This is a genomic window from Bacillus sp. NPDC060175 (genome assembly GCF_042728695.1).
GTDB lineage: Bacteria > Bacillota > Bacilli > Bacillales > Bacillaceae_G > Bacillus_A.
This window is the reverse complement of the sequence record NZ_JBHWYR010000005.1, coordinates 113676-159270: the sequence shown is the minus strand read 5'-3', so window position 1 is coordinate 159270 and position 45595 is coordinate 113676. Positions and strand designations below refer to the sequence as shown.

Genomic DNA, 45595 nt, shown 5'->3' with positions numbered 1-45595 from the left:
AGGTTGTTTTTTAAAATAGATATTTAAAAATACAGCTGAACAAAATGGAGTAGCAAATGCGAATCCAAATAGAATCCTTCTTTTCCAATTCATCGTTTGATCAAAAGAGTAGCGTTTTAATAAATATAAGATGAAAAGTATACCTAGTATAATAAGTGAAACGAACAAAGTGGTTCCAGGGATGCTAAAAGCTGGGCTTAATTGTTCGATATTCTTCCCGAAGATTAAAATGAAAGTCGAAACAAGTGCATCGATTCCAAACTGTATAGCAAGAAGTAAACTAATAGAAAATCCAATTAAAGAAGTTTTTTCTAGCTTTGTTTGGGTTGGTGAAGCTGATATAAGTTCATCGCAATAAGATTGTAAATCATCTCCAAAGATGTCGTAAGCATTTTTATTTTCTGTTTGTGCTTCGATAAGATGATCTAATATTTCTAGTAAAAGTTCCTCCATTTGTTGCGCGGGTACGTTAGATAATCGAAGATATACTAACATATCACCGTAAGCAGATTCGTTTTCAGTTGTTAGAAGTTCTCGTTTTTTATTGTTCAATTCAACCATATCTTTCGCCTTCATCCCTATCACTCCCCTTGTAATAAGTTGTTTACCGTCGTTGAAACCATTCCCCAGCTTTTTTTAAATTCTTCAAGCTGTTCTAATCCTTTATCAGTTACGTGATAATATTTTCGCTTTGGTCCAAGAGAGGAAGCCTTTAATGTACCTTCAATAAGTTTTTCTTTTTGCATGCGTAACAATAAAGGATAGATGCTTCCTTCACTTACGAATGTAAAGCCGTATTTATTTAATTTTGTACTTAGTTCATATCCGTACACTTCTTCTTGTGAAATGATATATAGAATGCAACCTTCTAGTATACCTTTTAACATTTGACTGTGCATGATTTCACCACCTTTTATCCAGGTAACTTGCCTTGCAAGGTAGCTGTTATCCAAATTATAACATTCAGTAACTTGCAACGCAAGTTACTGAAGTGGAAAACTTTAATGTGTGTTAATTTTTCTTTGTTTCCCATACTAACGAGAGGAGGGAAGTATATGAAACCGTTTATGCCAAAACTCGTTTACTTTGAACCGAGGGCACTCGAATATCCGCTTGGAAAAGAGCTGTATGAGAAATTTACGAAGATGGGATTAGAAATTCGTGAAACGACATCACATAATCAAATTAGAAATTTACCAGGCGAAAATGATTTGCAAAAGTATCGTAATGCAAAGGCGACACTTGTCGTTGGGGTGAGGAAGACGCTAAAGTTTGATACGTCAAAACCGTCAGCTGAATATGCAATCCCGCTTGCAACAGGGTGTATGGGACATTGTCATTATTGTTATTTGCAAACGACACTTGGGAGTAAACCTTACGTAAGGGTGTATGTGAATTTAGATGAAATATTTGAGAAGGCAAAGCAATATATGGATGAAAGGGCCCCTGAAATAACAAGATTTGAAGCGGCGTGTACATCAGACATTGTTGGAATTGATCATTTAACACATGCATTAAAGCGGGCGATAGAGTTCATCGGAGAAAGTGAATATGGACGTTTACGTTTCGTTACGAAATATTCACACGTCAATCATTTATTAGATGCAAAGCATAATGGGAAAACACGTTTTCGATTTAGCATTAATTCACGTTATGTGATTAAAAATTTTGAGCCGGGGACATCACCGTTTGAAAAGCGAATTGAGGCGGCACGTAAAGTAGCAGGAGCTAATTATCCACTTGGCTTTATTGTTGCACCAATTTATATGCATGAAGGGTGGGAAGAAGGATACCATGAATTATTTGAGCGCTTGTACAATGAGTTGAAAGATATGGTGATACCAAATTTAACATTTGAATTAATTCAACATCGTTTTACGAAACCAGCCAAAAAAGTTATTCAAGAGCGTTATCCGAATACGAAACTTGAAATGGATGAAGAGAAGCGGAAATATAAATGGGGACGATACGGTATTGGGAAATATGTATATCAAAAGGGTGATGCAGAAGTGCTGGAGGCAACAATAAGAAGTTATATACATGAGTATTTTCCTGATGCAGAAATTCAATATTTTACATAAGGGGAATCTGTATGCGAATATGGATTCTTTTTTTGTTTTATATATTTAGGCTCGTTTCCACCTTGTCACGTTATTCTTTCTGGTGTATCATTTTATTGATTGCTTCGTACGGAATAAGCAAAATGAAATTGGATGGAGGAAACCGATGCCTACCCCTAGTATGGAAGATTATATTGAACAAATTTATTTGTTGATTGATGAAAAGGGTTATGCCCGTGTATCTGATATTGCTGAAGCGCTTAGTGTACATCCATCCTCTGTAACAAAAATGGTACAAAAATTAGACAAAGACGAATATCTAATTTATGAAAAATATAGAGGGCTTGTATTAACATCAAAAGGTAAAAAAATCGGAGAACGTCTCGTATATCGTCATGAATTGTTAGAACAGTTTATGCGCATTATCGGTGTGGATGAAAGCAAAATTTATAATGATGTAGAAGGAATTGAACATCATTTAAGTTGGGAATCAATTGACCGTATCGGTGATTTAGTACAATACTTTGAACAAGATAAAGTTCGAGTAGAAACACTTCGTGGTGTTCAAAAAGCAAATGAAGAGAAAAGTAATTAAGGGGAACGTGTGGCGTTTCCTTTTTTATTTCAATCGAAAAGGACGGGAGAATAATGAAAGCAATTATTTTTGATTTTGATGGATTAATTGTGGACACAGAAACAATATGGTTTCACTCTTTCAGAGATGCTGTTCGTGAATACGGCGGCGAGTTACCTTTAGGGGAGTTTGCAAAATGTATTGGAACGACAGATGAAGTGCTTTATGCATATTTAAAAGAGCAATTAAAAGAAAAATTTAACGAGCATGCATTAAAGGAAAAAGTAACAACTTTACATAAAGAGAAAATGAAAATACCAAAAGCGCGTGATGGGGTAAAAGAATATTTAGAAGAAGCGAAAGAACTTGGATTGAAAATCGCATTAGCCTCTAGTTCATCTAGGGAGTGGGTCGTTCGTTTTTTAGAAGAGCTACAAATTAGAGATTATTTTGAAGTGATTAAAACGAGAGAAGATGTAGAGAAGGTAAAACCAGATCCAGCCCTTTATAAAGTTGCGATAGAAGAATTAGGAATTGAACTGTCAGAAGCTGTTGTATTTGAAGATTCATTAAATGGATTGAAAGCAGCGGTTGCAGCAGGATTAAAATGTGTCGTCGTACCTAATGATGTGACAAGAAATTTACAATTTGAAAACCATAACCTTCGTATCGAAAGTATGAAAGAAAAAAGTTTGAAAGAAGTGCTTCAACATATAAAGTGAAACTTTAATCAGTAGGGAGGCTCATTTTCCACTGATTATTAGCCCTGTACCAACAGGGATAAAAAAAGACCGTATTTCCTAAAAGGAAGCACGGTCTTTCTTTTTGTTTTTCTTACCTTCAATGACAGTTAGGTGAGATTGTTTTCTTTTTCTTTTCAACGATGGAGAATGACCCTTTTTTTCCTTGTCATCAGAAGCATTTCGTTTCAAGAAAGAATTGCTTAGGGGTGCTACGTTTTGTTTCCCGTGTTTGCGGTTCGATTGTTTTGCAGCGCGCTTATATGAGCTTTGCGAATTTGCAGAACCACTAGAATTTGTAAACATCTTGTATAGCAAATAAAAGATACCGACAACAAGTAACATGTACCCGATATTTCTTAATACTCCCATTGGATCTGTAATAACAGATGAAACAAGGCCGAATATTGCTAATCCGATAATAAGCACAAATATAGCGAATGTAAACGAACGACCGTTCATAAGGGACACCTCCTAAAAACATATATTAAAATTAGTATATTAACGATGAGGAAAGGAGTTGAACACCATTTTTAAATAATTATTGTTTGTTTTCTAAACGTAATAATTCTTCAAACGATGCGATTGCAACTTCCGCTTGATCATCTGTTGGTTCTTTCGTTGTTAATAGTTGCAGCCATAATCCTGGATATCCAAGTACTCGTAAAACAGGGACATCTCGTAATCGATTGGTAAATTGTAATACTTCAAAAGAAATACCGAGAACAACCGGAATTAATAAAATTCGGTTTACTACCCTTGCCCAAAGCGGATCTGTAGGGACGAGGAAATAGACAAACATTCCAATAATGACCGTAAATATAATAAAGCTACTGCCACAGCGATAATGGAGGCGAGTTTGCTTTTGAACATTTTCTACAGTTAGTGGAAGATTATTCTCATAAGCATTGATTACTTTATGTTCCGCACCGTGGTACTGAAATACCCGCTTAATAAGTGGGGTTAAAGAAATGAAGTATATATAGCTCAATAATAGCATGAGCTTAATGACACTTTCGACAATGATTTGCCCTGTATGAGATGGGAAAATCGGTCTCGTTAATTCAGCTAAAAGTGCAGGAACTGCTGTGAAAATTACTTTACCGAATATGAACGATAAAACGCCAACTGCTGCAACTCCTAATACCATCGTTAATTTTGATTGTTCTTCTTTTTTATTTGCAAATTGTTCATCATCTTCTGGGTGGACATCAAATCGTTCTGAAGCAAAGTTTAAATGTTTCGCTCCATTCGCACTTGCATCCACAATAGCGGCAATACCTCGTAAAAATGGAATTTTCTTTAGTAGAGATAATGCTCTATTACGAACGCGTGGTAAACGATAAAATTCAATCGATTTATCTTTACGACGAACCGCTGTAACAGTATATTCTCTACCGCCAAACATAACTCCTTCTATGACTGCCTGCCCGCCATATATTTGTTTTGACTCTTCTGCCATGTTAACACCAACCTGTATTTGTTTCTCTCTTATGTAGAAAAAGAGGCAATTGTCATACTTGGTTCTGTCATCTTGAAATAAGACAATCACCGAGTTTCCTTTATTTTATCGACAAATACAGGTAGATGACAAGTGAAAATGTTACGAGAGTCGGACATTTCTTATTCTTTTTATAGACAAATTTTGCAGGATTTAAACATGCTTCAAAATAGTTTCGGGCATACTATTGAGCGGAGGTGTCAATGTGAATCAAGAACATTCAACAATAAGAAATTTTGTACAAATTGGTTTATTTGGTGGCTTATTTTGGGGAGGTATATGGTATTTTCTTCATATATTCTCATTTACAGAAGCTGGCCCTAACTATTTACTTTTACCGTTTGCATTTGGAGATTGGAAAGAAGGGGTTTGGGGGAATGTACTAGGTATCGTTTGTATGGGACTTCTTTCAATTTTAGTGGCATTTCTCTATAAAGCTCTTTTTAAAAAGTTTGAAGGAGTATTACCTGGCGTACTGTACGGTTTATTTTGGTGGGCATTATTATTTTTGGGGATGGGGCTAATGGCACCAGTTATTAAAAGTGCACTCCATTTACCGAAAGAAACAATTGTAACGACAGTATGTATCTTTATATTATATGGTGTTTTTATTTCGTATTCTGTAGCATTCGAATCGAATAATACAAATAGAGGAGAAGGGATCGAGAAGACAAACTATTCAAATAAGTGATTCCTATGTTAAAATGTCGTATAGACATTCTTTAATATTAAGGAGTTTTAAGAAAATGAAAAAGTTACTCCTCGTAAACGGTCCTAACCTAAATCGTCTTGGCGTTAGGGAAGTAAATGTATACGGAAAAGGAACGTTAGCGACGCTTGAAACAGATATGAAACAAGAAGCAGAGAAAGTGGGAGTGGAGTTAGAATGTTTTCAATCGAATCATGAAGGAGCTATTATTGATATTATTCATGAGGCTGATGACATATATGAAGGAATCATTCTAAATCCGGGTGCATTTACGCATTATAGCTACGCGATTCGGGATGCTATAGCAAGTGTTTCGATTCCAGTTATTGAAGTACATATTTCTAACATTCATCAGCGTGAGTCGTTTCGTCATGAATCTGTGACAGCGGCTGTTTGTGCGGGACAAATTGTTGGATTTGGTTTTTATGGTTATAAGCTAGCGTTATTTGCATTAATGGAGAAATTGAGGGAGGCATAAAGTGATGGAAAAGATCGAGAGATTAAGAAGTGCGTTTGATGAGGCTGGTATTGACGGTATCATATTAACGAATGAACATAGCCGTAGATATATGGCGAATTTCACAGGAACAGCTGGTGTTGTACTAATTTCAAAAGAGCGTGCTCTATTTATTACAGATTTCCGTTATGTAGAGCAAGCTAGTAAGCAAGCGGCTGGATACGAAATAGTGCAGCATGCAGGATTAATTCTGGATGAAGTTGCGAAACAAGTTAAAGAACTTGGAATTCAAAAGCTAGGCTTTGAGCAAGATACTCTTACATATAGCTCTTACGTAACGCATAATGAAGCGATCGAAGCTGAATTCATCCCAACTTCTGGGCTTGTAGAAAAGTTACGCTTGATAAAGACTGATTCAGAGATTAAGATATTAAAGGAAGCTGCACAGATTGCAGATGCTGCCTTTGAGCATATTCTATCATTCATTCGCCCGGGAGTATCTGAAATTGAAGTGTCAAATGAACTTGAATTTTTCATGAGAAAACAAGGAGCAACATCTTCTTCGTTTGATATTATCGTTGCTTCAGGTCTTCGTTCGGCATTACCGCACGGCGTGGCATCTGAAAAAGTGATAGAAAAAGGAGATTTCGTAACATTAGACTTCGGCGCTTATTACAAAGGATATTGCTCTGATATTACTCGTACGATTGCAGTCGGTGAACCATCTGATAAATTAAAAGAAATTTATAATATCGTTTTAGAAGCACAACTACGTGGTGTGAACGGTATTAAAGCTGGTTTAACGGGTCGTGAGGCTGATGCATTAACGCGTGATTACATAACGGAAAAAGGATATGGTGAATACTTCGGACACTCTACTGGTCATGGAATCGGTCTTGAAATCCATGAAGCACCAGGTTTAGCGTTCCGTTCTGATACAGTACTTGAACCAGGTATGGCTGTAACAGTAGAACCAGGTATTTATATTCCAGGTGTTGGCGGGGTACGTATTGAAGATGATATCATTGTAACAAGTGAAGGTAATGAAGTAATAACGAAATCACCAAAAGAACTTATTATTTTGTAATACACAGGAGGATTTTTTTACATGATTTCAGTAAACGATTTTCGTACAGGTTTAACAATTTCAGTGGACAATGCCCTTTGGCAAGTAATGGATTTCCAACACGTAAAGCCAGGTAAAGGTGCTGCATTTGTTCGCTCTAAACTACGTAACCTTCGCACAGGATCTGTTCAAGAGAAAACATTCCGTGCAGGTGAAAAAGTAGAAAAAGCACACATCGAAAACCGTCGTATGCAATACTTATACGCGAGCGGTGAGTCTCACGTATTTATGGATAACGAAACTTATGAGCAAATCGAACTTGGCGAAAACCAAATCGAGCGCGAATTAAAATTCTTAAAAGAAAACATGGGAGTATCTATTATGACATACCAAGATGAAGTACTTGGTGTTGAACTTCCGAACACAGTTGAATTAAAAGTGTCAGAAACAGAGCCTGGTATTAAAGGTGACACAGCTTCTAACGTAACAAAACCAGCTAAATTAGAAACTGGTCTTGTTGTACAAGTACCAATCTTCATTAACGAAGGCGAAATGCTTATCATCAACACTGGTGAAGGTAAATACGTTTCTCGTGCATAGTAGAAAAGCACTCGTGATTATCACGAGTGCTTTTTTTATAGGAAATAGGGAAGATAGTAAATTGCGGTTATAACAAAACTAACTGTGACGAGTGAAAGGGTACCCATAATATATGGAGTCAAAACAATTTGAAACGGGCGTATTTCACCAGTTTCAATACCGGTAAAAGTTTTATTCGTTACATGCTCCATATTGTTATTTCTAAAGGTACTCATAATAATTAACCACGTAATTGCAAATATTGCTAGACTGCCAAGGAAAAAGCTCTCCATAAATGACCAGCCGACCATTTTTGAAAAAAGATAAATAATAGCTAATTCTACTACAATTGTTAAACTAATTTTCAATCCCTTCATATTTTCCCCCCCTCATTTCGTACTTCCAACCAATCTGAAAATTTTTCGCATGATACAACATGCAGTACGCAAGGTGATTTTACTTCTTTCTCCAAAGCAGCGTGTACGTCTGGAAATTGTTTTTCCACATGTAATGAAATGTAAGGTAGTTTCTCTTGTGCTTTTAAAGAGCGAATGTTAGTCGTTTTAGCACCGGCAAATACGTATGTAAGTTGCAAGTCTAAAAAAGCGATTTTAAAGATCTCTTTTTTAGCAGCTTCGTTATATCCTCTTCCCCAATATTGATAGCCGAGCCAACTTCCAATATGTGAGTGCTTTTGTTCGTAATTAATATGTTTAAGTGTCGTGAGGCCAATTATTTCATTTTCCTCACTTACAATCACTCTTGATAAGGAGTGTTTTTTTCGTTCCTCTCCAATTGCAAAAAGAATGAATGCCTTTGTATCTTCCACTGATTCTACTTTTATCCCTAATGCATTTTTTACATGTGGATTGCTTGATAGCTCAAAAATCACATTTGCATATCGTAAATCAAGCGGTAATAAAGTAACTTGCTCCATCGTCTATGCTCCTTTTCTATTAAATATACCATAAATTAATGAGAATATTCAGATTTTAATAAAGTCGATAGAGAAAAAATATATTTTTACTTCTGAAATAGACAACCTCTGCATATGGTTGTACAAATATATTCTTTTTCAGAATAAGGAAGTAGTAACTGTTATGGGAGAAGGTGGGAGAATGAAACAGTGGCTAGCGGCAATGGAAACATCCGTGCTTGTTATGGGGTTACTTCGGTTGTTTTCAGGTAGCGCGGAAATATTCGCCGCTTTGCTTATGCTTTACGTGAATGATGCGAAGAAAGCATTGTTTATAAATGGTTTGTTGGCGTTTGTTGGACCGACCGTATTAATTTTAACAATGACAATTGGCATAGCGAGTGTAGCAAGTGAGATTTCTTTCTTGAAACTCTTTTTTCTAGCGCTTGGAATTGGCTGCATTTTTATCGCGTTGTTGAAATAGTAAGTCGAGTATAGTGGGGAGAAGCTTATGAAAGAAGTATTAGAAGTTTTACCGAAAATGATGAGACAGTTAGTTGAAGGCTGTAAACAATACGATGCTCTAGAGGAAATTCGTGTTCGAATTGGAAGGCCACTAGAGTGTATCGCACATGGAGAAGTGTTTTTCTATGACTATATCGCTACAGCGGAAGATGCAATCCATTTATTGAATAAATTAAGTCAATTCTCAATTTATACGATGGAAGAGGAATTGAAACGTGGATATGTGACACTACGAGGAGGACATAGAATTGGCCTAGCTGGAAAAGTCATTACAGAAAAAAGTGCAGTGAAAATGATTCGGGATGTCTCTTCTTTTAATATTCGTATTGCCCGTCAAAAAATAGGGATTGCTGAGCCGCTTCTGCCATATCTTTATGAATCACGATGGTTAAACACGATGGTAATAGGCCCACCGCAAACGGGGAAAACAACACTTTTAAGAGATGTAGCACGCTGTATGAGTCAAGGTGTAAGTGCTTCGAAAATCCCTTCATGTAAAGTGGGAATTGTTGATGAACGATCAGAAATTGCCGGCTGTGTGAAGGGGATTCCGCAATATGACTTTGGCACGCGAGTAGATGTATTAGACGCTTGTCCAAAAGCTGAAGGAATGATGATGATGATCCGTTCTATGAGCCCAGACATATTAATCGTAGATGAAATTGGACGTAAAGAAGATAGTGAAGCAATTATGGAGGCGGTGCATGCCGGCGTTCAGCTTTTTATAAGTGCACACGGATTTTCTTATGATGATGTTGTGAAACGTCCCTCGCTACAGGCGGTGCTGGAACTTGGTGTATTTGATCGGTTTGTGGAATTGTCAAAAGCGAGAGGGCCAGGAACGGTTATGCAAGTGAAAGATAAATATGGAAAATCAGTATTACCTCATAGAAAGGCTCAAGGCGTATGGTGAAAATATTTGGTGCGGTATTAATAGTTGCTGTTAGCACCTTTTTCGGATTTTCATACGCTAAAAGGTACAGTGAGAGACCGCGGCAACTTAGGTTATTGAAGGCAGCATTGCAATCATTAGAAGCTGAAATTATGTATGGACACACGCCGTTATCTGAGGCTGCAGAGCGTTTAGTCAAACAAATGCCGAAGCCATTAAATTGGATATTTCAAAGTTTTTCGAAACGACTAGAGGGCGGGGAGCAAACAGTTAGAGAAGCTTGGATTGATAGTTTGAAGGAGAACTGGACGTTAACGGCGTTTAAACAAACCGAGTATGAAATACTGCAACAATTTGGTGAAACACTTGGACAACATGATCGTGAATCACAACAAAAACATATTCGCTTATGTATTACACATTTGGAGAGAGAAGAAGGAGAAGCGAAAGCATTACAACTACAATATGAAAAAATGATAAAGAGTTTAGGGGTACTGGCAGGGCTACTTATCGTAATTTTACTGCTATAGGGGGGAGAAAGGCGATGTCCATTGATGTTGGATTAATATTTCAAATCGCCGGAATCGGCATTGTTTTAGCTTTCATTCATACTGTACTAAAAGAATTAAAGCGAGAGGATATTGCGAATTGGGTTATCCTTGTCGGTTTTGTCGTTATTTTGTTTCATGTTGCATTTTTAATTAATACTCTATTCGACAAGATTAAAAGTGTCTTTCTCTTCCAGTAAAGGAGGCGGTTCGAATCGAAATTATACAAATTGTCGGATTAGGCCTCGTTGCTACATTTTTAGCTGCTGTTTTAAATCAGCATAAATCTAGTATTACATCGTTATTTATTGTGTTCATTGGTAGCATGATGTTTCTTCTCTTAATCGATCAAATTCATTCTATTTTACAAATGATTGAGAGAGTGGCGAGTGAAGCGAAGGTTAGTAACGTATATGTAGAAACGTTATTGAAAATTATAGGGATTGCTTATATCGCTGAGTTTGGTGCGCAAATTACAAAGGATGCTGGTCAAGGTGCAATCGCTTCGAAAATTGAATTAGCTGGAAAAATTTTAATTCTCGTCATGGCAATTCCTATTTTGACGGTTGTAATTGAAACAATTCTTGGTTTTTTACCTACGGGATAAGGGGGAGTGAATGTTGAGGAAGTTTGGAGCTAAGCTATTATTTGCTTGCTTCCTTTTCTTTTCTTTACCGATTGTTGTACAAGCTTCTCCTATAGAAACAAACGTCGTTGATCAACAATTGGATAAGCTCGGAATTGAAGATGTGAAGCAATTTTGGGACGGGCTTGTTACAAAGTATGGAGGCTATTTACCAGAGAGTCAAAAAGGAAGCTTTATGGAGTTTGTAAAGGGAGAAAAAGAGTTTTCCATAAAAGAGTGGATGATAGGTCTACTAAAATATTTATTTCACGAGCTTGTTGCAAATGGAAAGTTACTTGGAACGCTCATTATGCTAACGATTTTCAGTGCATTGTTGCAATCGTTGCAATCTGCTTTTTCAAAGAGTAGCGTGAGTAAAATCGCTGATGCAGTCGTATACATGGTACTTATTATTTTCGCTTTAAATAGTTTTTATGTCGTCATGACATATGCAAGAGAGACGATACAAACAATGGTAGATTTCATACTAGCGTTATTACCAATTTTACTTGCACTCATAGCAACAGGTGGTGGTGTTGTTTCTGTATCGTTTTTTCATCCAATCATCATTTTCTTAATGAATACGAGTGGGCTTCTTATGAACTATATCGTCCTACCACTTTTATTACTTGCAACTATATTAAGTATTGTAAGTACGATGAGTGATCAATATAAAGTTACGAAATTGTCCAAGCTTTTGCAAAACGTTAGTGTAGGGATTATTGGTATCTTTTTGACGGTTTTTTTAGGCGTATTATCTGTACAGGGAACAGCGTCAGCCGTTGCTGATGGTATAGCTGTGAAAACGGCTAAATTTGTAACAGGAAACTTCATTCCTGTAGTAGGAAGGATGTTTACTGAGGCGGCGGATACTGTTATTAGTGCATCTGGATTATTAAAAAACACAGTCGGAATTATCGGGCTCGTTATTTTATGCTTAATTGTCGCTTTCCCAGCGATTCAAATTTTTTGTATTGCGTTTATTTATAAATTCGCAGCAGCAGTATTGCAACCAGTAGGCGGAGGAGCAATTATTCAATGTTTAGATATCATTGGACGAAGTATCATTTACGTATTTGCTTGCTTAGCTATCGTATCATTTATGTTCTTTTTAAGTATCACAATTATTATTGCTGCCGGGAACATTACTCTCATGATGCGGTAGGAGGTGAATAGTGTGCAATTTGTTACAGAGTGGATTAGAAATATTATCGTTTTTTTACTCTTAGCGACAATGCTTCATCTTATTCTTCCAAATTCAAATTTGCAAAAGTACGTTAAATTCGTTGTAAGTCTATTGTTAGTCGTATTAATTTTAACGCCTCTATTTAAGTTGTTACAAACAGATGTAAATGAAGTTATCGCAAATTTCAATGAAGAAAAGTATGTAGCCGAAGGATCTGTAAAAAATTCGATAGATTCGAAGAAAAAAGAAATACAAGCTCTAACACGTGCATATAGTTTAGAAGAGATGGCTACCAAAATGACGAAAGAAGTAGGAAAAGAGTTTGAGAAAAAGTATGGTATGACAGTCTCTGAAATACAAATAGTCGCAGTGGAACATGCAGAAGAAGTAAAGTCAGCGAAAGATATTCAATCTGTTGTTGTGACGTTGAAAGAAAAAGAACGTAGTAAAAATGATGCAATCGAAACAGTAAAGCCAATTGAAATTAATATGAAAGAACCTCCAAAAAAAATAGAAGAAACGAATGTAGAAATGAAAGATTTCTTTTCAAGCAGGTGGCAACTAGAGGATAAACAAATCCAAGTTCAGATGGAAGGGAGGACAGGTAGCGTAAATGGACAATAAAGATAAAAATTCGAGGTTCTCATTTTTTCGAAACCTATTAAATGGGGATGGAAAAGAAAGTAATGAGAAGGGGAAAAAGGTAACACCTAAGTTTTTGCTTGTCCTACTCATACTTGGGATTGCGCTTATGTTTTCTAGTAATTTCTTATCACCTAAAAAAGAAGAAGTGCCTGTGTTTAAAGAAAAGACAAGTCAAAGTCAAGATAAAGATGTACCAACTTTCGGTCAAAAAAACAATGATAATATGTCAAATGTAGAAAAATACGAAAAAGCGTATGAACAAGAATTGAAAGCTTCTTTAGAAGAAATAGCTGGAGTAAAAGACGTAACTATTAAAGTGAACTTAGATTCATCTGAAGAAAAAATACTCGAGAAAAATACAGTAAAACGTTCACAAACGACAGGTGAAACTGATAAAGCAGGCGGTAAAAGGGAAGTAGAAGACGAGTCTCTTGATGAAAAGACAGTCATTATACGTGAAGGTGATAAAGAAACTCCAATTGTTTTGCGAACAGAGAAACCGAAAGTACGAGGTGTTCTGGTCGTAGCAAAGGGAGTGGATAATATACAAATAAAAGCAATGGTAAAAGAAGCTGTGACGCGATTATTAGATGTACCAGCTCATCGGGTTTCAGTATCACCGAAAAATTGATAGGGAGGAAATAAAGTGTTGAAAAAACAAACGGTTTGGCTATTAACGATGTTAAGTTTAGTGGTTGTGCTATCTGTTTATTATGTAACAACTCCGGATAAAATGAATACAGCAGCACCGGCAACGGGTGAAAAGATGGGACAAGAAAAGCAAGGTGCTGATAAAGCAGTTACAAAAGAAACAACGAAAGAAACTACAAATAAAGAGACAACAAAAGAAAATACAAGCAAGGAAACTACAAATAAAGAAACAGACAAAAAAGAGAATGACAAAAAAGAAACAAGTAAAAAAGATGCTAACGTAACAGTTCAATCAAGTGATGAGAATTTCACAGCTTTACGTATGCAAATGGAAGATCAGCGTAGTGCAGATAAAGAAAAATTACAAGGTGTAATGAATTCATCAAAATCTTCAGCAGAAGAAAAGAGTAAAGCGAAAGATAATCTAGATGCAATCACTACAATGGAAACGAAACAAGAATTACTTGAAACAGTGATTAAGTCTCAAGGTGGATATAAAGACGCTCTTGTAAGAGCTGATGGAACTGACATTAGAGTGACAGTTAAAGCGGCAAAGCATTCACAAAAAGAAGCGAATAAAATTATTCAGCTTGTAAGAAGTGAAGGCGGCTCAAAAGATGTAGGAGTAAAATTTGATCCGGCAACAAAATAAAGTGAAACTTTAATCCGTGGGGAGGTTTCCATCCCTATGGATTTTCTTAAACCAGTTAGATAAAAAGAATAATAGAAAAAAGCTATCGTTTTCGATAGCCTTTTTCTATTTCATCTTTGCAGTTGTTTTTAGTATTTTCAATTGGAAACGGGGAAATACGCTGTGAGTAAAAGATTAATGGTTCATGATGATGGTGATTACTTTTTCCAGATTTGACGTGGATGAAGAGGACCAATGCCCAAATCACTACGGCAGGCAAGAACAGGATGAGCCATATCATATGTCCACACCTCACTACAATAAATTTTCTACACTTTGAACATACTATTCTTTTATGAAGGAAGAATGAACGGCACGTAAACAAAAAAATAATATTTGGTAAAAATATGTTTTTTTACCGTAGATAAAATGAAGAATGCTGAGGGAATTACGTTTTTATACTGTACAGTTTTGAAAAAGTAAAGAATGTTTTTTAGGAAGTGGTCTTGCCAATTTCGTGTGAAACTTGGTATTATTACTAGGTAATAATTTTTTGGTGGAATAATATTTTTACAGGAATTTCGATTTATAATAAAGAAATATAAATTGGAATGTTTAAAAAATTTGGCGTAAGATGGGAATAGTAAATATTTCTATTAGTAAATGTCATAGGAATAAATTTTCTAATAGAATACATCGTATTTTTACAGTAAATCAATTTGATGCCAATCTGTAAAAACGGGACAAACAAGAGTATGGGAGTGGATTTTACATGTTTAAAATTCAAGAAGTTCGTGAATTAATTAAATTAATTGATAGCTCTAATATTGATGAATTTGAATACAAAAAAGACGGTACAACAATCAAAATGAAAAAACGTGGTAATGAAGTTGTTGCTGTGCAAGCACCGGTAACGAAACAGGTAGTACAACCAGCAGCATCTGTTGAAGTAGAAACGACAGTAGCGGCAGCGCAAGTAGAAGTGCAAAAACAAGAAGAGAAGAAAGCTGTTCAAAATGAAAACCTACATAAAATCACATCACCGATGGTAGGGACATTTTATTCCTCTTCTTCGCCGGATACACCTCAATATGTAAGTGTTGGGGACAGAGTATCGAAAGATTCTATCGTATGTATTATTGAAGCTATGAAATTATTTAACGAAATTGACGCAGATGTAGAGGGCGAAATTGTTGAAATTCTTGTTAATAACGGACAGCTTGTTGAGTATGGACAACCGCTATTTCTTGTAAAAGCGTAATAAGGGAGTCTTTGTGATGATAAAAAAAGTATTAATAGCCAATCGTGGGGAAATTGCTGTACGAATTATTCGTGCTTGTAAAGAAATGGATATTGAAACAGTTGCAATTTATTCAGAAGCAGACAAAGAGTCACTTCATGTGCAAATTGCAGATGAAGCGTATTGTGTTGGACCAACGATTTCAAAAGAAAGCTATTTAAATTTGACGAACATTATTAGTGTTGCGAAATTAACAGGTTGTGATGCAATTCATCCGGGATATGGATTTTTAGCAGAGAATGCAGATTTTGCAGAATTATGCCGTGAGTGTAACTTGATTTTTATCGGTCCAAGCCCAGAAGCCATTTCAAAGATGGGCACAAAAGACGTTGCACGTGATACAATGAAAGAAGCAGGGGTTCCGATTGTACCAGGTTCACAAGGGATTATTAAAAATACCGAAGAAGCGATCGAGCTTGCTAATCAAATTGGATATCCAGTTATTATTAAAGCGACTGCAGGTGGCGGCGGAAAAGGTATTCGTGTTGCGCGCCATGAAGAAGAGCTTGTAAAAGGAATTCAAATTACACAGCAAGAAGCTAGTACCGCTTTTGGGAACCCTGGTGTATACTTAGAGAAGTACGTTGAAGATTTCCGCCATGTTGAGATTCAAATAATGGCAGATACACATGGAAATGCCATTCATTTAGGAGAGCGTGATTGTACAATTCAGCGCCGTCTACAAAAACTATTAGAAGAAAGTCCATCACCTGCACTTGATGAGGATATTCGCAAGCAAATGGGTGACGCAGCAGTTAAAGCGGCGGTAGCGGTTGATTATACAGGTGCTGGTACGGTTGAGTTTATTTATGAATATAAAACGAAAAGCTTTTATTTCATGGAGATGAATACGAGAATCCAAGTTGAACATCCAGTTACTGAAATGGTAACAGGGATGGATTTAATTAAAGAACAAATTCTTGTTGCTTCTGGAGAAAAGTTATCGTTACAGCAAGAAGAAGTACAATTTAATGGTTGGGCAATGGAATGTCGAATTAATGCGGAAAACCCTGCCAAAAAATTTATGCCATCTCCAGGTAGAGTAGAAATGTACTTACCACCAGGCGGATTTGGTATTCGCGTCGATTCAGCTGTATATCCGGGATATTCAATACCACCTTTCTATGATTCGATGGTTGCTAAATTAATTGTTCACGGAAAAACACGTGAAGAGGCAATTGCAAAAATGAAGCGAGCGCTCAGTGAGTTTGTCATTGAAGGCGTACATACAACAATCCCGTTCCATTTGCAATTGTTAGATCATCCTGATTTTGTAAAAGGTGAGTTTAACACGAAATTTTTGGAAGAGCATGAACTTGTGACGCAGTGATACATTAAAGGAGGTTTTTTTCATGGCTGAACATATGTTAGATATGGGTCAAGATACAACTCTTGGAAAAGTAGAAATTGCACCAGAAGTAATCGAAGTAATTGCAGGTATTGCAGCTGCTGAAGTAGAAGGTGTAGCGGCAATGCGTGGTAATTTTGCTACAGATGTTGTTGAGAAGTTAGGTAAGAAAAATCATGGTAAAGGTGTAAAGGTTGAATTAGCAAACGAAGATATTATTGTTGACCTTTATGTTGTGATGTATTTTGGTGTAGCAATTCCGGTTGTTGCACAAAAAATTCAAGACAATATTCGCCAAGCACTCTTTACAATGACAGGACTTGAGCCAAAAGAAGTGAACGTTCACATCGTTGGCGTAACATTCGAAACACAAAAAACAGAAATCGAACCAGTGTAAGAGTGAAAAAAGGTGCCTAGTAAAATAGGCATCTTTTTTATCGTTTCATTTCTTCACAAATTAAAATCCTCTAATTATTATACTATTTTAAAAAATGAGAAATATAAAACGGGATGTTTCATTTTTCCAAAAAACGTACATTGTGATAAGATATGGAACTTGAAGTTAATCTTTTTATTATTTTTCAGCCTTGTACCCCGTGTGTGAAACGATAAATTGTGTTATTATCATTGTATTATAAGGTTGGAAAATCAATGAAAACTGCAAGAGTAAGTGAATTGACGGCTTATAAATTATAATAATATAACAAAACATAAGGAAAGACTTGAAGTATAAAGGAGAGTTACAATGAAACGTAGGACGGCTAGAGAAAGAGCAATGCAAGCATTATACCAAATGGATATTACAGGTGAATTAGAACCGAAAGTAGCGGTGGAAAATACGCTAGATGAAGGCGAAGAAACAAATGAGTTTCTAGAATCACTTGTTGTAGGATTTGTAGACAACAAAGAAGAGATTGACGCAGCAATTCGTCAAAATTTAAAAAAGTGGAAGCTTGAGCGTATTAGTATTGTTGATCGCAGTATTTTACGTGTAGCTGTGTGTGAGATGAAATACATGGAAGAAATTCCGCACAATGTAACAATTAACGAAGCAATTGAAATCGCAAAAACATTTGGGGATGAGGAATCTCGTCGTTTTATTAACGGCGTTTTATCTAATATAAAAGATACACTGTAATTTCTTTAAGGGGGAAACTTAAAATGGTAGCAGTAATCATCAAAGGAAATGAAGTTGCGGAGAAAAAACGAGCACAATTAAAAGAAGAAGTTGTGAAGTTAAAAGAGCAAGGGATTGTACCAGGATTAGCAGTTATTTTAGTTGGAGAAGATCCAGCATCTCGTTCTTATGTAAAAGGAAAAGAAAAAGGCTGTGAGCAAGTAGGAATCTATTCAGAGCTAATTGAACTTCCTGAAACGAGTACGGAGGAGCGTTTGCTTGCTGAAATCGATCGCTTAAATGGAGACGACCGCATTAATGGCATATTGGTACAATTGCCTTTACCAAAACATATTGAAGAAAAAGCTATCATTGAAAGAATTTCACCGGAAAAGGATGTAGATGGATTTCACCCAATCAGCGTAGGACGTATGATGACGGGACAAGACACATTCCTTCCATGTACACCGCATGGCATTTTAGAATTAGTAAAAGAAACGGATCTTGATATTTCTGGAAAGCATGTTGTTGTAATTGGAAGAAGTAATATTGTTGGTAAACCAGTGGGGCAATTGTTTTTAAATGAAAATGCAACTGTCACATATTGTCATTCTAAGACGCAAAATATAGAAGAATTATCGAAGTTAGCTGATATTTTAATCGTAGCCGTTGGACGACCGAAAATGGTAACAGCTGACTATATTAAAAAAGGTGCGGTTGTAATTGATGTTGGTGTTAACCGTTTAGAAACAGGCAAACTTTGTGGTGATGTTGATTTTGACAATGTATTAGACGTTGCAGGTTACATTACGCCTGTGCCAAAAGGAGTCGGCCCAATGACTATTACAATGCTTCTTCACAACACTGTGGAGTCTGCAAAGCGTACAGGTGTTGTTTGTCAATAATTTGAATCGGCTATGAGGAGAGAGCAATGGAGAAACAATATTTAACCGTTACAGCATTAACACGCTATATTAAAACAAAAATAGAGTATGATCCGCATTTACAGTCTGTTTGGTTAAAAGGAGAAATTTCCAACTTTAAATATCATAGTCGTGGTCATATGTATTTTACATTGAAAGATGAAAATGCAAGAATTGCAGCGGTTATGTTTGCGGGTCATAATCGTAACATTAAATTCAGACCGGAAAATGGAATGAAAGTACTTGTAAAAGGAAAGATTTCTGTTTACGAGGCGAGTGGTTCTTATCAAATTTATATTCAAGACATGCAGCCTGATGGAGTTGGAAATCTTCATTTAGCTTATGAACAATTAAAAGTCCGATTAGAAGAAGAAGGGCTGTTTTCTCAAGTTTATAAGCGTCCAATCCCTGCGTATGCAAAAGCAATCGGTGTTATAACGTCGCCAACAGGAGCAGCAATTCGCGATATTATAACAACAATTAAACGTCGTTATCCAATTGGAAATGTTATTGTGTTTCCTGTACTTGTACAAGGGGAGTCAGCGGCTCCCTCAATTGTACAAGCAATTCGTACAGCGAATGAAATGGGAGATATTGATGTTTTAATTGTTGGACGTGGTGGAGGCTCTATTGAAGAATTATGGGCCTTTAATGAGGAAGTAGTTGCAAGAGCAATTTTTACAAGTGAGATTCCGATTATTTCAGCTGTAGGGCATGAAACGGATTTTACAATCGCAGATTTTGTCGCGGATTTACGTGCACCAACACCGACTGCAGCAGCTGAGCTGGCAGTACCTAATATTATAGAGTTACAAGAAAAGGTATTACAAAGAACTCTGAGATTGCAACGAGCAATGAGAGAGAGAGTACATAAAAAAGAAGAAAAATTGCAAGTGTTACAAAAATCTTATGCGTTCCGTTATCCAAGGCAAGTGTACGAGCAAAAAGAAGAGCAGTTAGACAGAGCTCTTGAACAACTTGTTTTAGCGAAAGAGCGTTATATAGATAAAAAAGTAAATCAATTAAAGCAACTTTCATTTTATTTAGAAAAGCACCACCCATCTCAAAAAATTATACAAACGAAAACGGCAATTGAAACGTTGCAAAAGCAGTTGCAACGTGAAATGCAAACGTTACTTCAAACGAAGGAGTTCGTATTTGTGAGAGCGGCTCAAAAGCTTGAAGTATTAAGCCCGCTTAAAGTAATGATGAGAGGGTACGGGCTTGTATACGATGAAGAGAAACAAGTATTAAAAAGCGTGAAAGATGTTAGCCTTGGAGATGCTGTTTCGGTTCAATTACAAGATGGAATACTAGATTGTAGCGTATCAAGCATAGAGGAGCGTGAATTGAATAATGGAAAATAAGTTAAGCTTTGAAGAGGCGATTTCGCAGCTTGAGCATCTCGTTTCTAAGCTTGAACAAGGTGATGTACCTTTAGAGGAAGCGATTTCTTATTTTAAAGAAGGCATGGAATTATCTAAGCTTTGTGATGAGAAATTGAAAGATGTACAAGAACAAATGGCAGTTATCCTTGGAGAAGATGGAGAGCTTAAACCGTTTACTGCTTTAGGAGATGAAGCATAGTGACACATATAGCTTTTGATGCTTTTTTGAAAGAGAGTAAAACTTTTGTAGAAGAAAATCTTGTAAGCTATGCAAATGAATTACAATGTCCAAATGTGCTTCGTGAAGCGATGGCATATTCTTTGGAAGCGGGTGGGAAACGTCTCCGCCCGTTACTTTTATTTGCAACGTTACAAGCGTTTGGGAAAGAAAGAAATCTTGGAGTGGGTGCAGCTTGTGCCCTTGAAATGATTCATACATATTCGTTAATTCATGATGATTTACCTTGTATGGATGATGATGATCTAAGACGAGGAAAGCCTACCAATCATAAAGTATTTGGTGAAGCAATGGCAGTTTTAGCAGGAGATGGTTTGTTGACATATGCTTTTCAAGTTATTATGGCATATGGGCAAAAAGAAATCTCTGCTGAAAAAAAAGTAAGACTTGTACTTGAGCTTGCGAAAGCAGCAGGACCTGAAGGAATGGTTGCTGGACAAGTGGCAGATATGGAAGCTGAAGGAAAACGACTTACAATTAATGAATTAGAGTACATCCATAAGCATAAGACAGGTAAACTGCTTGAGTTTGCTGTACTTGCAGGAGCGATACTTTCTGATGCTACAGAAGAGCAAGAAGAGAAGTTACTTGCATTTGCGAAATATATCGGTCTAGCTTTCCAAATTAGAGATGATATTTTGGATGTAGAAGGAACAGAAGAAGAGATTGGAAAACCGATTGGTAGTGATGCTTCCAACGAAAAGAGCACATATACGACGTTATTTACTGTAGATAGAGCAAAATCTATTTTAGAGGAGAAAATTGCAAAAGCAAAAGATTCTATTAGCTCCTTACAATTACAAGATGAATATTTACTATCTATTTGTGATTTAATCGCAAAACGTAATAACTAATATAACAGCGTTTCCATTTGTTGAGTCATTCATCATTTTATGGTATAAATGTAGGAAAAGGTTTTTCTTTTCTTGTTATTGGCAAAAATATATGTAGATTACATTGCCGTTATCACTTCGTGTTAGCGGCTATTTTTTTCATCACGTAAAGAAATATGATGTATAATATGATAAGTGAAAAAATGGAAGTGTTTTCTGAAAGCAGGACAAGATAAGAAGAATAGAAAAGATAATTTCTTGTGTTGTGTAAATGTTTCTTATAATATTTGACATGTTGACAGATTATGAAATGAAAGTGAGTGATCCATGTGGATCTAACGCAAATTCAAAACCCTAGTTTTTTGAAAGATATGTCTATCAGTGAACTAGAGGGGTTGAGTGAGGATATTCGTAAGTTTTTAATTGAAGAGCTCTCTCAAACAGGTGGACATATTGCACCTAATTTAGGTGTAGTAGAACTCACAATTGCTCTGCATAAATTATTTGATAGTCCGAAAGATAAGTTTTTATGGGACGTAGGACATCAATCCTATGTACATAAAATTTTAACAGGGCGTGCGAAAGAATTCGGCACATTAAGGCAATACCAAGGTCTATGTGGTTTTCCAAAACGCTGCGAGAGTGAGCATGATGTTTGGGAAACTGGTCATAGTTCGACGTCGTTATCTGCTGCAATGGGAATGGCTCTAGCGCGTGATTTAAAGAAAACGGAAGAATACGTTATACCAATCATTGGCGATGGTGCATTAACAGGCGGAATGGCTTTAGAGGCATTGAACCATATTGGACATGAAAAAACGGACATGATTGTTATTTTGAATGACAATGAAATGTCAATTGCACCAAACGTCGGTGCACTTCATAATGTACTTGGTCGTTTACGTACCGCAGGGAAGTACCATTGGGTAAAAGATGAATTAGAATATATATTGAAGAAAATCCCAGCAGTCGGCGGGAAAGTTGCTGCGACAGCAGAGAAAATAAAAGATAGTCTAAAATATTTACTAGTATCAGGCGTCTTTTTTGAAGAATTAGGCTTTACATATTTAGGTCCGGTCGATGGGCATGATTATGAAAAGTTATTCGAAACGTTGCAATATGCAAAGAAAACAAAAGGCCCAGTACTTGTTCATGTTATTACGAAAAAAGGAAAAGGTTATAAACCAGCTGAGAGTGACGTTATTGGAACTTGGCATGGAACAGGACCGTATAAAATTGAGTCAGGTGACTTCGTTAAACCGAAGGAAGTTGCACCAGCATGGAGTGCTGTTGTTAGTGAAACAGTGCTTAAGCTAGCGAGAACGAATGAACGTATCGTTGCGATTACTCCTGCAATGCCTGTTGGATCAAAACTTGAGAAATTCCAAAAAGAATTCCCGGATCGAATGATTGATGTGGGTATTGCAGAACAACATGCTACAACAATGGCAGCTGGTATGGCAACGCAAGGAATGAAGCCATTCTTAGCAATTTATTCAACGTTTTTACAAAGAGCATATGACCAAGTTGTTCATGATATTTGTCGCCAAAATTTAAATGTTTTCATTGGAATAGATCGTTCTGGATTAGTTGGAGCAGATGGTGAAACACATCAAGGAGTATTTGACATCGCGTTTTTACGTCACTTGCCGAATATGGTGATTATGATGCCGAAAGATGAAAATGAAGGACAACATTTAGTATATACAGCGATGCAATACGAAGATGGACCGATTGCTTTACGTTATGCACGCGGCAATGGACTTGGCGTTCAAATGGATGAAGAATTAAAGGCGATTCCAATTGGTACCTGGGAAACGTTAAAAGAAGGTACACAAGCAGCGATTTTAACGTTTGGTACGACAATTCCGATGGCAATGGAAGCAGCTGAGCGTCTTGAAAAAGCTGGGATTTCAGTGAAAGTAGTGAACGCTCGCTTTATTAAGCCAATGGATGAGGCGTATTTACATGAACTTTTAGGAAAAAACATACCGATTTTAACGATTGAAGAGGCTTGTTTAATCGGTGGCTTTGGAACGGGAGTAGTTGAATTTGCTTCTGAGAACGGATACCATAGTGCTTTAATTGAACGAATGGGTATTCCTGATCGCTTCATAGAGCATGGTAGTGTAACAAAACTGTTAGAAGAAATTGGTTTAACGACAGATGCTGTTGTAGACCGTATTCATACAATGATTCCATCAAAACAAAAAAGGGCGTAACAAATGAGCGTAAAAAAAGAAAGAGTAGATGTACTATTAGTAGAGCGAGGACTTATAGAAACGCGTGAGAAGGCTAAACGTGCTGTTATGGCAGGTCTTGTATATGCGAATGAAATGAGACTCGATAAGCCAGGGGAGAAAATCTCGCAAGATACGGAGATTACGGTGAAAGGGCAAGTTATGCCGTATGTAAGCCGTGGTGGTTATAAGCTTGAAAAGGCATTAGAAACATTTCAACTTGATTTACAAGATAAAGTTATGATAGATATTGGTTCATCAACTGGTGGTTTTACAGACTGTGCGCTTCAAAATGGGGCGAAGTTATCCTACGCATTAGATGTAGGATATAATCAACTTGCGTGGAAATTGCGTCAAGATGAGCGTGTTGTTGTGATGGAACGAACGAACTTCCGTTACGTGACACCGGCAGATTTAGAGCGTGGTTTACCTCAGTTTGCAAGTATTGATGTTTCATTTATATCATTAAGGCTTATATTGCCGGTTTTAAAAACAATGCTTATGCCAAATGGTGATGTAGCTGCATTGATTAAACCTCAGTTTGAAGCTGGACGAGAACAAGTCGGGAAAAAAGGCATTGTTCGTGATAGAAAAGTACATGAAGCTGTCGTGGAAATGATTGTCGATTTTGCTCTTAAGGAAGGCTATAATGTCGAAGGTTTAACATTCTCACCAATTACAGGCGGGGATGGAAATATTGAATTTTTAATTCATCTAAAGTGGCACGGTGAGCGTGAGAATGGCGAAAATCATTCTCCGGTTTCTATTGAACAAGTTGTTACAGAAGCGCATAATGTTCTAAAACAAAAAGGGAAAGGGGAATAACATATGTTGTTCCTCTTTTTGTTGTAATCGTATAATTATTGTAAAAACAATTGTGTACAAGTAACGGATTATACGTTAACATAAATAAATGAAGTATACCAATGTTTAAACTATGGTAAGAGATAGTGTGAGGTGCAAATGTATGAATAAAGGTCAGCGCCATATTAAAATCAGGGAAATTATTGCGAACAAAGAAATTGAAACACAAGATGAACTAGTTGATATTTTACGTAATGTGGGGTTTAATGTAACGCAAGCAACAGTATCGCGCGATATTAAAGAACTGCACTTAGTGAAGGTACCATTACATGATGGTCGCTATAAATATAGCTTGCCAGCAGATCAACGATTTAATCCGTTGCAAAAATTAAAACGAAATCTAGTGGATTCATTTGTAAAATTAGACACGGCAGGACATATGCTTGTGTTAAAAACATTGCCTGGTAACGCTCATTCACTTGGGGCACTTATTGATCATTTAGAGTGGGATGAGATCGTCGGAACCATTTGTGGTGATGATACTTGCTTAATTATTTGCCGTACACCTGAAGATACAGGTGTTGTCTCTGATCGTTTCTTAAATATGCTGTAACAGAAAAATCTTGTTTACTTTCCTCTGTAAAGTGGAAAGTAAACAAGATATTTTTATTGGCGGAAAATACGGATTTTCAAATACAATACATTATTTTTTTTTAATGAAGTTAGAAAATAGGTGGATTGACCCGTAAAACGAATGTTTGGTACAATGGAGCGGGTTAGAAGAGTAATTTATACATACAAACATATAGTATAACTATTTGAATGAAGAATACTGAGAAAAGCCCTTAATAGGGGATTAGTTTATAACGAGGTGAATGGGGCATTGTTATCGGAATTATCGATCAGAAACTTTGCTATTATTGAGGCATTAAATATTTCTTTTCAAAAAGGTTTAACCGTTTTAAGTGGTGAAACAGGAGCTGGAAAATCCATTATTATTGATGCAATTAGTTTGCTTGTTGGTGGCCGTGGTTCAGCAGAATTTGTTCGATATGGAACAGAAAAGGCTGAGATAGAAGGATTATTCTATGTAGAAGATGACAAGCATCCATGTATCGCAAAGGCAGAAGAGTTAGATATAGAAATAGAAGATGGCATGATTATTTTGAAGCGTGACATCGCTGCGAATGGAAAAAGTGTCTGTCGTGTAAATGGGAAACTTGTTACACTCAGCATATTAAAAGAAATTGGAAAAACGCTAGTTGATATTCATGGACAGCATGAAACACAAGATTTAATGAATGAAGAGCGTCATATGTTTATGCTTGATCATTTTGATGGAAATCGCATTGTTAAACAATTGGACATATATCAAAATGTATATACAGACTATGAGAAGTTAAAAAAACAGCTGAAATCTTTAAGTGAAAATGAACAACAAATGGCCCATCGTCTAGATTTAATTCAATTCCAACATGAAGAAATTCGCAATGCGGATTTAAAAATGGATGAAGAATATGAATTGACTGAGGAACGATTAAAAATCTCCAATTTTGAAAAGATTTATAAAGCATTAGGAGATGCATATCGTTCGTTAAGTGGAGACGGACAGGGATTAGATCACGTAAGAAATGCAATGGGACAAATGGAGAGTATTACGCACTTAGATGAAGCGTATCAAGAAAATCATGATTCCATTGCAAATAGTTATTACTTATTAGAAGAAGTTGCATATCAGCTTAGAGAAAAGTTAGATATGATGGAATATGATCCGAAACGTCTAGATGAAATTGAAACACGTTTGAATGAAATCCGTATGTTAAAGAGAAAGTATGGAAATACTGTAGAAGAGATTTTAGCGTATGCTGATAAAATTGAACAAGAAATTTTTACGATTGAAAATAAAGACGTACATATTGAAACGACGAGAAAGCAGTTAACGAAATTAGAAGGTGTTATTGTAAAAGAAGCAACGTTGTTAAGTACTATGCGTCATGAGCTTGCAGATCATCTTACAAGCGCTATTCATCAAGAATTAAAAGAACTATATATGGAAAAAACGAAATTTGAAGTGAGAATTATGAAGAGGGTAGGAAATGTAGAAGAACCTCTCGTGGAAGGAACTCCGGTAAAACTTACGGCGGATGGCTACGATCATGTGGAATTTTATATTTCAACGAATCCGGGTGAACCGTTAAAGCCACTTTCAAAGGTCGCTTCTGGCGGAGAGTTATCTCGTATTATTTTAGCTTTAAAAAGCATTTTTTCTAAGCATCAAGGTGTTGCATCTGTTATTTTTGATGAAGTGGATACGGGTGTGAGTGGTCGGGTTGCACAGGCTATTGCGGAAAAAATTTATCGTGTATCAGTAAACTCGCAAGTACTTTGTATTACGCACTTACCTCAAGTAGCTTCAATGGCGGACTCGCATTTATTTATTAGAAAACAAGTGGCGAATGATCGGACGATTACATCGGTTACTGTGTTAAGTACGGATGAAAAAGTAACAGAAATTGCTCGAATGATTTCTGGTGTTGAAATTACAGATTTAACGACAGAGCATGCGAAAGAGTTACTTACGCAAGCGCATCATTTCAAACAGACAGCAGAGGCTATCCAGTAATGGATAGCTTTTTTTTCTCAAATGACGATTTCTTAATTCTTCCGGTTATAAATAAAGCACTGCAAGGAGAGATTAAAAAGTGAAGCCAAGAGGCTGAATGTGGGTAGGAGCGAGGAGAGTGAACAAATTGAAATTAGAAAGATTTCGAAAAATAATAGGTCTTTGTCTCCTTGTTTCTCTAGTTTTTATTGGATGTTTTAAACCGCTTCGAACGTTTATTTCATCGCCGAAGCAACTTGTTGTTTTTGAAGGACAACAATCAGAAATAGCATCATTACCAGTTTTTAAGGCTTCATCTACAAATCGTAATGTATTTACTGTAAGTTCAAATGAACAAGAACTTATGGTGAATTCTCACCAAAATGGTGAAGCTGATATGGTGTTTCAACTTGCTGGTTTTCCAGTAAAAAAAGTAAATGTGAAAGTATTAAAAGATTTTAAAGTTATTCCAGGTGGACAATCGATTGGTGTAAAATTGAACACAAAAGGTGTACTTGTTGTAGGCCATCATTTAATTCAAACTGAAAAGGGTAAAGTATCTCCTGGTGAAACAGCTGGTGTACAGATTGGAGATATGATTACTGAAATCAATGGGAAAACAATTGAAAGAATGAGTGATGTAGCACCATTTGTTCATAATAGTGGAGAAACAGGTGAACCGCTTAATCTTGTTTTATTAAGAGATGGAAAATATATTCGTGCTAAGCTAACACCACAAAAAGATAATGGTGAATCTTCTTACCGAATTGGATTGTATATTCGTGATTCAGCAGCTGGTATCGGAACGATGACGTTTGTACATCCAGATTCTATGAAATACGGAGCGCTTGGTCATGTAATTTCCGATAATGATACAAAAAAGCCAATTCAAGTAGAAGATGGACAAATTATGCGTTCGACAGTAACGTCTATTGAAAGAGGAAGTCACGGGAACCCGGGAGAAAAATTAGCAAGATTTTCACCGGATCGTGAAGTGATTGGTAATATTACAATAAATAGCCCATATGGTATTTTTGGGAAATTAAATACAAATATGACAAACGGCATAATGGATAAAGCAATGCCTATCGCATTATCCAATCAAGTAAAAGAAGGGCCAGCGAAAATATTAACAGTTATTGATCAAGATAAGGTGGAAGCGTTTGATATTGAAGTTGTTAGTACAGTACCACAAAAGTTCCCGGCTACAAAAGGTATGGTTATAAAAGTGACAGATAAACGTTTACTAGCAAAAACGGGTGGTATTGTACAAGGAATGAGTGGAAGTCCGATTGTACAAAATGGGAAAGTAATTGGTGCGGTTACACATGTATTTGTAAATGATCCAACGTCAGGATACGGTGTTCATATTGAATGGATGTTACATGAGGCTGGAATTAATATTTATGATCAAGAGAAAAAAGCGAGCTAATACATATTAGCTCGCTTTTCTTTTGAAAAATTCGTTGAAATTTTGTAAAAGCTCCGCAAGAGCTGTTTTTTGTTGTAAGATATAAGCAAAGGGTTGAACGTTTCGCTGTAATTCTATGATGGAATGTGTTGCGAAAGGAAAAAAATGAACGATAAACATATTTTTTTGTGATTTTATCGGAAAGTAAGAAACTTTAAAGGGAATTTTCACACAATTGTCGAACAATTCATGTAGCCTAGAAGCTTACACATGTCGGAAGAATCGATTCGGTAAGGGAGGAAAAACTGTGGAGAAAATTAAAGTATGTCTTGTGGATGATAATAAAGAATTGGTATCGATGCTAGAGAGCTATGTTGCTGCTCAGGATGATATGGAAGTTATTGGAATTGCTTACAATGGTCAAGAATGTTTAAACTTATTGAAAGAAAAGCAGCCTGATATACTCGTTTTAGACATTATTATGCCACATTTAGATGGTCTAGCTGTGCTAGAGAAAATGCGACATATTGAAAGGCTAAGACAACCTAACGTTATTATGTTGACAGCATTCGGACAAGAAGATGTGACGAAAAAAGCGGTTGATTTAGGGGCATCATATTTCATATTAAAACCATTTGATATGGAGAATTTAACAAGTCATATTCGTCAAGTGAGTGGTAAGGAAAATGCTACCATTAAACGTCCATTACCATCTTTCCGATCAGCAACAACGATTGATGGCAAACCGAAAAACTTAGATGCGAGTATTACAAGTATCATTCATGAAATTGGTGTACCCGCTCATATTAAAGGATATATGTACTTACGAGAAGCAATCTCTATGGTGTACAATGATATCGAATTACTAGGATCTATTACGAAAGTATTATATCCAGATATCGCAAAGAAATATAATACAACAGCAAGTCGTGTCGAGCGTGCAATCCGTCACGCAATTGAAGTAGCTTGGAGCCGTGGGAATATTGATTCTATTTCGTCCTTATTTGGTTATACTGTATCCATGTCAAAAGCAAAACCTACGAATTCCGAGTTCATCGCAATGGTTGCGGATAAGCTGAGACTTGAACATAAGGCTAGCTGAGAGTAGTTAAGCTGATAATATATTCGAAATGAATTTTTTTAAAAAAGATCAATGAGTTTAAAACTCATTGATCTTTTTTTGTTATAAGGATAAATGTGATTCATTGATTTATATGGAAAATAAAACGTATATTTAGTAAAATTATCTATAAAAGGATATTTTTTATGAGAGATTTATTAAGGAAGTAATTGGAGATGGTTGGAGGGATTTATATGAAAAAGAAAATTTTAATTTGGATTGGATGTGCAATAGGCTTAGTTGGGCTTACTGCTGGTATAACTTATGGAATGTTAGAACTTGCAGATAATCCGGCGGACAAACAAGCTAGTGCTGAAATAGATACAAGCGAATATAAAACAGTTCCAAAAGAAAAAGAAGCGCAGTTTGGTGAGATTGGTGGCGCAAGTGCGAAACTTCAAATTACAAAAGATTCTACTGAAGAAGACTTAGTTAAAGCGATGCATAGTATGACTCACCAAAAAGTAATAGCTGAGCAAAAATGGGGAGCAATCCCGATGTCTAAAGAAAATGCTGAAAAAGTAAGAAGTATCTTAAATGAGAGTACTTTTGAAACGAAAGAAGAACTTTTAGCGATTGCTGAAAGATGGATAAACAAAGACTTTAGTAAAGTTGTGGACGATCATAACTACTTTTGGAAACTGCAAGGTGGTAATATCGGAAAAGCTACAGGAGTTATGGATCCGCTAGAAGAGCAAACTTTTTCTTTAAATAATTTTGGAGATGGAGTAACAGGTGAATTACACAAATCTGGAGACCTTCAATAGGTTGGAGGAAATTAAAATTTGCAATTTGAAGAAAAAAGCTTCTTTATAGAGGCTTTTTATTTTGTTGTTCTATGCATTCATAATTTTAGTGGGTAAGTTATCCGTGATATAATAGGTGATAATAAAAAGCCCTGCAAAACAGGACTATATTATTCTTCGTCTTTATTTTGTTTTTCTAATTCAACTAATTTTCGGATTAAAATATGCTGAGGCATATGCATAAGTTGTTCAAGTGGAACACCTAACGCTTTTGATAGGCGGACTGCAGTGTCTGGAGAAATTTGTAATGGTCTCATAGAAGTACCTCCTTTTTCGTATAGTATAGCATAAGATTGGGGGAGTGAGGATGACTCTTATATTTGCGCATCGTGGTGCGGCGGGAACGTATCCGGAAAATACAATGATTTCATTTGAAGCAGCAGAGGCTTTCGGGGCAGACGGAATTGAACTCGATGTTCAATTAACGAAAGATGAAAAAGTTGTCGTTATTCATGATGAAACTGTGAATCGAACGACGAATGGAAAAGGTGCTGTTCGAAATTATTTATACGAAGATTTATGTAAGTTAGATGCAAGTTATAAATTTAGTGAAAAAGTAGGCTTTTGTAAAATTCCTCTTTTAGAAGAGGTACTGGAATGGCTTGAAAAAACGCAATTGCTACTTAATATTGAACTTAAAAATGATAAAATTCCATACAGAGGTTTAGAAGAAGAGGTTATAACACTTGTGCGTAAGTTTAGTCTGGAGGATCGGGTTATATTTTCTTCGTTTAACCACTATAGTATGAAACGGTGCCATATGATGGCTCCTGATATTCAAACAGCTATTTTGTATCGTGAAGGTTTGCATAGCCCGTGGGCATATGCAAAAAAGATGGGTGCTACTGCAGTGCATCCGAATTATCGTTATCTTCAAGATGCCATCGCTGAATTAACGATGGAAAGTGGTGTAGAGGTTCGTCCTTACACGATAAATGAAGAAACGCTTATGCGTAAATATTTTGATATGAACATATCGGCGATTATTACTGATTATCCTGAAACAGCAAGAACTTTATTACCGATAAAAAATGAGACCTAATATAATGGTCTCATTTTTTTATCGGTATGTGAAAACTTTGTTCTATCTTCTGAAGCGGGCTTGCACTTTATTTCTCTTACGATCTCTGTGTAAGACGAAGCCGCCGAAAATATAAAACCCGAGTGCAAAGCAAAGAGCGCCGATTAAAAATTGTAACCATAATATAGGGATTGGGGAGAATAAAATCCCAAATACAGTATCTCTCATTAGTTTAATACCAAGCACGGCTAATGAAATCGGGATGAGTGCTAATGATAGAGCGAGGTAACGCTGCATACATAACGCCCCTTTTCAGATTATTTTGTTTATTTTAATGATGTTATATGAAAAGGGGGTTTGTCAAGAGATTGCTGAACGAGTAAGATAAGGATGTGAAAAATTTTGCAGAGATACTTCGAGAGGAAGTGTAATGTATGAAACAAAAGGTGTTAATTGTTGGAGCGGGTGAAGGTGGAAGTACACTGCTAAGTCTGTTACAAAATTCGAATATATTTCAAATTATAGGGATTATTGATAGTAATCCAACGGCGAAGGGACTACAAATTGCAAAGGAATATGGGATTCCGATTAGTGATAGTGTAACTCCGTTTCTTTCTATGCATATTGATGTAATGTTTGATATGACAGGTGATTATGATTTACATAAAGTTTTATTGGGAAGCAAGCATAAAAACACCCTTCTTATACCAGGGGATATTGCAAAAATTGTTACGAAACTAGCGCATGAGAAGGAAAGCTTAATTGGGAAGCTAGAAGAGCAGACGCAACAAGGGAATTTAATTTTAAATTCAACGCATGACGGTATGATTGTTATAGATCAAGAGGGACAAGTTCGTCTGTTTAATAAAAGTGCAGAGCGTATTATCGGATATAAGAAAGAAGAGGCGATAGGAAAATATATTTTAGAAGTTATTCCAACGAGTAAGTTGCTTCGTATTATACGCACGAAAAAAATAGAAGTGAATCATGAACTGACGTTAGAGAATGAAAATAAGATCATTACAACGCGTATCCCGATATTAAAAGAAGATGGAGAAGTTCAAGGTGCATTTGCGATTTTTAAAGATATTACAGAAGTTGTAGATTTAGCGGAAGAAGTTACAGATTTAAAAGAAATTCAAACGCTACTTGAGGCGATTATTAATTCATCTGAGGAAGCGATTTCGGTTGTTGATGAGAAAGGAAGAGGGTTAGTTATAAACCCTGCTTATACGAAGTTAACGGGTTTAACCGAAGAGGATATTATAGGGAAGCCAGCTACAACTGATATTGTAGAAGGTGAAAGTATGCATATGAAAGTACTTCGGACGCGCCGAGCGGTACGAGGAATACATATGAAGATTGGGCAAAAAAAGCGAGATGTAATTGTGAATGTAGCACCGGTTATTGTTGATGGAATATTGAAAGGGAGCGTCGGGGTAATTCGCGATGTATCAGAAATTCAAAAGTTAACAAATGAATTGAATAGGGCAAGACAAATCATTCGAACGTTAGAAGCAAAATATTCATTTGATGATATTGTTGGTGATTCAGATGAAACGACGGCAGCTATTGAACAAGCGAAACTTGGAGCGAATACACCGGCAACAGTATTGCTTAGAGGGGAATCTGGTACGGGGAAAGAGTTATTTGCACACGCTATTCATAACGGTAGTAATCGAAAATACAATAAGTTTGTACGAGTAAACTGTGCTGCTATTTCTGAGACCTTATTAGAAAGTGAATTATTCGGTTATGAGGAAGGCGCGTTTTCTGGAGCGAAAAGAGGCGGGAAACGAGGATTCTTTGAAGAAGCGAATAATGGAAGTGTTTTTTTAGATGAAATCGGAGAGTTATCTGCAAATACGCAAGCGAAGCTCCTTCGTGTACTACAAGAAAAAGAAATTGTGAAAGTAGGGGGAACGAAAGCGATACCTATTAATGTTCGAGTGATTGCTGCGACGCATGTGAATTTAGAAAAAGCTATTTTAGAAGGGAAGTTCAGAGAGGACTTATATTATCGTTTAAATAAAATCCCGATTCAAATTCCTTCCCTTCGTCAGCGTAAAGGAGACATACCAGCGATTGCAGAAAGGCTAATTCAAAAAATTAATCAAGATTATGGTCGTAATGTAGAAGGACTCACCGATTCAGCCGTTTCATATTTACAATCATATGAATGGCCAGGGAATGTAAGGGAACTTGAAAATATTTTAGGACGAGCTATTATCTTTATGAATTATAACGAGATTTATATTGATGTACAGCATTTACCCCCTTTGCATAAAGAAGAGCAGGGGGAGTTAAACCGAAATAACTTATTACCTGAATTAGAAGAAAAGCCACTTGAACATTTAGTGACAGAGTTTGAAGGGAATATTATTCGTGGATATTTAGAGAAATTTGATGGGAATAAAACGAAAACTGCAAAAGCGTTAGGAATTTCAGTTCGAAACTTATATTACAAGCTAGAAAAGTACGACTGTGCAAAAAATAGCATGCAATAAATTGCGTACCATGCAATTTATTGCATGGTATACAAAAAGCGACAAAACGAGACAGAATATTTTGTTGTTTTCCAAAGTATTGATTTTACTGCATTTTGAATGCGTTTTCATTATTGGTAAGACCACTTTTAAAAGTTGGCACGGTATTTGCTTAATGAATAGACGAGGGACGACGGAAAGGGTTGATTACAAAATATGAAGTTAGAACACTTAATTGATCAAGCAGCAGGACAGCCTGAAAAAACTGTGGCTGTAGCAGTAGCTGAAGATCATGAAGTAATTGAAGCTGTAGCGAAAGCAATCAAGTTACAGCTAGCTCAATTTCGTCTATATGGAAATCAAGAGAAAATAATAGGGATGCTACAAGAGCATGGGTTACAAACTTCAGAACATATTGAAGTGATTGCAGCAGCGTCAAGTGCTGAGGCTGCAGAACTTTCTGTTAAATCTGTAAGCAATGGCGAAGCAGATGTACTAATGAAGGGGAACATCCCAACAGCAAATATTTTGAAAGCCGTATTAAATAAAGAGTGGGGGCTTCGCAAGGGCAGCGTACTTTCACACGTTGCAGCGTTTGAAGTTCCAAATTACGATCGTCTTATTTTTGTTACAGACGCAGCGATGAATATTGCACCTGATGTAACACAAAAAGCTGCTATTATACAAAATACTGTAGAAGTTGCCCAGGCAATAGGAATTGATTTGCCGAAGGTAGCGCCAATTGCAGCGGTAGAGGTTGTTAATCCTGCGATGCAAGCGACAATTGATGCAGCGATGTTAACTCAAATGAATCGCCGCGGACAAATTAAAAATTGTGTCGTTGATGGACCACTTGCTTTAGATAATGCAGTATCACAAATTGCAGCAGAACATAAAGGCATAGTAAGTGATGTAGCAGGTAAGGCAGACATTTTACTCGTCCCAACGATTGAAGCTGGAAATGTGCTATATAAATCACTCGTCTATTTTGCAAATGCAAAGGTAGGAGCGATGATTGCTGGCGCTAAAGCACCGATTGTTTTAACATCACGTGCTGATTCAGCAGAAACAAAAGTATATTCATTAGCATTGGCAGTTGCGACTGCTTCAAAATAAACCAAATAGGGTAAAACAATTAGGGGGAAACGACAATGACATTAGAAATCTTCGAATACTTAGAAAAATATGATTATGAGCAAGTGGTATTTTGTCAAGATAAAGAATCTGGTTTAAAAGCAATCATTGCAATCCATGATACAACACTTGGACCAGCTCTTGGTGGAACAAGAATGTGGACATATGATTCTGAAGAAGCGGCGATTGAAGATGCATTGCGTCTTGCAAAAGGGATGACATACAAAAATGCAGCAGCTGGTTTAAACTTAGGTGGTGCAAAAACAGTAATTATCGGTGATCCACGTAAAGATAAAAGCGAAGCGATGTTCCGTGCATTAGGACGCTACATTCAAGGACTAAACGGACGTTACATTACAGCTGAAGATGTTGGTACAACAGTAGATGATATGGATATTATCCATGAAGAAACTGATTTTGTAACAGGGATTTCACCATCATTCGGTTCTTCTGGTAACCCATCTCCAGTAACTGCATACGGTGTTTACCGTGGTATGAAAGCAGCTGCAAAAGAAGCGTTCGGTACAGATAACCTAGAAGGAAGAGTAATTTCTATTCAAGGTGTTGGTAACGTAGCATATCACCTATGCAAACATTTACACGCTGAAGGAGCAAAATTAATCGTTACAGATATTAATAAAGAAGCTGTACAACGTGCAGTAGAAGAATTCGGTGCAACAGCAGTTGAGCCAAATGAAATTTACGGTGTTGAATGTGATATTTACGCACCATGTGCATTAGGCGCAACAGTTAATGATGAAACTATTCCACAACTTAAAGCAAAAGTAATCGCAGGTTCTGCAAATAACCAATTAAAAGAAGATCGTCACGGCGACATCATTCATGAAATGGGTATTGTATACGCACCAGACTATGTTATTAATGCAGGTGGCGTAATTAACGTAGCAGACGAATTATATGGATACAATAGAGAACGTGCATTAAAACGTGTTGAGTCTATTTATGACACAATTGCAAAAGTAATCGAAATTTCAAAACGCGATGGCATAGCAACTTATGTAGCAGCAGATCGTCTAGCTGAAGAGCGCATCGCAAGCTTGAAAAACACTCGTAGCACATACTTACGCAACGGTCACGACATTATTAGCCGTCGCTAATCATTCATATACAACTTTTACGAAAGGTGTGGTTACCTCTTATGAGGTTTCCACTTCCTTTTAAATTTATTAGTGGAGGTAGCAACATTGTCCTTAAATCGAATTCTTGTTATTAATCCGGGTAGTACATCCACAAAAATTGGTGTTTTTGATAATGAAAGACCCGTTTTAGAAGAAACAATTCGTCATGATGAAGAACAGATTGGAAAATATAAGCGAATTATCGATCAATATGAGTTTCGAAAAGAAACAATTTTAGAAGTTCTACATTCTCATGGTATTAACATTTCAAAATTGAACGCTGTTTGTGGGCGTGGTGGATTACTTCGTCCAATCGAAGGTGGCACGTACACAGTAAACGATGCAATGTTAGAAGATTTAAAAAACGGATTTAGCGGTCATCACGCTTCAAATCTCGGAGGCATTCTAGCTTATGAAATCGCTTCTGGATTAAATATTCCTGCATTCATTGTGGATCCTGTCGTTGTAGATGAAATGGAGCCAATTGCTCGTATTAGCGGTATTGCTGGTATGGAACGTAAAAGTATTTTCCATGCATTAAACCAAAAAGCGGTTGCTCGTAAAGTAGCAGATGAATTAAATCACAAATATGAGGATTTAAATTTATTAGTTACACATATGGGCGGCGGTATTACAGTTGGTGCTCATAAAAAAGGAAAAGTTATCGATGTTAATAATGGCTTAAACGGAGAAGGACCATTTAGTCCAGAGCGTGCTGGTACAGTACCGGTAGGACAATTAGTTGAAATGTGTTTCTCTGGTGAGTATTACCGAGACGAAATGGTTAAAAAACTTGTCGGACAAGGTGGACTTGTAAGTCTTATCGGTACAAACGATGCAATTAAAGTAGAGAAAATGGTTGAAAAAGGTGATCCTGAAGCAACTCTTATTTATAAAGCAATGGCATATCAAGTTGCAAAAGAGATTGGCGGAGCTAGTGCTGTACTTCACGGGAAAATCGATGCAATCGTATTAACTGGTGGACTTGCGTACAGTAAAATTCTTGTCGATGAAATAAAAGAACGTGTTCACTGGATTGCAGATGTTATCGTACATCCAGGAGAAGATGAATTACAAGCGTTAGCAGAAGGGGCACTTCGTGTATTGCGTGAAGAAGAAGCGCCGAAAGAGTATGTTGTAAGAGAAAAACAAACAGTAGCTAGGGGTTGAGATAATGGCAAGAGAATATGATTTAGTCATCGTTGGCGGCGGTACTGGTGGATATGTTGCTGCTATTCGTGCATCACAACTAGGGTTAAAAACTGCACTTGTTGAAAAAGAAAATCTTGGTGGTACTTGTTTACACAAAGGATGTATTCCTAGTAAAGCTCTTTTACGTAGTGCGGAAGTATACGCAACTGCTAAAAAAGGAGAAGAGTTCGGGGTTATTGCAAGTAATGTAGAACTAAACTTTGCTAAAGTACAAGAGCGTAAAGAGAAGATTGTAACGCAGCTTCATAAAGGCGTTCAGCATTTAATGAAACAAGGTAAAATTGATGTGTTTGAAGGTATTGGCCGTATTCTTGGCCCATCTATTTTCTCTCCAATGCCAGGTACAATTTCAGTTGAACTTGCAAGTGGAGAAGAGAATGAAATGTTAATTCCAAAAAATGTACTTGTTGCAACAGGTTCTCGTCCAAATTCATTACCTGGATTAGAGTTAGACGGAGAGTATGTAATGTCTTCGGATCATGCCCTAAAAATGGAAACGCTTCCTAGTTCGATCATTATCGTTGGTGGCGGTGTAATCGGTATTGAGTGGGCATCTATGCTTGCTGACTTCGGTGTAGAAGTTACAGTATTAGAGTATGCGAAAAACATATTACCATTAGAGGATAATGACGTTTCAAAAGAGATGCAGCGTCTATTCAAGAAAAAAGGTATTAAAGTGGTAACTGGTGCAAAAGTATTACCAGAAACATTGGTAAAAGATAATGGAGTAACAATTCAAGCTGAACATAACGGTGAGAATAAAGCATTTAAAGCAGAAAAAATGCTTGTATCTGTAGGAAGACAAGCCAATACGCAAAATATGGGCTTAGAGAACACAGATATTGTTGTGGAAAAAGGATACATTCAAACAAATGAGTTTTATCAAACGAAGGAATCTCATATTTACGCAATTGGAGATGTAATCGGTGGCCTACAACTTGCTCACGTTGCTTCGCATGAAGGAATTGTTGCGGTAGAACATATTGCTGGTAAAGAAGTTACACCAATTGATTATTCTATGGTATCGAAATGCGTATATAGCAGTCCAGAAGTTGCTTCTGTTGGTTTAACAGAACAAGAAGCGAAAGAAAAAGGCTATAAGTTAAAAGTAGGTAAATTCTCATTCCGTGCAATCGGAAAGGCACTTGTATACGGAGAATCAGACGGTTTTGTAAAACTTGTAGTTGATGAAGAAACAAATGACATTCTTGGTGTTCATATGATCGGGCCACATGTAACAGATATGATTTCTGAAGCTGGCCTTGCAAGAGTACTTGATGCAACACCTTGGGAAGTAGCACATACAATTCATCCGCATCCATCATTATCTGAGGCGATTGGTGAAGCTGCATTAGCTGTAGATGGAAGAGCGTTACACGCATAAAAATGTGGATTTAGGAGGTTATGAAAAATGGCAGAAGTAAAAGAAAAGCGCCATGAAGAGCTTGGCTTAAGTGATGAGCAAGTATTAGAGATGTATCGTACGATGTTACTTGCGCGAAAAATCGACGAACGTATGTGGTTATTAAATCGTGCAGGTAAAATTCCATTCGTAATTTCTTGTCAAGGACAAGAGGCTGCACAAGTTGGCGCATCATTCGCTCTTGATAGAGAGAAAGATTATGCATTACCATACTACCGTGATATGGGTGTTGTATTAGCGTTTGGTATGACAGCTAAAGAGCTTATGTTATCTGCTTTCGCGAAAGCTGGAGATCCAAACTCTGGTGGTCGTCAAATGCCTGGTCACTTCGGTCAAAAGAAAAACCGTATTGTTACAGGTTCATCTCCAGTAACAACACAAGTACCTCATGCAGTTGGTATTGCATTAGCTGGAAAAATGGAGAAGAAAGATTTAGTAACGTTTGTTACATTCGGAGAAGGTTCTTCCAACCAAGGTGATTTCCATGAAGGTGCAAACTTTGCTGGTGTACACAAACTACCTGTTATTTTCATGTGTGAAAATAATAAATATGCAATCTCTATTCCGGTTGAAAAACAATTAGCATGTAAAAACGTATCAGATCGTGCAATTGGTTACGGTATGCCAGGATATACAGTAGACGGAAACGATCCGCTTGCAGTATATAAAGCTGTAAAAGAAGCAGCAGACCGTGGCCGTCGTGGTGAAGGCCCGACTTTAATTGAAGCAGTATCATATCGTTTAACAGCACATTCTAGTGACGACGATGATCGTGTTTACCGTGATAAAGAAGAAGTAGAAGAAGCGAAGAAAAAAGATTCAATAATAACATTTGCAGCTTATTTAAAAGAAGTTGGCGTGTTAACTGAGGAATTTGAAAAACAAATGTTAGATGAAATTATGCATATCGTAAACGAAGCAACAGAATATGCAGAAAATGCTCCGTATGCAGCACCTGAAGATGCATTGAAGCACGTATACGCAGAATAGGGGGGAACGTTTCATGGCTGTAATGTCTTATATTGATGCTATTACATTAGCAATGCGCGAAGAAATGGAACGCGATGAGAAAGTATTCGTATTAGGAGAAGATGTTGGTAAAAAAGGTGGCGTATTTAAAGCGACACACGGTTTGTATGATCAATTTGGTGAAGACCGTGCGCTTGATGCACCGCTTGCAGAATCTGCAATTGCTGGGGTAGCAATTGGTGCGGCAATGTATGGTATGCGTCCAATTGCTGAAATGCAGTTTGCTGATTTCATCATGCCAGCAGTAAACCAAATTGTTTCTGAGGCAGCAAAAATTCGTTATCGTTCTAATAATGATTGGACTTGTCCAATTACAGTGCGTGCGCCATTTGGCGGCGGTGTTCATGGTGCATTGTATCATTCACAATCTGTAGAAGCGATGTTTGCAAACCAACCAGGTTTAAAAATTGTTATCCCTTCTACACCATATGATGCAAAAGGCTTATTAAAAGCTGCAATTCGTGATGAAGATCCAGTATTATTCTTTGAACATAAGCGTGCATATCGCTTAATTAAAGGTGAAGTGCCAGAAGATGACTATGTATTACCAATCGGAAAAGCAGATGTGAAACGCGAAGGTGATGATATTACTGTTATCACTTACGGATTATGTGTTCACTTTGCTCTTCAAGCAGCTGAGAAGTTAGCACAAGATGGAATCTCTGCACACATTCTTGATTTAAGAACGGTATATCCGTTAGATAAAGAAGCGATTATTGAAGCAGCTTCTAAAACAGGTAAAGTTCTTCTTGTAACAGAAGACAACAAAGAAGGAAGTATTATGAGTGAAGTGGCAGCGATTATTGCTGAAAATTGTCTGTTTGATTTAGATGCGCCAATCGCACGTCTTGCAGGCCCAGACGTTCCGGCAATGCCATATGCACCAACAATGGAAAAATTCTTTATGGTAAATCCAGATAAAGTTGAAAAAGCAATGCGTGAACTTGCGGAATTTTAATCGGGGGGACTATACATGGCTGTAGAAAATATCACAATGCCTCAGCTCGGGGAGAGCGTTACAGAGGGTACAATTAGTAAATGGCTCGTTAATGTTGGCGATCACGTAAACAAGTATGATCCGCTTGCAGAAGTAATGACGGACAAAGTAAATGCCGAAGTACCATCTTCTTTCACTGGTATTGTGAAAGAGTTAATAGCTGGCGAAGGTGAGACGTTAGCTGTAGGTGAAGTTGTTTGTGTCATTCAAGTAGAAGGCGCAGATGAAGTAGCAGCAACAACTGTAGAGGAAAAAACGAAAGAAGAACCAAAAGCAGAAGTAACTACGCCTGAAAAAGCACCGAAGGCAAAACAGCCAACTGATGGAAAACCACGTTTTTCACCAGCTGTGTTAAAACTTGCGGGTGAGCATAACGTTGATTTAGATTTAGTAGAAGGTACGGGGGCAAATGGCCGTATTACTCGTAAAGATATTTTAAAGCTAGTGGAATCTGGAAATATTCCGCAAGCAGGTGCGAAGAAAGAGGAAGTTGTTGCGGTAGCAGCGCGTCCAGAAGCACCAAAATCAGCGGCAGTAGCACCGGTAGCGTCAAAAGTAGAAGCTGCAAAACCAGTTTCTGTGCCGACAATGCCTGGAGATATCGAGATTCCGGTAACAGGTGTGCGTAAAGCAATTGCAGCAAATATGTTACGCAGTAAACACGAGGCACCTCATGCTTGGATGATGATTGAAGTAGATGTGACAAACCTTGTGTCATACCGTAACTCAATTAAAGGCGATTTCAAAAAGCGTGAAGGCTTTAACTTAACGTTCTTTGCTTTCTTCGTAAAAGCAGTAGCACAAGCGTTAAAAGAATATCCTCAAATTAACTCAATGTGGGCTGGCGATAAAATCGTTCAGAAGAAAGACATTAATCTTTCTATCGCTGTTGCAACAGAAGAAGAGTTATTTGTACCAGTAATTAAGCAAGCGGACGAGAAAACAATTAAAGGTATCGCTCGTGAAATTACAGAACTTGCAGGAAAAGTACGCACGAAATCGTTAAAAGCGGACGAAATGCAAGGCGGAACATTTACAATTAATAACACAGGATCATTCGGTTCTGTTCAATCCATGGGCATTATTAATTACCCACAAGCGGCTATTTTACAAGTTGAATCAATTGTAAAACGCCCAGTAATTATGGATAACGGTATGTTCGGTGCTCGTGACATGGTTAACTTATGTTTATCACTTGATCACCGTGTACTTGATGGTTTAATTTGTGGTAAATTCTTAGGACGTGTAAAAGAAATTTTAGAAAACGTGTCAGAGAACAATACATCTGTATATTAATAAAAAGCTCGCATTTGCGAGCTTTTTATTATTTCATTTCTTCATTTGTATCCTACTATATGTACAAACCTTTCCCAGTAATCTTACAATGAATGATCATGTATTAGGAATTTGCGAAAATACATTGCTGATATATGGTATATAGATATAAAATAAGAAAAGAATAATTTTTTTGGCAAATCTTACTGACGAAACTGTAGTATAATATATTGTATTGTATGAAAAAGAGAGTTATTCTATATAAGTGTTTTATAGATAATGTGTAATCAGTCGTCAAAACATGAAGAATGTTGACTCCTGGTTTTTTATTTTGCTGTAACAATGTTTCAGGAGGATGTCATGAAAAGAAGTACCGAGTTTTTAAAAAGTTTAGATGTAAAATTAATTTTAATTTTGTGTGCATTATGTGTTACAAGTATAACGGCTATATATAGCAGTCAGCAAACTGGACAATATGGGGCTGAGAATTTTGCTCTGAAACAAGGTGTTAACTACATAATTGGGATTGTAATGTTACTTCTTGTTGCAAGTGTTGATTCAGATCAGCTACAAAAACTATCTTGGCCATTGTATATTGCTACATTTGCTTCGATTATTTTGTTGAAGATATTACCAGTTTCAAACTTTACACCTGAAATACTTGGGGCGAAAAGATGGTTTAGGTTTCCGGTAATTGGATCTATTCAACCGTCGGAGTTTTTCAAAATTGCACTGGTTATGTTAGTAGCAAATTTAGCAGTAAAGCATAATGCACAGTATATGGTTCGAACATTTAAAACAGACCTAATATTAATAGGAAAGGTAATGTTAGTAGCTATTCCTCCTACGGCTGTTGTATATAGCCAACCGGATACAGGTATGGTGTTCTTATATGCTGCTGCAATTGCATGTATTTTATTTATGTCAGGTATTCAGAAGAAATTGATAGCGTTATGTACAATTATTCCGGTGACCATAGTATCTGCGTTAATATTTATTTACGTAAGGTATGAGGATTTCTTCTTTAATAATTTAGTTACTTTACTAAAACCTCACCAACAATCACGAATTTTAGGTTGGTTAGATCCATTTGAACATACAGATCAAGGCTATCAAACACAGCAATCGATTTTAGCTGTAGGTAGTGGAGGTATGGAAGGGAAAGGATTTGGTGAAGGGAACGTCTATATTCCAGAGAAACACACTGACTTTATTTTCGCTACAATTGCCGAAGAAGGTGGATTTATAGTAGCGGCGTTAGTTGTGTTCTTGTTCCTGTTACTACTATATCGAACAATTATTATCGGTTATTCTGCTGATAATTTATTTGGTACATTATTATGTGCTGGATCAATAGGAATACTAACGGTTCAAATATTCCAAAATATTGGTATGATCGTTGGATTAATGCCTGTAAAAGGGATTGCATTACCTTTCTTATCGTATGGGGGAAGTTCCTTATTCTCGAATATGATTATGATGGGGCTCATATTATCGGTACGGAAAACGTATAAAAAATATATGTTTTCAGTTAAGTAAAAAAGCTGGTTCGTTTTTAAACGAACCAGCTTTTTTACATATATGCTCCTAAACGTTGCAAACTAAAACAGACTAGCAGTTTGGGATGTAAGGAGTGCAAAGTGATGCATATGCATATTTTTGAAGGAGCACGGCATCTTTCTAACGGTGAATGGGTTGTTCGAGCTATTATAGCGTACACATTTTTAATATTAGTTGCGAAATCGATGGGACAAAGATCCATCGCACAACTTCGCTTTTTAGATGTTGTATTAGTGTTATTACTTGGTGGGAATATTTCTAATGCGCTATCTGATGAAAAGGTCGGATTACTCGGTTCAATGATTACAACTTTTATACTAGTTGTACTTCATATTATAAGCTCTGTTTTAATGTTGAAATGGGATAGATGGAGACGCTTTTTAGAGCCTGCACCTATTATTCTTATACACAATGGTGCCATTGATTTTAGCAATTTGAAAAAGGCGAGAATTACGGCGGAATATTTATTTTCGGAACTTCGCATGCGAAATGTGAGCGATATTCAAACGATTAAATTAGCATTATGGGAAGCAAGTGGTGTTGTTTCTATATTTCAGTATCCAGAATATGAAGCAGTTTCTCGGCTTGATCTTAAAGTGGCGGGGAAAAAATCTCCAGTTGCTTTTATTTTAGTGAAGGATGGAAGAATTCAGCAGGACGTTCTCGCTTTAGTAGGAAAAACAGAAGAGTGGGCGAAAGAGTTTTTAGAGAAGAATGCAGAAATTGAATCCATTATGTTAGCTACAGTAGATGAAGCACATAAAATAAATATTTTGTTAAAAAAATGAAAAATATACGCATTTTGTCGTTTCATACATATGATACAATAGTGTGGACAACGAAAAAGGAGGCGATACGATGGGATATGTAGAAGAATTACGAAAAATAGTTGGTCATCGCCCTTTAATTTTAGTTGGTGCTGTTGTACTCGTTATAAATGAAAGTGGATATGTATTATTACAGCAAAGAACAGAGCCGTACGGAAAATGGGGGCTGCCTGGTGGGCTAATGGAGTTTGGTGAATCACCAGAGGAAACAGCTTACCGTGAAGTATACGAAGAGACAGGAATAGAAGTAAAGAATTTGCGATTAATCAATGTATTTTCTGGAGCGAACTATTTTACAAAATTAGCAAACGGTGATGAATTTCAATCCGTAACGACAGCCTATTATACGGATGAATACGAAGGTGATTTTGTTATGAATAAAGAAGAAGCGGTTCAGCTTAAATTCTTCCCAGTAACAGAACTACCTGACTATATTGTAGGATCGCATAAAAAAATGATTGTTGAATATATGAAGATTATGGAAAAAAGGATATAATAATAGTGAAAGAAATACAAAAACACAGTTCTGGTCGGTAGTCCAGACGCATGATTTCATGTCAGTAACCTTCCCCTCCGGGATGTCCAGTATTTCTAATTTTTTTTAAAGGAGGGGCTGTCAATGGATTTGACAGTATATCACGATGGTCAATTTTTTGTAGGAATTATTACGCATAAAGAAAAAGGGAAATTGTATGGAGCAAGGTATATTTTTGGAATGGAACCATCAGATGAGGAAATACTTATATTTGTGAATGGTCCAATGTTAGCATATTTCCAGCACGTCGCAAAATGCGGTGTGGAAGTTAAAGAAAAACTGCGTTCCAAAAATATAAAACGTATCATACGACAAGCGGCAAAAGAAGTAAATGTAAAACGTTTTACAAAGGCGCAAGAAGCAATTAGTTTATCTTATGAACTGCACAAACAAGATAGGAAAGTGCAATCTAAAGAGAGACGAGAAGCAGAAAAGCAGCGAAAACGTTTTATAAAAGTACAAAAAGCAAAGCAAAAGCATCGTGGCCATTAAGAAAAGGTGTTAGAGCAAGAGCTCTAACAC

At 36.7% G+C, this 45595-nt stretch carries 52 protein-coding genes and 1 pseudogene; 44 read left to right on the top strand and 9 right to left on the bottom strand.

Going from position 1 to position 45595, the window contains the following annotated elements:
- Both ACFWDE_RS04895 and ACFWDE_RS04890 read right to left on the bottom strand, forming a co-directional pair.
- Positions 1-576, bottom strand: a 576-nt coding sequence (locus ACFWDE_RS04895) for a DUF1048 domain-containing protein (RefSeq protein ID WP_377890455.1), incomplete at its 3' end; no start/stop codon positions are given.
- Between the two features lie 5 nt (positions 577-581).
- Positions 582-899, bottom strand: coding sequence for a PadR family transcriptional regulator (locus ACFWDE_RS04890; protein ID WP_377890453.1), 318 nt, complete (start codon positions 897-899; stop codon positions 582-584).
- Between the two features lie 156 nt (positions 900-1055).
- On the opposite strand from ACFWDE_RS04890, the gene splB reads away from it, so the two are divergent.
- From splB to ACFWDE_RS04875, 3 genes are all read left to right on the top strand, one after another.
- The gene (splB, locus tag ACFWDE_RS04885) at positions 1056-2081 is read left to right on the top strand and encodes a spore photoproduct lyase (RefSeq protein ID WP_377890451.1); all 1026 of its coding nucleotides are present in this window, start codon (positions 1056-1058) and stop codon (positions 2079-2081) included.
- Between the two features lie 145 nt (positions 2082-2226).
- Positions 2227-2655 carry a transcriptional regulator MntR gene (gene mntR, locus ACFWDE_RS04880; RefSeq protein WP_071747095.1) on the top strand — a complete coding sequence of 143 codons (429 nt, stop codon included), beginning with the start codon at positions 2227-2229 and terminating at the stop codon, positions 2653-2655.
- 53 nt (positions 2656-2708) lie between these two features.
- Positions 2709-3356: an HAD family hydrolase gene (locus ACFWDE_RS04875; protein ID WP_377890449.1), complete on the top strand. Its 648-nt coding sequence runs from the start codon at positions 2709-2711 to the stop codon at positions 3354-3356.
- A gap of 78 nt (positions 3357-3434) precedes the next feature.
- On the opposite strand, the gene ACFWDE_RS04870 is transcribed toward ACFWDE_RS04875, so the two are convergent.
- Positions 3435-3836: an SA1362 family protein gene (locus ACFWDE_RS04870; RefSeq protein ID WP_002145785.1), complete on the bottom strand. Its 402-nt coding sequence runs from the start codon at positions 3834-3836 to the stop codon at positions 3435-3437.
- A gap of 79 nt (positions 3837-3915) precedes the next feature.
- Positions 3916-4836, bottom strand: coding sequence for a DUF1385 domain-containing protein (locus tag ACFWDE_RS04865; protein ID WP_377890446.1), 921 nt, complete (start codon positions 4834-4836; stop codon positions 3916-3918).
- 244 nt (positions 4837-5080) lie between these two features.
- Here ACFWDE_RS04865 and ACFWDE_RS04860 point away from each other — a divergent pair, with 244 nt between their 5' ends.
- Genes ACFWDE_RS04860 through efp form a run of 4 tightly spaced genes read left to right on the top strand, consistent with a single transcriptional unit; the run spans position 5081 to position 7707 of the window.
- Positions 5081-5566, top strand: coding sequence for a YqhR family membrane protein (locus tag ACFWDE_RS04860; RefSeq protein WP_377890444.1), 486 nt, complete (start codon positions 5081-5083; stop codon positions 5564-5566).
- Positions 5567-5621: 55 nt separating this feature from the next.
- A complete protein-coding gene (gene aroQ, locus ACFWDE_RS04855; protein ID WP_002145788.1) occupies positions 5622-6062 on the top strand; it encodes a type II 3-dehydroquinate dehydratase in 441 nt (146 codons plus the stop codon).
- A 4-nt stretch (positions 6063-6066) separates the two neighbouring features.
- The gene (pepQ, locus tag ACFWDE_RS04850) at positions 6067-7128 is read left to right on the top strand and encodes a Xaa-Pro dipeptidase (protein WP_002111768.1); all 1062 of its coding nucleotides are present in this window, start codon (positions 6067-6069) and stop codon (positions 7126-7128) included.
- Positions 7129-7149: 21 nt separating this feature from the next.
- Positions 7150-7707, top strand: coding sequence for an elongation factor P (gene efp, locus ACFWDE_RS04845; protein ID WP_002145789.1), 558 nt, complete (start codon positions 7150-7152; stop codon positions 7705-7707).
- 35 nt (positions 7708-7742) lie between these two features.
- Here the strand turns inward: efp and ACFWDE_RS04840 are convergent, their stop codons facing one another.
- On the bottom strand, positions 7743-8063 hold the full coding sequence (locus ACFWDE_RS04840) for a hypothetical protein (RefSeq protein WP_377890440.1): 321 nt from the start codon (positions 8061-8063) through the stop codon (positions 7743-7745).
- Positions 8044-8623, bottom strand: a pseudogene (locus ACFWDE_RS04835) (GNAT family N-acetyltransferase). Before ACFWDE_RS04835 ends, ACFWDE_RS04840 begins: the two are co-directional and overlap by 20 nt.
- A 181-nt stretch (positions 8624-8804) precedes the next feature.
- Here ACFWDE_RS04835 and ACFWDE_RS04830 point away from each other — a divergent pair.
- From ACFWDE_RS04830 to ACFWDE_RS04790, 9 genes are read left to right on the top strand one after another with little or no spacing between them, the layout of a single operon-like run.
- The gene (locus ACFWDE_RS04830; protein WP_377890438.1) at positions 8805-9086 is read left to right on the top strand and encodes a YqhV family protein; all 282 of its coding nucleotides are present in this window, start codon (positions 8805-8807) and stop codon (positions 9084-9086) included.
- A gap of 27 nt (positions 9087-9113) precedes the next feature.
- Complete coding sequence (gene spoIIIAA / locus ACFWDE_RS04825) at positions 9114-10040, top strand: stage III sporulation protein AA (RefSeq protein ID WP_002145793.1); 927 nt, start codon at positions 9114-9116, stop codon at positions 10038-10040.
- Positions 10034-10549, top strand: a complete 516-nt coding sequence (gene spoIIIAB, locus ACFWDE_RS04820) for a stage III sporulation protein SpoIIIAB (protein WP_002111763.1) — start codon at positions 10034-10036, stop codon at positions 10547-10549. The genes spoIIIAA and spoIIIAB overlap by 7 nt, the downstream gene beginning before the upstream one ends.
- Before the next feature lie 14 nt (positions 10550-10563).
- The gene (gene spoIIIAC, locus ACFWDE_RS04815; protein WP_000020914.1) at positions 10564-10767 is read left to right on the top strand and encodes a stage III sporulation protein AC; all 204 of its coding nucleotides are present in this window, start codon (positions 10564-10566) and stop codon (positions 10765-10767) included.
- A gap of 23 nt (positions 10768-10790) precedes the next feature.
- Positions 10791-11174, top strand: a complete 384-nt coding sequence (gene spoIIIAD / locus ACFWDE_RS04810; protein ID WP_078172833.1) for a stage III sporulation protein AD — start codon at positions 10791-10793, stop codon at positions 11172-11174.
- A 10-nt stretch (positions 11175-11184) separates the two neighbouring features.
- Complete coding sequence (spoIIIAE, locus tag ACFWDE_RS04805) at positions 11185-12357, top strand: stage III sporulation protein AE (RefSeq protein WP_002033983.1); 1173 nt, start codon at positions 11185-11187, stop codon at positions 12355-12357.
- Between the two features lie 12 nt (positions 12358-12369).
- Complete coding sequence (gene spoIIIAF, locus ACFWDE_RS04800) at positions 12370-13002, top strand: stage III sporulation protein AF (RefSeq protein WP_002145795.1); 633 nt, start codon at positions 12370-12372, stop codon at positions 13000-13002.
- Positions 12992-13654, top strand: a complete 663-nt coding sequence (spoIIIAG, locus tag ACFWDE_RS04795; RefSeq protein ID WP_002088572.1) for a stage III sporulation protein AG — start codon at positions 12992-12994, stop codon at positions 13652-13654. Before spoIIIAF ends, spoIIIAG begins: the two co-directional genes overlap by 11 nt.
- Positions 13655-13669: 15 nt before the next feature.
- A complete protein-coding gene (locus ACFWDE_RS04790; protein ID WP_002145797.1) occupies positions 13670-14326 on the top strand; it encodes a SpoIIIAH-like family protein in 657 nt (218 codons plus the stop codon).
- An 82-nt stretch (positions 14327-14408) separates the two neighbouring features.
- On the opposite strand, the gene ACFWDE_RS04785 is transcribed toward ACFWDE_RS04790, so the two are convergent.
- Positions 14409-14606, bottom strand: coding sequence for a DNA recombination protein RecO (locus tag ACFWDE_RS04785; RefSeq protein WP_080019112.1), 198 nt, complete (start codon positions 14604-14606; stop codon positions 14409-14411).
- A 471-nt stretch (positions 14607-15077) separates the two neighbouring features.
- Here ACFWDE_RS04785 and accB point away from each other — a divergent pair, with 471 nt between their 5' ends.
- The 15 genes from accB to ACFWDE_RS04710 all read left to right on the top strand — a co-directional run bounded on the left by accB (position 15078) and on the right by ACFWDE_RS04710 (position 30396).
- Entirely contained in the window at positions 15078-15566 is a 489-nt protein-coding gene (gene accB, locus ACFWDE_RS04780) for an acetyl-CoA carboxylase biotin carboxyl carrier protein (protein WP_002145798.1), read from the top strand.
- Between the two features lie 16 nt (positions 15567-15582).
- Entirely contained in the window at positions 15583-16935 is a 1353-nt protein-coding gene (accC, locus tag ACFWDE_RS04775; protein ID WP_377890433.1) for an acetyl-CoA carboxylase biotin carboxylase subunit, read from the top strand.
- Between the two features lie 22 nt (positions 16936-16957).
- Positions 16958-17350 carry an Asp23/Gls24 family envelope stress response protein gene (locus tag ACFWDE_RS04770; RefSeq protein WP_000807630.1) on the top strand — a complete coding sequence of 131 codons (393 nt, stop codon included), beginning with the start codon at positions 16958-16960 and terminating at the stop codon, positions 17348-17350.
- A 348-nt stretch (positions 17351-17698) separates the two neighbouring features.
- Positions 17699-18091, top strand: coding sequence for a N utilization substance protein NusB (nusB, locus tag ACFWDE_RS04765; protein WP_002067080.1), 393 nt, complete (start codon positions 17699-17701; stop codon positions 18089-18091).
- Between the two features lie 23 nt (positions 18092-18114).
- A complete protein-coding gene (gene folD / locus ACFWDE_RS04760; protein ID WP_002145800.1) occupies positions 18115-18975 on the top strand; it encodes a bifunctional methylenetetrahydrofolate dehydrogenase/methenyltetrahydrofolate cyclohydrolase FolD in 861 nt (286 codons plus the stop codon).
- A gap of 26 nt (positions 18976-19001) precedes the next feature.
- Positions 19002-20360: an exodeoxyribonuclease VII large subunit gene (gene xseA / locus ACFWDE_RS04755; protein WP_377890430.1), complete on the top strand. Its 1359-nt coding sequence runs from the start codon at positions 19002-19004 to the stop codon at positions 20358-20360.
- On the top strand, positions 20350-20580 hold the full coding sequence (gene xseB, locus ACFWDE_RS04750; RefSeq protein ID WP_000428422.1) for an exodeoxyribonuclease VII small subunit: 231 nt from the start codon (positions 20350-20352) through the stop codon (positions 20578-20580). The genes xseA and xseB overlap by 11 nt, the downstream gene beginning before the upstream one ends.
- Positions 20580-21473 carry a (2E,6E)-farnesyl diphosphate synthase gene (gene ispA / locus ACFWDE_RS04745; RefSeq protein ID WP_002145801.1) on the top strand — a complete coding sequence of 298 codons (894 nt, stop codon included), beginning with the start codon at positions 20580-20582 and terminating at the stop codon, positions 21471-21473. Before xseB ends, ispA begins: the two co-directional genes overlap by 1 nt.
- Before the next feature lie 308 nt (positions 21474-21781).
- A complete protein-coding gene (dxs, locus tag ACFWDE_RS04740; protein ID WP_377890427.1) occupies positions 21782-23674 on the top strand; it encodes a 1-deoxy-D-xylulose-5-phosphate synthase in 1893 nt (630 codons plus the stop codon).
- Between the two features lie 3 nt (positions 23675-23677).
- The gene (locus ACFWDE_RS04735) at positions 23678-24517 is read left to right on the top strand and encodes a TlyA family RNA methyltransferase (protein ID WP_002145804.1); all 840 of its coding nucleotides are present in this window, start codon (positions 23678-23680) and stop codon (positions 24515-24517) included.
- A gap of 142 nt (positions 24518-24659) precedes the next feature.
- Positions 24660-25109 carry an arginine repressor ArgR gene (argR, locus tag ACFWDE_RS04730; protein ID WP_002015076.1) on the top strand — a complete coding sequence of 150 codons (450 nt, stop codon included), beginning with the start codon at positions 24660-24662 and terminating at the stop codon, positions 25107-25109.
- Between the two features lie 270 nt (positions 25110-25379).
- On the top strand, positions 25380-27119 hold the full coding sequence (gene recN / locus ACFWDE_RS04725) for a DNA repair protein RecN (protein WP_002145805.1): 1740 nt from the start codon (positions 25380-25382) through the stop codon (positions 27117-27119).
- A 118-nt stretch (positions 27120-27237) separates the two neighbouring features.
- On the top strand, positions 27238-28530 hold the full coding sequence (spoIVB, locus tag ACFWDE_RS04720) for a SpoIVB peptidase (protein WP_377890424.1): 1293 nt from the start codon (positions 27238-27240) through the stop codon (positions 28528-28530).
- Between the two features lie 286 nt (positions 28531-28816).
- Complete coding sequence (gene spo0A, locus ACFWDE_RS04715) at positions 28817-29611, top strand: sporulation transcription factor Spo0A (RefSeq protein ID WP_002111741.1); 795 nt, start codon at positions 28817-28819, stop codon at positions 29609-29611.
- 212 nt (positions 29612-29823) lie between these two features.
- A complete protein-coding gene (locus ACFWDE_RS04710) occupies positions 29824-30396 on the top strand; it encodes a PRK06770 family protein (protein ID WP_377890421.1) in 573 nt (190 codons plus the stop codon).
- A gap of 149 nt (positions 30397-30545) precedes the next feature.
- Here ACFWDE_RS04710 and ACFWDE_RS04705 read toward each other — a convergent pair whose 3' ends face one another.
- Positions 30546-30692, bottom strand: a complete 147-nt coding sequence (locus tag ACFWDE_RS04705) for a YycC family protein (RefSeq protein WP_377890419.1) — start codon at positions 30690-30692, stop codon at positions 30546-30548.
- A 50-nt stretch (positions 30693-30742) separates the two neighbouring features.
- Between ACFWDE_RS04705 and ACFWDE_RS04700 the strand changes: the two genes are divergently transcribed.
- A complete protein-coding gene (locus tag ACFWDE_RS04700) occupies positions 30743-31477 on the top strand; it encodes a glycerophosphodiester phosphodiesterase (RefSeq protein WP_377890417.1) in 735 nt (244 codons plus the stop codon).
- 42 nt (positions 31478-31519) lie between these two features.
- On the opposite strand, the gene ACFWDE_RS04695 is transcribed toward ACFWDE_RS04700, so the two are convergent.
- Positions 31520-31753, bottom strand: a complete 234-nt coding sequence (locus ACFWDE_RS04695) for a DUF2627 domain-containing protein (protein WP_002111735.1) — start codon at positions 31751-31753, stop codon at positions 31520-31522.
- A 137-nt stretch (positions 31754-31890) separates the two neighbouring features.
- Here ACFWDE_RS04695 and ACFWDE_RS04690 point away from each other — a divergent pair, with 137 nt between their 5' ends.
- The 12 genes from ACFWDE_RS04690 (at position 31891) to ACFWDE_RS04635 (ending at position 45565) form a co-directional block, all read left to right on the top strand.
- Complete coding sequence (locus ACFWDE_RS04690) at positions 31891-33963, top strand: sigma 54-interacting transcriptional regulator (RefSeq protein WP_377890414.1); 2073 nt, start codon at positions 31891-31893, stop codon at positions 33961-33963.
- A 195-nt stretch (positions 33964-34158) separates the two neighbouring features.
- A complete protein-coding gene (gene yqiS / locus ACFWDE_RS04685; RefSeq protein WP_377890412.1) occupies positions 34159-35058 on the top strand; it encodes a phosphate butyryltransferase in 900 nt (299 codons plus the stop codon).
- Between the two features lie 35 nt (positions 35059-35093).
- On the top strand, positions 35094-36194 hold the full coding sequence (locus tag ACFWDE_RS04680; protein ID WP_002145827.1) for a leucine dehydrogenase: 1101 nt from the start codon (positions 35094-35096) through the stop codon (positions 36192-36194).
- 87 nt (positions 36195-36281) lie between these two features.
- Entirely contained in the window at positions 36282-37385 is a 1104-nt protein-coding gene (buk, locus tag ACFWDE_RS04675; RefSeq protein ID WP_002145828.1) for a butyrate kinase, read from the top strand.
- A gap of 4 nt (positions 37386-37389) precedes the next feature.
- A complete protein-coding gene (gene lpdA / locus ACFWDE_RS04670; RefSeq protein ID WP_002033960.1) occupies positions 37390-38811 on the top strand; it encodes a dihydrolipoyl dehydrogenase in 1422 nt (473 codons plus the stop codon).
- Positions 38812-38838: 27 nt separating this feature from the next.
- A complete protein-coding gene (bfmBAA, locus tag ACFWDE_RS04665) occupies positions 38839-39840 on the top strand; it encodes a 3-methyl-2-oxobutanoate dehydrogenase subunit alpha (protein ID WP_215554134.1) in 1002 nt (333 codons plus the stop codon).
- Positions 39841-39853: 13 nt separating this feature from the next.
- Positions 39854-40837 (top strand): 3-methyl-2-oxobutanoate dehydrogenase subunit beta, encoded by a 984-nt coding sequence (gene bfmBAB, locus ACFWDE_RS04660; protein WP_002122394.1) that lies wholly within the window; start codon positions 39854-39856, stop codon positions 40835-40837.
- Between the two features lie 15 nt (positions 40838-40852).
- The gene (locus tag ACFWDE_RS04655; RefSeq protein WP_377890408.1) at positions 40853-42172 is read left to right on the top strand and encodes a dihydrolipoamide acetyltransferase family protein; all 1320 of its coding nucleotides are present in this window, start codon (positions 40853-40855) and stop codon (positions 42170-42172) included.
- 339 nt (positions 42173-42511) lie between these two features.
- Positions 42512-43690, top strand: a complete 1179-nt coding sequence (locus ACFWDE_RS04650; RefSeq protein WP_002138272.1) for an FtsW/RodA/SpoVE family cell cycle protein — start codon at positions 42512-42514, stop codon at positions 43688-43690.
- 104 nt (positions 43691-43794) lie between these two features.
- Entirely contained in the window at positions 43795-44499 is a 705-nt protein-coding gene (locus ACFWDE_RS04645; RefSeq protein WP_002033965.1) for a DUF421 domain-containing protein, read from the top strand.
- 70 nt (positions 44500-44569) lie between these two features.
- Positions 44570-45034, top strand: coding sequence for an NUDIX hydrolase (locus tag ACFWDE_RS04640; protein ID WP_377890405.1), 465 nt, complete (start codon positions 44570-44572; stop codon positions 45032-45034).
- 123 nt (positions 45035-45157) lie between these two features.
- The gene (locus ACFWDE_RS04635) at positions 45158-45565 is read left to right on the top strand and encodes a YjdF family protein (RefSeq protein WP_377890403.1); all 408 of its coding nucleotides are present in this window, start codon (positions 45158-45160) and stop codon (positions 45563-45565) included.
- Positions 45566-45595 lie beyond the last annotated feature (30 nt).

Bases quoted from the DNA above. Each gene is read 5' to 3' on its own strand.
- ACFWDE_RS04890 (WP_377890453.1), bottom strand. From the start codon at position 899: ATGCACAGTCAAATGTTAAAAGGTATACTAGAAGGTTGCATTCTATAT.
- splB (WP_377890451.1), top strand. From the start codon at position 1,056: ATGAAACCGTTTATGCCAAAACTCGTTTACTTTGAACCGAGGGCACTC.
- mntR (WP_071747095.1), top strand. From the start codon at position 2,227: ATGCCTACCCCTAGTATGGAAGATTATATTGAACAAATTTATTTGTTG.
- ACFWDE_RS04875 (WP_377890449.1), top strand. From the start codon at position 2,709: ATGAAAGCAATTATTTTTGATTTTGATGGATTAATTGTGGACACAGAA.
- ACFWDE_RS04870 (WP_002145785.1), bottom strand. From the start codon at position 3,836: ATGAACGGTCGTTCGTTTACATTCGCTATATTTGTGCTTATTATCGGA.
- ACFWDE_RS04865 (WP_377890446.1), bottom strand. From the start codon at position 4,836: ATGGCAGAAGAGTCAAAACAAATATATGGCGGGCAGGCAGTCATAGAA.
- aroQ (WP_002145788.1), top strand. From the start codon at position 5,622: ATGAAAAAGTTACTCCTCGTAAACGGTCCTAACCTAAATCGTCTTGGC.
- pepQ (WP_002111768.1), top strand. From the start codon at position 6,067: ATGGAAAAGATCGAGAGATTAAGAAGTGCGTTTGATGAGGCTGGTATT.
- efp (WP_002145789.1), top strand. From the start codon at position 7,150: ATGATTTCAGTAAACGATTTTCGTACAGGTTTAACAATTTCAGTGGAC.
- ACFWDE_RS04840 (WP_377890440.1), bottom strand. From the start codon at position 8,063: ATGAAGGGATTGAAAATTAGTTTAACAATTGTAGTAGAATTAGCTATT.
- ACFWDE_RS04830 (WP_377890438.1), top strand. From the start codon at position 8,805: ATGAAACAGTGGCTAGCGGCAATGGAAACATCCGTGCTTGTTATGGGG.
- spoIIIAA (WP_002145793.1), top strand. From the start codon at position 9,114: ATGAAAGAAGTATTAGAAGTTTTACCGAAAATGATGAGACAGTTAGTT.
- spoIIIAB (WP_002111763.1), top strand. From the start codon at position 10,034: ATGGTGAAAATATTTGGTGCGGTATTAATAGTTGCTGTTAGCACCTTT.
- spoIIIAC (WP_000020914.1), top strand. From the start codon at position 10,564: ATGTCCATTGATGTTGGATTAATATTTCAAATCGCCGGAATCGGCATT.
- spoIIIAE (WP_002033983.1), top strand. From the start codon at position 11,185: ATGTTGAGGAAGTTTGGAGCTAAGCTATTATTTGCTTGCTTCCTTTTC.
- spoIIIAG (WP_002088572.1), top strand. From the start codon at position 12,992: ATGGACAATAAAGATAAAAATTCGAGGTTCTCATTTTTTCGAAACCTA.
- ACFWDE_RS04785 (WP_080019112.1), bottom strand. From the start codon at position 14,606: ATGATATGGCTCATCCTGTTCTTGCCTGCCGTAGTGATTTGGGCATTG.
- accB (WP_002145798.1), top strand. From the start codon at position 15,078: ATGTTTAAAATTCAAGAAGTTCGTGAATTAATTAAATTAATTGATAGC.
- accC (WP_377890433.1), top strand. From the start codon at position 15,583: ATGATAAAAAAAGTATTAATAGCCAATCGTGGGGAAATTGCTGTACGA.
- ACFWDE_RS04770 (WP_000807630.1), top strand. From the start codon at position 16,958: ATGGCTGAACATATGTTAGATATGGGTCAAGATACAACTCTTGGAAAA.
- nusB (WP_002067080.1), top strand. From the start codon at position 17,699: ATGAAACGTAGGACGGCTAGAGAAAGAGCAATGCAAGCATTATACCAA.
- folD (WP_002145800.1), top strand. From the start codon at position 18,115: ATGGTAGCAGTAATCATCAAAGGAAATGAAGTTGCGGAGAAAAAACGA.
- xseA (WP_377890430.1), top strand. From the start codon at position 19,002: ATGGAGAAACAATATTTAACCGTTACAGCATTAACACGCTATATTAAA.
- xseB (WP_000428422.1), top strand. From the start codon at position 20,350: ATGGAAAATAAGTTAAGCTTTGAAGAGGCGATTTCGCAGCTTGAGCAT.
- ACFWDE_RS04735 (WP_002145804.1), top strand. From the start codon at position 23,678: ATGAGCGTAAAAAAAGAAAGAGTAGATGTACTATTAGTAGAGCGAGGA.
- argR (WP_002015076.1), top strand. From the start codon at position 24,660: ATGAATAAAGGTCAGCGCCATATTAAAATCAGGGAAATTATTGCGAAC.
- ACFWDE_RS04710 (WP_377890421.1), top strand. From the start codon at position 29,824: ATGAAAAAGAAAATTTTAATTTGGATTGGATGTGCAATAGGCTTAGTT.
- ACFWDE_RS04705 (WP_377890419.1), bottom strand. From the start codon at position 30,692: ATGAGACCATTACAAATTTCTCCAGACACTGCAGTCCGCCTATCAAAA.
- ACFWDE_RS04700 (WP_377890417.1), top strand. From the start codon at position 30,743: ATGACTCTTATATTTGCGCATCGTGGTGCGGCGGGAACGTATCCGGAA.
- ACFWDE_RS04695 (WP_002111735.1), bottom strand. From the start codon at position 31,753: ATGCAGCGTTACCTCGCTCTATCATTAGCACTCATCCCGATTTCATTA.
- ACFWDE_RS04690 (WP_377890414.1), top strand. From the start codon at position 31,891: ATGAAACAAAAGGTGTTAATTGTTGGAGCGGGTGAAGGTGGAAGTACA.
- yqiS (WP_377890412.1), top strand. From the start codon at position 34,159: ATGAAGTTAGAACACTTAATTGATCAAGCAGCAGGACAGCCTGAAAAA.
- ACFWDE_RS04680 (WP_002145827.1), top strand. From the start codon at position 35,094: ATGACATTAGAAATCTTCGAATACTTAGAAAAATATGATTATGAGCAA.
- lpdA (WP_002033960.1), top strand. From the start codon at position 37,390: ATGGCAAGAGAATATGATTTAGTCATCGTTGGCGGCGGTACTGGTGGA.
- bfmBAA (WP_215554134.1), top strand. From the start codon at position 38,839: ATGGCAGAAGTAAAAGAAAAGCGCCATGAAGAGCTTGGCTTAAGTGAT.
- bfmBAB (WP_002122394.1), top strand. From the start codon at position 39,854: ATGGCTGTAATGTCTTATATTGATGCTATTACATTAGCAATGCGCGAA.
- ACFWDE_RS04655 (WP_377890408.1), top strand. From the start codon at position 40,853: ATGGCTGTAGAAAATATCACAATGCCTCAGCTCGGGGAGAGCGTTACA.
- ACFWDE_RS04650 (WP_002138272.1), top strand. From the start codon at position 42,512: ATGAAAAGAAGTACCGAGTTTTTAAAAAGTTTAGATGTAAAATTAATT.
- ACFWDE_RS04645 (WP_002033965.1), top strand. From the start codon at position 43,795: ATGCATATGCATATTTTTGAAGGAGCACGGCATCTTTCTAACGGTGAA.
- ACFWDE_RS04640 (WP_377890405.1), top strand. From the start codon at position 44,570: ATGGGATATGTAGAAGAATTACGAAAAATAGTTGGTCATCGCCCTTTA.
- ACFWDE_RS04635 (WP_377890403.1), top strand. From the start codon at position 45,158: ATGGATTTGACAGTATATCACGATGGTCAATTTTTTGTAGGAATTATT.